36 protein-coding genes and 1 pseudogene are annotated in these 52,629 nt (G+C 73.6%); 24 read left to right on the forward strand and 13 right to left on the reverse strand.

All coding sequences use genetic code 11. From position 1 onward, the window contains the following. Both IH45_RS0127445 and IH45_RS0127450 read left to right on the forward strand, forming a co-directional pair. A partial coding sequence (locus IH45_RS0127445) for an amino acid adenylation domain-containing protein (protein WP_158813277.1) occupies window positions 1-10,902 on the forward strand: 10,902 nt, incomplete at its 5' end. Next, window positions 10,899-11,114, forward strand: coding sequence for an MbtH family protein (locus IH45_RS0127450; protein WP_030673985.1), 216 nt, complete (start codon window positions 10,899-10,901; stop codon window positions 11,112-11,114). The genes IH45_RS0127445 and IH45_RS0127450, both read left to right, overlap by 4 nt. Window positions 11,115-11,263: 149 nt before the next feature. Here the strand turns inward: IH45_RS0127450 and IH45_RS0127455 are convergent, their stop codons facing one another. Then, window positions 11,264-11,455, reverse strand: coding sequence for a hypothetical protein (locus IH45_RS0127455; protein ID WP_158813279.1), 192 nt, complete (start codon window positions 11,453-11,455; stop codon window positions 11,264-11,266). Window positions 11,456-11,659: 204 nt separating this feature from the next. On the opposite strand from IH45_RS0127455, the gene IH45_RS0127460 reads away from it, so the two are divergent. Further along, window positions 11,660-11,983, forward strand: a complete 324-nt coding sequence (locus IH45_RS0127460) for a hypothetical protein (RefSeq protein WP_030673989.1) — start codon at window positions 11,660-11,662, stop codon at window positions 11,981-11,983. Window positions 11,984-12,012: 29 nt separating this feature from the next. Here the strand turns inward: IH45_RS0127460 and IH45_RS0127465 are convergent, their stop codons facing one another. Next, window positions 12,013-12,213 (reverse strand): hypothetical protein, encoded by a 201-nt coding sequence (locus IH45_RS0127465; protein WP_030673991.1) that lies wholly within the window; start codon window positions 12,211-12,213, stop codon window positions 12,013-12,015. A 206-nt stretch (window positions 12,214-12,419) separates the two neighbouring features. Here IH45_RS0127465 and IH45_RS0127470 point away from each other — a divergent pair, with 206 nt between their 5' ends. From IH45_RS0127470 to IH45_RS0127480, 3 genes are all read left to right on the forward strand, one after another. Beyond that, window positions 12,420-13,643: a serine hydrolase domain-containing protein gene (locus tag IH45_RS0127470; RefSeq protein WP_030673994.1), complete on the forward strand. Its 1,224-nt coding sequence runs from the start codon at window positions 12,420-12,422 to the stop codon at window positions 13,641-13,643. Window positions 13,644-13,772: 129 nt separating this feature from the next. After that, a complete protein-coding gene (locus tag IH45_RS0127475) occupies window positions 13,773-14,753 on the forward strand; it encodes a hypothetical protein (protein ID WP_030673997.1) in 981 nt (326 codons plus the stop codon). Window positions 14,754-14,817: 64 nt separating this feature from the next. Continuing rightward, entirely contained in the window at window positions 14,818-15,231 is a 414-nt protein-coding gene (locus IH45_RS0127480) for a YchJ family protein (protein WP_030674001.1), read from the forward strand. 96 nt (window positions 15,232-15,327) lie between these two features. Here IH45_RS0127480 and IH45_RS0127485 read toward each other — a convergent pair whose 3' ends face one another. Then, on the reverse strand, window positions 15,328-15,702 hold the full coding sequence (locus tag IH45_RS0127485; protein WP_030674005.1) for an RNA-binding S4 domain-containing protein: 375 nt from the start codon (window positions 15,700-15,702) through the stop codon (window positions 15,328-15,330). A 54-nt stretch (window positions 15,703-15,756) separates the two neighbouring features. Then, complete coding sequence (gene ku, locus IH45_RS0127490) at window positions 15,757-16,845, reverse strand: non-homologous end joining protein Ku (RefSeq protein WP_030674007.1); 1,089 nt, start codon at window positions 16,843-16,845, stop codon at window positions 15,757-15,759. A 63-nt stretch (window positions 16,846-16,908) separates the two neighbouring features. Here ku and ligD point away from each other — a divergent pair, with 63 nt between their 5' ends. The 5 genes from ligD to IH45_RS0127515 all read left to right on the forward strand — a co-directional run bounded on the left by ligD (window position 16,909) and on the right by IH45_RS0127515 (window position 22,505). Then, window positions 16,909-17,796, forward strand: coding sequence for a non-homologous end-joining DNA ligase (ligD, locus tag IH45_RS0127495; RefSeq protein ID WP_030674009.1), 888 nt, complete (start codon window positions 16,909-16,911; stop codon window positions 17,794-17,796). 315 nt (window positions 17,797-18,111) lie between these two features. Then, window positions 18,112-18,777, forward strand: a complete 666-nt coding sequence (gene snpA / locus IH45_RS0127500; protein ID WP_030674012.1) for a snapalysin — start codon at window positions 18,112-18,114, stop codon at window positions 18,775-18,777. Between the two features lie 150 nt (window positions 18,778-18,927). Next, a complete protein-coding gene (locus IH45_RS1000000145470; RefSeq protein WP_050515221.1) occupies window positions 18,928-19,272 on the forward strand; it encodes a DUF2992 family protein in 345 nt (114 codons plus the stop codon). A 374-nt stretch (window positions 19,273-19,646) separates the two neighbouring features. After that, complete coding sequence (locus IH45_RS0127510; protein WP_030674018.1) at window positions 19,647-20,849, forward strand: lycopene cyclase family protein; 1,203 nt, start codon at window positions 19,647-19,649, stop codon at window positions 20,847-20,849. 54 nt (window positions 20,850-20,903) lie between these two features. After that, on the forward strand, window positions 20,904-22,505 hold the full coding sequence (locus tag IH45_RS0127515; protein WP_050515222.1) for an FAD-dependent oxidoreductase: 1,602 nt from the start codon (window positions 20,904-20,906) through the stop codon (window positions 22,503-22,505). Window positions 22,506-22,571: 66 nt separating this feature from the next. On the opposite strand, the gene IH45_RS1000000148115 is transcribed toward IH45_RS0127515, so the two are convergent. From IH45_RS1000000148115 to IH45_RS0127540, 6 genes and pseudogenes are all read right to left on the reverse strand, one after another. Beyond that, entirely contained in the window at window positions 22,572-22,715 is a 144-nt protein-coding gene (locus tag IH45_RS1000000148115) for a lasso RiPP family leader peptide-containing protein (protein WP_107058732.1), read from the reverse strand. 241 nt (window positions 22,716-22,956) lie between these two features. Beyond that, on the reverse strand, window positions 22,957-23,961 hold the full coding sequence (locus IH45_RS0127525) for a DUF5914 domain-containing protein (protein WP_030674024.1): 1,005 nt from the start codon (window positions 23,959-23,961) through the stop codon (window positions 22,957-22,959). Continuing rightward, window positions 23,941-24,939 (reverse strand): annotated as a pseudogene (locus IH45_RS1000000146970) (phytoene/squalene synthase family protein); the annotation flags it as partial. The gene IH45_RS0127525 and the pseudogene IH45_RS1000000146970, both read right to left, overlap by 21 nt. Next, window positions 24,936-26,486: a phytoene desaturase family protein gene (gene crtI, locus IH45_RS0127530; RefSeq protein ID WP_030674026.1), complete on the reverse strand. Its 1,551-nt coding sequence runs from the start codon at window positions 26,484-26,486 to the stop codon at window positions 24,936-24,938. The gene crtI and the pseudogene IH45_RS1000000146970, both read right to left, overlap by 4 nt. Beyond that, a complete protein-coding gene (locus tag IH45_RS0127535; protein WP_030674030.1) occupies window positions 26,483-27,658 on the reverse strand; it encodes a polyprenyl synthetase family protein in 1,176 nt (391 codons plus the stop codon). The genes crtI and IH45_RS0127535 overlap by 4 nt, the downstream gene beginning before the upstream one ends. A gap of 438 nt (window positions 27,659-28,096) precedes the next feature. Continuing rightward, on the reverse strand, window positions 28,097-28,318 hold the full coding sequence (locus tag IH45_RS0127540; RefSeq protein WP_030674034.1) for a helix-turn-helix domain-containing protein: 222 nt from the start codon (window positions 28,316-28,318) through the stop codon (window positions 28,097-28,099). Window positions 28,319-28,772: 454 nt separating this feature from the next. Here IH45_RS0127540 and IH45_RS0127545 point away from each other — a divergent pair, with 454 nt between their 5' ends. From IH45_RS0127545 to IH45_RS0127560, 4 genes are all read left to right on the forward strand, one after another. Further along, window positions 28,773-30,056, forward strand: coding sequence for an MFS transporter (locus IH45_RS0127545; protein ID WP_032918538.1), 1,284 nt, complete (start codon window positions 28,773-28,775; stop codon window positions 30,054-30,056). Beyond that, window positions 30,053-33,412 carry a type I polyketide synthase gene (locus tag IH45_RS0127550; RefSeq protein ID WP_030674038.1) on the forward strand — a complete coding sequence of 1,120 codons (3,360 nt, stop codon included), beginning with the start codon at window positions 30,053-30,055 and terminating at the stop codon, window positions 33,410-33,412. Before IH45_RS0127545 ends, IH45_RS0127550 begins: the two co-directional genes overlap by 4 nt. Further along, window positions 33,409-41,205 carry a non-ribosomal peptide synthetase gene (locus IH45_RS0127555; protein WP_030674040.1) on the forward strand — a complete coding sequence of 2,599 codons (7,797 nt, stop codon included), beginning with the start codon at window positions 33,409-33,411 and terminating at the stop codon, window positions 41,203-41,205. The genes IH45_RS0127550 and IH45_RS0127555 overlap by 4 nt, the downstream gene beginning before the upstream one ends. 305 nt (window positions 41,206-41,510) lie before the next feature. Then, window positions 41,511-41,936, forward strand: coding sequence for a cold-shock protein (locus IH45_RS0127560; RefSeq protein ID WP_030674042.1), 426 nt, complete (start codon window positions 41,511-41,513; stop codon window positions 41,934-41,936). Window positions 41,937-42,155: 219 nt separating this feature from the next. Here the strand turns inward: IH45_RS0127560 and IH45_RS0127565 are convergent, their stop codons facing one another. After that, the gene (locus IH45_RS0127565) at window positions 42,156-43,127 is read right to left on the reverse strand and encodes an NADP-dependent oxidoreductase (protein WP_030674044.1); all 972 of its coding nucleotides are present in this window, start codon (window positions 43,125-43,127) and stop codon (window positions 42,156-42,158) included. A 416-nt stretch (window positions 43,128-43,543) separates the two neighbouring features. Here IH45_RS0127565 and yczR point away from each other — a divergent pair, with 416 nt between their 5' ends. The 5 genes from yczR (at window position 43,544) to IH45_RS0127590 (ending at window position 47,940) form a co-directional block, all read left to right on the forward strand. Beyond that, window positions 43,544-45,031: a MocR-like transcription factor YczR gene (yczR, locus tag IH45_RS0127570; protein WP_030674046.1), complete on the forward strand. Its 1,488-nt coding sequence runs from the start codon at window positions 43,544-43,546 to the stop codon at window positions 45,029-45,031. Window positions 45,032-45,255: 224 nt separating this feature from the next. After that, entirely contained in the window at window positions 45,256-45,744 is a 489-nt protein-coding gene (locus tag IH45_RS0127575) for a hypothetical protein (RefSeq protein ID WP_032918552.1), read from the forward strand. Further along, on the forward strand, window positions 45,741-46,169 hold the full coding sequence (locus IH45_RS01000000144165; protein ID WP_032918540.1) for a transcriptional regulator: 429 nt from the start codon (window positions 45,741-45,743) through the stop codon (window positions 46,167-46,169). The genes IH45_RS0127575 and IH45_RS01000000144165 overlap by 4 nt, the downstream gene beginning before the upstream one ends. A gap of 38 nt (window positions 46,170-46,207) precedes the next feature. After that, window positions 46,208-47,071 carry an ABC transporter ATP-binding protein gene (locus IH45_RS0127585; RefSeq protein ID WP_050515227.1) on the forward strand — a complete coding sequence of 288 codons (864 nt, stop codon included), beginning with the start codon at window positions 46,208-46,210 and terminating at the stop codon, window positions 47,069-47,071. Then, window positions 47,068-47,940 (forward strand): ABC transporter permease, encoded by an 873-nt coding sequence (locus tag IH45_RS0127590; protein WP_030674057.1) that lies wholly within the window; start codon window positions 47,068-47,070, stop codon window positions 47,938-47,940. Before IH45_RS0127585 ends, IH45_RS0127590 begins: the two co-directional genes overlap by 4 nt. A gap of 17 nt (window positions 47,941-47,957) precedes the next feature. Here IH45_RS0127590 and IH45_RS0127595 read toward each other — a convergent pair whose 3' ends face one another. Beyond that, window positions 47,958-48,308: a hypothetical protein gene (locus tag IH45_RS0127595; RefSeq protein ID WP_030674059.1), complete on the reverse strand. Its 351-nt coding sequence runs from the start codon at window positions 48,306-48,308 to the stop codon at window positions 47,958-47,960. Window positions 48,309-48,527: 219 nt separating this feature from the next. Here IH45_RS0127595 and IH45_RS0127600 point away from each other — a divergent pair, with 219 nt between their 5' ends. After that, window positions 48,528-48,977: a nitroreductase family deazaflavin-dependent oxidoreductase gene (locus IH45_RS0127600; RefSeq protein WP_030674062.1), complete on the forward strand. Its 450-nt coding sequence runs from the start codon at window positions 48,528-48,530 to the stop codon at window positions 48,975-48,977. 388 nt (window positions 48,978-49,365) lie between these two features. Here IH45_RS0127600 and IH45_RS0127605 read toward each other — a convergent pair whose 3' ends face one another. Continuing rightward, on the reverse strand, window positions 49,366-49,635 hold the full coding sequence (locus IH45_RS0127605; protein WP_050515224.1) for a hypothetical protein: 270 nt from the start codon (window positions 49,633-49,635) through the stop codon (window positions 49,366-49,368). A 334-nt stretch (window positions 49,636-49,969) separates the two neighbouring features. Here IH45_RS0127605 and hemC point away from each other — a divergent pair, with 334 nt between their 5' ends. The 3 genes from hemC to IH45_RS0127620 all read left to right on the forward strand — a co-directional run bounded on the left by hemC (window position 49,970) and on the right by IH45_RS0127620 (window position 52,556). Further along, window positions 49,970-50,905: a hydroxymethylbilane synthase gene (gene hemC, locus IH45_RS0127610; RefSeq protein ID WP_030674066.1), complete on the forward strand. Its 936-nt coding sequence runs from the start codon at window positions 49,970-49,972 to the stop codon at window positions 50,903-50,905. Window positions 50,906-51,035: 130 nt separating this feature from the next. Then, on the forward strand, window positions 51,036-51,623 hold the full coding sequence (locus IH45_RS0127615; RefSeq protein WP_050515225.1) for a hypothetical protein: 588 nt from the start codon (window positions 51,036-51,038) through the stop codon (window positions 51,621-51,623). 249 nt (window positions 51,624-51,872) lie between these two features. Continuing rightward, window positions 51,873-52,556 (forward strand): hypothetical protein, encoded by a 684-nt coding sequence (locus IH45_RS0127620; RefSeq protein ID WP_158813281.1) that lies wholly within the window; start codon window positions 51,873-51,875, stop codon window positions 52,554-52,556. Window positions 52,557-52,629: the final 73 nt, after the last annotated feature.

The following is a 52,629-nucleotide window of genomic DNA, read 5'->3' on the forward strand; positions in this document are numbered from 1 at the left end:
GGTGGTGGTGTCCCGCCGATCGGTACGCCGGTTGCGGGTATGCGGGTGTATGTGCTGGATGTGGGGTTGCGGCCGGTGCCGCCGGGTGTGGTGGGGGAGCTGTATCTGGCGGGTGGCGGGCTGGCCCGGGGCTACGTGGGCCGTCCGGGGCTGACGGCGGAGCGGTTCGTGGCGTGTCCGTACGGGCCGCCGGGGGAGCGGATGTACCGCACCGGTGATGTGGTGCGGTGGCGGGACGATGGCCAGCTGGAGTTCGTGGGGCGGGCCGACGATCAGGTGAAGCTGCGGGGCTTCCGGATCGAGCCGGGGGAGGTGCGGGCCGCGCTGGCCGCGCATCCGGAGGTCGGCGCGGCGGCGGTCGTCGTACGCGAGGACCGGCCGGGGGACCGGCGGCTGGTGGCGTACGTAGTGCCCAACGGCGCAGTCGCCCCTCACCCCGGGGAGCTGCGGCGCTACTTGAGCGAGCGGCTGCCCGTGCACCTGCTGCCCTCCGCGATCGTCGTGCTGGACGCCCTGCCCCTCACCCCCAACGGCAAGCTCGACGCGCGAGCGCTGCCGGAACCCGGGCGGACCGCCGCGGGACGAGAACCCCGCGACGCCCGCGAAGAGATCCTCTGCGGCCTGTTCGCCGACGTGCTCGGCCTGCCCGGGGCGGGCGCCGACGACGACTTCTTCGACCTGGGCGGCCACTCCCTCCTCGCCACCCGGCTCGTCGGCCTCGCCCGCGCCGCGCTGGGCCGGGAGCTGACCATCCGCGCCCTGTTCGAGGCGCGCACCCCCGCCGCGCTGGCCCGGCGCGTGGACGGCGCGGCGGCCGCCCGCCCCGCCGTCGTACGCGCCGAACGGCCCGCCCGGCTGCCCCTGTCGTACGGACAACGGCGCCTGTGGTTCCTGTACCGGCTGGCGGGCCCGGGCGCGGGCTACAACGTGCCGCTGGTGCTGCGGCTGCGCGGCGCGGTGGACACGGACGCGCTGGACGCGGCGCTGGGCGACGTGGTGGCGCGGCACGAGGCGCTGCGGACGGTGTTCGCCGAGGGTACGGACGGCGAGCCGTACCAGGTGGTCCGCGACCACGACGCGGGCCGGTCGTATCTGACGGTGACATCGAGCGGGGCTGCGTCGCCGGAGGTGGAGAGGGCCGCGCGGTATGCGTTCGACCTGGCGGCGGAGATCCCGTTCCGGGCCGAGCTGTTCGTGGGTGATGGGGACGAGTCGGTGCTGGTGGTGCTCGTGCATCACATTGCGGCGGACGGGTGGTCGCTGGGGCCGTTGTGGCGGGATGTGGTGGCGGCGTATGAAGCGCGGAGGGGTGGCGACGCGCCTGCATGGGACGCGTTGCCGGTGCAGTACGTGGATTTCGCGCTGTGGCAGCGGGAGTCGCTGGAGGACACGAGGAGCCAGGTGGAGTTCTGGCGCGCTGAACTGGCAGATGCCCCGCGGGAGTTGACGCTGCCGTATGACCGTCCGCGTTCCGCCGCTCTCAATCATCGGGGTGCGACGGTGCCGTTCCGTTGGGATGCGGAGTTGCACGGTCAGGTGGTGGGGCTGGCCCGGGAGTGCGGGGTGAGCGTGTTCATGGTGGTGCAGGCCGCCGTGGCGGCGCTGCTGACCCGGCTGGGGGCGGGCACGGACATTCCGCTGGGCTCGGCGGTGGCGGGCCGTACCGACGCCGCGCTGGACGATGTCGTGGGCTTCTTCGTCAATACGCTGGTACTGCGTACCGATACCTCGGGCGACCCGTCGTTCCGTGAGCTGCTGCGTCGGGTCCGGGAGAAGGACCTTCGGGCGTACGCGCACCAGGACCTGCCCTTCGAGCAGCTGGTCGAGGCCCTGAACCCGGACCGCTCCGCCGACCGCAACCCGCTCTTCCACGTGGCCCTCACGATGAGCAACACGTCCGGGACCGGATACGGACTACCCGGTGCCGAAGCCGAGGAGATCCACGTTTCCACCGGCATCGCCAAGGTGGACCTCACCTTCGCCGTACGTGAGCGCCGGGGCGCCGGGCGGGTGCCGGACGGGCTCGAAGGGGAGGCGGAGTTCCGTACGGACCTGTTCGACGCGTCCACCGTCGAAAGCCTGCTCGCGCGCCTGCGCAGGCTGCTCGAAGCGGCCGTCGCGGCCCCGGAACGGACCATCGGCAGCCTGGAGATCCTCACCGCCGCTGAGCGGCACGCGCTGCTGGAGACCGTCAACGCCACCGCCCGCGCGCTGCCCGCCGCGACGCTGTCCAGCCTGTTCGAGGCGCAGGTGGCCCGTACGCCCGACGCGGTGGCACTCGAATCGCCGGACACCCGGCTCACCTACGCCGAGCTCGACGCCCGCGCCAACCGCCTGGCCCGGCTGCTGGCCGGCCGGGGTGCCGGCCCGGAAGGCGTGGTGGCGCTGGCGCTGCCGCGCTCCGCCGAACTGATCACGGCCGTGCTCGCCATCCAGAAGACCGGCGCCGCCCACCTCCCCGTCGACCCCGGTCACCCGGCCGCACGCATCGTCCACCTGCTTCGCGACGCGTCCCCTGCGCTCCTGGTCACCGACCACGCGACCGGCGGCGCGCTGCCGGACACCGCCGTGCCCCGCCTCCTCCTGGACGCGAGCGACACGGAACGCGCCCTCGCCGCCCTGCCGGACACCGGCCTCACCGACGCCGACCGCCGGACTCCCGCACGTGCCGACAACCCCGCGTACGTGATGTACACCTCGGGATCCTCCGGCACGCCGAAAGGCGTGGTGGTCTCCCACCGTGGCATCGCCTCCCTCGCCGCGACCATGGACGACAGCTGCAATGCCGGAGTGGACAGCCGGGTGCTGTACTTCGCCTCGCCCAGCTTCGACGCGTCGTTCTGGAACCTGTGCATGGCCCTGCTGACGGGCGCCCGCCTCGTCGTCGTGCCCGCGGACCGCCTGCTGCCGGGCGCACCCCTCGCCGAGACCGTGACCGCGTACGGCGTGACGCACCTGACCCTGCCGCCCTCGTCCCTGGCGGCGCTCGCCCCCGGCAGCCTGCCCGAAGGCATCACGATCACGGTGGCGGGCGAGGCGTGCTCCGCTGAAGTGGTGGCGGGGTGGGCGTCGGGCCGTTCGGTGGTCAACGCGTATGGGCCGACCGAGGCGACGGTGTGCGCGACGGTGTCCGGGCGGCTGGAGGGTGGTGGTGTCCCGCCGATCGGTACGCCGGTTGCGGGTATGCGGGTGTATGTGCTGGATGTGGGGTTGCGGCCGGTGCCGCCGGGTGACCGGCCGGGGGACCGGCGGCTGGTGGCATACACGGTGCCCACCGGGACCGCCCACCAGCCGGACGGCAGCGCCCCCGATCCCGCGGACGTACGGGAATTCCTCCGCGCCCGGCTGCCCGACCACCTGATCCCGGCCTCGATCGTGTTCCTGGACGCCCTGCCGGTGACGGCCAACGGCAAACTGGACCGCCCCGCGCTGCCCGCGCCGGACACCGGCGCGCGGCCCGCCGGCCGCGCGCCCCGCACGCCCGCGGAAGAGGTCCTGTGCGGCCTGTTCGCCGAGGTGCTGGGAGTGGCCGCGGCCGGTCCCGAGGACGGTTTCTTCGCGCTCGGCGGCCACTCGCTGCTGGTCACCCGGCTGGTCAACCGGATCCGCGCCGTGCTGGGCGCGGAACTCGAACTCCGCGCCGTCTTCGAGACGCCCACCCCCGCCGCCCTGGCCGCCCGCCTCGGCGGCACCACGGCCCGGCCCCGCCCCGCGCTCCGCCCGCGGCCCAAGCCCGACCGGGTGCCCCTGTCGTCCGGGCAGCGGCGCCTCTGGACGCTGCACCGCATGACCGGCCCGAGCGCGGCGTACAACGTGCCGCTGGTACTGCGGCTGCGCGGAACCGTGGACGCCGACGCGCTGGACGCGGCGCTGGGCGACGTGGTGGCGCGGCACGAGGTGCTGCGGACGGTGTACGCCGAAGGCCCGGACGGCGGTGAGCCGTACCAGGTGGTGCGCCCGGCGGACGGCCCCTTCCTCGTACGGACACCGGCGGCGGACCGGACCGCCGACGCGATGACGGCCGCGGTGCGGCGCGCGACACGGTATGCGTTCGACCTGTCGGCGGAAGTCCCGTTCCGGGCCGAGCTGTTCGTGGGTGGTGGGGATGAGTCGGTGTTGGTGGTGCTTGTGCATCACATTGCGGCGGACGGTTGGTCGCTGGGGCCGTTGTGGCGGGATGTGGTGGCGGCGTATGAAGCGCGGAGGGGTGGCGACGCGCCTGCATGGGACGCGTTGCCGGTGCAGTACGCGGATTTCGCGCTGTGGCAGCGGGAGTCGCTGGAAGGCAATGAGGGCGAGGTGGAGTTCTGGCGTGCCGAACTGGCCGATTTGCCAGCCGAGTTGGCGCTACCGTACGACCGCCCCCGCCTCGCCGCTCCCGATCACCGCGGCGCGATCGTGCCGTTCCGTTGGGATGCGGTGTTGCACGGCCGGGTGGTGGGGCTGGCCCGGGAGTGCGGCGCGAGTGTGTTCATGGTGGTGCAGGCCGCCGTGGCGGCGCTGCTGACCCGGCTGGGAGCGGGCACGGACATTCCTCTCGGAACGCCCGTGGCAGGCCGCTCGGACGCGGCACTGGACGATGTGGTGGGCTTCTTCGTCAATACGCTGGTGCTGCGTACCGATACTTCGGGCGATCCGTCGTTCCGTGAGCTGCTGCGTCGGGTCCGGGAGGCGGACCTGCGGGCGTACGCGCATCAGGACCTGCCCTTCGAGCAGCTGGTCGAGGCCCTGAACCCGGACCGCTCCGCCGGCCGCAACCCGCTCTTCCAGATCGCCCTGGCCGTGGACACGCCCTCCGGAGGCGCCCTGTCCCTGCCCGGCGTCACGGTCGAGCAGGAGGAGGCGCACACCGGCACCGCCAAGTTCGACCTGTCTTTCCGGCTCACCGAGCGCCGGACGCCGGACGGGACGCCCGCCGGGGTGGACGGGTCGGTCGAGTTCGCCACCGCGCTGTTCGACCGCGACACCGCCGAGAGCCTGGCCGTACGGCTGCGGCGGCTCCTGGAAGCGGCCGTCGCGCGGCCCGGGCAGCCCGTCGGGCAGGCGGACATCCTCTCGCCGGGGGAGCGCCGTCTGCTGCTGCACCGGTGGAGCGGTCCAGTGCGCGGACTGCCGACGGGCCTGCTTCCCGCGCTGTTCGAGCAGTGGGCCGCCCGGCTGCCCGACGCGCCCGCCCTGGTGGAGGGAACGCGGTCGGCGACGTACGCGGAGACGAACGCCGACGCCAACCGCCTCGCCCACCTGCTGATCGGCCGCGGCGCGGGGCCCGAGCGCATCGTCGCCCTCTGCCTGCCCCGGTCCGCCGCGGCCGTCCGGGCCGCCCTCGCCGTGGCCAAGACCGGCGCGGCCCACCTCCCCGTCGATCCCGCACTGCCGCGGCAGCGGATCGACTGCCTGCTGCGAGACGCCGCGCCCGCCCTCGTCGTGACAACCGCCGACGCCGTCCGCGGACTGCCGCCGGACGGGCCGCCGTACATGGTGCTGGACGCCGGGGACACGGCTGGCCTGCTCACCGGGCAGCCGGACCACGACCCCACCGACGCCGACCGGCTCGCGCCTCTCCGGCCGTCGCACCCGGCGTACGTCATCCACACCTCCGGCTCCACCGGCGCGCCCAAGGGCGTCGCGGTGCCCCACACGGGCCTGCACGCCCTCGCCGCCGCCCAGGTGGCCCGCTTCGGGCTGCGCCCGGGCAGCCGGGTGCTGCAGTTCGCCTCGCCCGGCTTCGACGCCTCCGTGATGGAGACGCTGATGGCCTTCGCCTCCGGCGCCACGCTGGTCGTGCCGCCGGACGGGCCGCCGACGGGGCAAGTGCTCGCGGAGTTCCTGGCGCGCGAGCGGATCAGCCACTGCCTGATCCCGCCGACGGTGCTGGCCGGCGTTCCGCAGGCCGCGCTGCCGGACCTGGAGACGCTGGTCATCGGCGGTGAGGCGGGCACCGCCGCGCTGGTGGCCCGCTGGTCGCCGGGGCGCCGCATGATCAACGCGTACGGGCCGACCGAGGCGACCATCTGCGCCACGCTCAGCGAGCCCCTGCACGGCACCGGCACCCCGCCGATCGGCGCGCCCGTCACCCACAGCCGGGCCTACGTGCTGGACGCGGGCCTGCGGCCGGTGCCGCCGGGCGTGACGGGGGAGTTGTACCTGGCAGGCGCCGGACTGGCGCGGGGATATGTGGGGCGCCCTGGGCTGACGGCGGAGCGGTTCGTGGCCTGCCCGTACGGGCCGCCGGGGGAGCGCATGTACCGCACCGGTGACCTGGCGCGGTGGCGGGCCGACGGTCAGCTGGAGTTCGCGGGGCGGGCCGATGACCAGGTGAAGGTGCGGGGCTTCCGTATCGAGCCGGGGGAGATCGAGGCCGCCCTGCTCGCCCACCCCGCCGTCGCCCGCGCCGCGGCGGCCGTCCGTACGGACGCGTCGGGCACCGCGCGCCTCGTCGGCTATGTGGTCGCCGCACCGGAAGGCACAGCCCCCGAACCGGGCGCCGTACGGGAGTTCCTGCGCACCCGCCTGCCGGAGCACATGGTCCCGGCCGCCGTCGTCCCCCTCGACACCCTGCCCACCACGGTCGGCGGCAAGCTCGACCGGCGTGCCCTGCCCGACCCCGGCTTCGCCGCATCGGCGGACGGGCGCGCGCCCCGCACAACCGAGGAAGAGGTGCTGTGCGGCCTGTTCGCCGAGGTGCTGCGGCTGCCCACGGTCGGGGTGGACGACAGCTTCTTCGACCTCGGCGGCGACTCCCTGCTGGCCACCAGGCTGGCCGCACGCATCCGTACCGTCCTGGGCACCGAACTCGACCTGCGGGCCCTCTTCGCCGCACCGACCGTCGCCGGTACGGCCGGACGGCTGCGCACCGCCCGGCGGCCCCGGCCAGCGCTCCGCCCCGCCGCCCGGCCGGACCCGGTGCCGCTGTCCCACGCCCAGCGCAGCCTGTGGTTCCTGCACCGCCTCGAAGGACCGAGCGCCACCTACAACGTCCCCCTGGCCCTGCAGCTGACCGGTGACCTGGACGCCCCTGCGCTGTGTGCCGCGCTGGTGGACGTCATGGACCGGCACGAGGTGCTGCGCACGGTCCTGCCCGAGACCGACGGCGTACCCCGGCAGACCGTGCTCGGCCGGGACGCCGCGCACGCCGCCGTCACCCGCACGGACCTGACCGGCGCCGCTCCGGACGAGGTGACCGCACGCATCCGCGCCGCCGCCCGCCGGGCCGTCGACCTGACCCGTGAACTCCCGCTCCGCGCCGAACTGCTCGCCCTCGGCCCCGGGGAACACCTCCTGCTCTTCGTCGTGCACCACATCGCCGCCGACGGCTGGTCCTTCGTCCGCCTGTGGCGCGACCTGGCCCACGCCTACACCGAACGCCGCGCCGGCCGCACCCCCGACCTGCCGCCGCCGCCCGTCCAGTACGCCGACTACGCCCTCTGGCAGCACGAACTCCTCGGCGACCCGGACGACCCGGACAGCCTCCTCGCCGAACAGCTCCGATACTGGACCGCGCACCTGCGCGACCTGCCCGACCAGCTGACACTGCCCACCGACCGGCCGCGCCCCGCGCAACCCGGAGGCCGCGGCGCCCACCTGGCCTTCTCCTGGGACGCGGCCGAGCACCAGCGGCTCGCCGCGCTGGCCCGGGACTGCGGGGCGAGCGTGTTCATGGTCGTACAGGCCGCGCTCGCGGCCCTGTTCACCCGGCTGGGCGCCGGTACGGACATCCCCATCGGCACCCCCGCCGCCGGACGGACCGACGAAGCACTGGACGATGTGGTCGGCTTCTTCGTCAACACCCTCGTCCTGCGCACCGACACCTCCGGCGACCCCACCTTCCGCGCACTCATCGAGCGCGTACGGGACGTCGACCTCGCCGCCTGCGCCCACCAGGACGTCCCCTTCGAACGCCTCGTGGAAGCCCTCAACCCGCCCCGCACGGCCGCCCGCCACCCGCTCGTCCAGACGCTGCTCACCTGGCAGTCCGCCGCCGGCCGCGAACTGGAACTGCCCGGCCTGACCATCACCCCGCTGTCCACCGGCACCGGCACCGCCCGGCTCGACATGGAGATCAACGCCACCGAGCACCGCGCGCCCGACGGAACCCCCGCCGGGGTCGCGGCCACGGTCGAGTTCAGCAGCGACCTCTTCGACCGCCCCACCGTCGAGGCGTTCATGGCGCGGCTGCGACGCATCACCGACGCCGCGACGGCCGACCCCGATCAGCGGATCAGCCGGCCCGGCATCCTCTCCGGACCGGAACGCCGCACCTTGCGCGAACGGAACGACACCGCGCACGGCGTCCCCGACACGGTCCTCCCGCGCCTCTTCGAGGACCGCGCGGCCACCGACCCCGGCGCCCCCGCCCTCCACTACGCCGACCTCACCCTCACCTACGCCGAACTCGACGCCGCCGCGAACCGCCTCGCCCGCCTGCTCGCCGCACGCGGAGCCGGACCCGAGAGCGTCGTCGCGCTGGCCCTGCCCCGTACGCCCGCCATGGTCACCGCCGTACTCGCCGTCCTCAAGGCAGGCGCCGCCTACCTCTTCCTGGACCCCGACCACCCCGCCGAGCGCCTGGCCTTCATGCTCGGCGACACCCGGCCCGTCCTGCTGGTCACCGGCCTGGCCACCGCACCGTCCCTGCCCGCCACGGACATCCCGCGCCTCATCCTGGACGAGGACGCCACGGCCGAGGAACTGCGCACCCTGCCGGACACCGGCCTCACCGACGCCGACCGGCGCGCGCCGCTCAGGCCGCAGCACCCCGCGTACGTCATCTACACCTCAGGCTCCACCGGCACCCCCAAGGGCGTCGTCGGCGTGCACCGGGGATGCGTCAACCGGCTGCTGTGGTGCTCCCGTACCTACCCCTGGCACGCCGGACAGCCGGTACTCGCCAAGACCACCCTGAGCTTCATCGACGGCACCACCGAACTGCTGGGCGCCCTGCTGCACGGCGCGCCGGTCGTCCTCGCCGACTCCCTCACCGCCCGCAGCCCGGCGGACCTGGCCGCCCTCGTCGCCCGGCACCGCGCCACCCGCATCACCGTCGTACCCAGCCTGCTGGCCGCCCTCCTCGACGGCGACACCGGCCTGCTGGCCAGCTGCACCCTGTGGGTGACCAGCGGCGAGACCCTGCCGCCCGCCCTCTCCCAGCGGTTCGCCGACGCCCTCCCGCACGCCCGCCTGGTCAACTTCTACGGCGCCTCCGAAGCCGGTGGCGACAGTCTGCACGCCGTCGCCGACGGCCCCGACGTGGCCGCCGGAACACCCATCTGGAACACCCACGTCCACGTCCTGGACGCCGCGCTGCGCCCGGTGCCGCCCGGCGTACCCGGCGAGATCCACCTCACCGGCGCCGGCCTCGCCCGCGGCTACCTCCACCGCCCCGCCCTCACCGCAGAACGCTTCGTGGCCGACCCGTACGGCGCGCCCGGCGAGCGCATGTACCGCACCGGCGACCTGGGGCGGCAGCGGCCCGACGGCGTCGTGGAATACCTCGGCCGGGTGGACGACCAGGTCAAGATCCACGGCGTACGGATCGAGCTGGGCGAGGTGCAGGCCGCGCTGCTCGCCCACCCCGACGTGGACCGCGCCGCCGTGGCGGTCCGCGAGGACACCCCCGGCCGCAAGCAGCTCGTCGCGTACGCCGTTCCCGCCCCCGGCACCGAACCGGACCCCGCACAGCTGCGCCGGTTCCTGCGCGAGCGGCTGCCCCGGTTCATGGTCCCCGCCGCCGTGGTCCTCCTGGACGCCCTGCCCCTGACCGCCAACGGCAAGCTGGACCGGCGCGCGCTGCCCGCCCCCGACTTCACCGCCCCGGAGGGCGGCCGGGCGCCGGGCACCCCGCCCGAGGAACTGATGGGCACGCTCTTCGCCGAAATCCTCGGCCTGCCCGCGGTGGGCGCCGACGACGGATTCTTCGACCTCGGCGGCGACTCGCTGCTGGCGGCCCGCCTCATCAGCCGCGTCCATACGGTCTTCGGCGCCGACCCCGGCCTCCGCGCCCTGTTCGAGGCACAGACGCCCGCCGGGCTCGTACGGACCCTGTACGAAGCGTCCACCTCGACGGCGGACGCCCTGGACGTCCTGCTGCCGCTGCGCCCGCACGGCAGCCGCCCGCCGCTGTTCTGCGTCCACCCCGCCTCCGGCATCAGCTGGCCGTACGCCGGACTGCTGCGCCACCTCCACGACCGCCCGGTATTCGGCCTTCAGGCCCGCGGCCTGACCGAACCCGGCGCCCGCCCCGCCACCATCGAGGCCATGGCCGCCGACTACCTCGACCGCGTCCGCGCCGTCCAGCCGACCGGCCCCTACCACCTGCTCGGCTGGTCCTTCGGCGGCGCCGTCGCCCACGCGATGGCCACCCGCCTCCAGGAACAGGGCGAAAAAGTCGCGCTCCTGGCCCTCCTGGACGCCGCGCCCCTCCAGGCCGACCCCGACCGTGTCCTGCCGCACCACACCGCCCGCGACGTGGCCTTCCTGTTCGTCGACGCGGTGAGCCCCGACGCCGCCCGACGCGGCCTCGACCCCGCCCGGGCCGCGGACATCCTCCGTGGCCAGGGCAGCGCGCTGGCCGCCCTGCTGGAGGAACCCCTCGTCACGGCCGTGGCACAGACCCTGACCGACAACACCCGCCTGCGCCGGCACACCTTCCGGCCCGCCGTCCACGAGGGCGACCTCCTGCTGTTCAAGGCGGAGCCCGAGCACGGCGAAGCGCACTGGTCGGCGGAGGCGTGGCAGCCGTACGTCGCCGGCACCGTCCACACCCACGACGCCCGGTGCGAACACGGCCACATGATGCAGCCGCACGCCCTGGACCGCATCGGCCCCGTCCTCGCCGCCGCACTGGCCGGCACGACACCCCCGTACGAACCCGCCCCGCCGACACCCCCTAGGAGCCGGACGTGACCAACCCGTTCGAAGACCCGGACGCCGCCTACCTCGTCCTCGTCAACGACGAGAACCAGCACTCCCTGTGGCCCGCGGCCGCCGAACTCCCCGGCGGCTGGGCCGTCGTCCACGGCGAGGACACCCGCCAGGGCTGCCTGGACCATGTCGCGGAACGCTGGACGGACATGCGGCCGAAATCCCTGGTGGAGGCGATGGAAGGGGACACCTGACCGAAAGCCGCCGGGCCGGGGCCCCGACCGGGGCCGGGCCCGCCGCTTCCGGTGAAGACGGCGGGTCCGGCTGCTTTCGTGAAGGCGGTGAAGGCGGTGGGGCCGGCTGTTCCCGTGAGGACGGCGGGCCCGGCCGCCTTCCCGAGCGCTCAGCCACTGCGGCCGGGCGGCGTCTCCTGATCCTCCCGGGGATCGAGCCCCAGCGCATCGATCAGCATCGCCAAGTCCTCCGCGCTCTCCGCGCGCCCGGCGAGCACCAGCCGCGCCCGCCGTCGCTCCCGGTCATGCGTACGCCGTGCCGCGTCCGGCCCCGGCCCCGTGGTGGGGGTCTCCTCGCTCATGCCGGCCATGATCGGTGATCGGGGCCCCGTGGCGCGTATCGGACGGGTCACTTTGGCCAAGTCTCTTCTGCCGCCCATCTCCGTCGCTCACCTCTCCTCTCGCGGGCCCGGCCCGCGTTCCCGCCCGCATTCCCCCGGCCGCTGTGAGACACGACTCGGCGGGACGGCTGGCCCCGACCCGCCCCCGGTTGTTAGGGAGGGAGCATGAGTACGCAGCACAAGACCAGGACGGGCACCGCCACCGACACGGACCCCACCACCACCGACGTGCCGCCCACCCTCACCGTGACGGCGGTGAGCACGATCGAGCCGGCCTCCCCGGACGACCGGGGTTCCGACTCGTGGATGGTCATCGAGACCGCCGAGCGGGGCCAGTTGCTCCTGAACCTGCCGGGCCCGCTGCACCAGGCGGTCAAGCAGGCCACATACCTCCCCTCGCACCTCGCGGGTGACGGCCGGCTGCCGCTGAGCGAGGCGGACAGCGCCGCCTACCGCAAGCGCATCGCCGCCCTGGCGCACCACGACTGAACCCCTGCGGCAGCCCACGGCGATGCGGGCTACGGCAGATACCGCTCGATGGCCGCCGCCCCCTTCTCCTCGATGAGCCTGCGGGCCTCCTCGACCCGCTCCGGCGTCGGTTCCAGTCCCCTGGCCATGACCAGGTCCTCCGGGTCGAACGGGCGCTCACCGCCCGTATAGAGCTCCCGCAGCCGCGCGGCGCGGGCCTCGTCGGAGTCCGGAGTGCTGTCCTTGCCCATGGCGCCTCCCGAAAGATCGCTCGGGTCCGGAGGGACCACCGGGCCGGCAGTGCCTCCGCTGCTTCCATCATGGGGCCGGTCCCGCACCACCGCACGGCGGAAGGCCGGTACGGCCCCGGCCGCCACGTCAACCCCGGCCCGCCCTCCGGCGTCATTCATGCCACAGGGACGCGCTCGGCTCCCTCAAGACGCCGGAGGCACCGCCGATGAAGCAACGGACCTTGCGTACCGCGTTCCTCGCCCTCACCGCCGCCGCCGCACTGGCCGGCACGAGCTCGGCACCCGTGTACGCGGCGGCGCCCGCCCCACAGGCACCCGGCCACGGCCACGAAGCCACCCGCACCGCCCTCCGCCAACTGGTGGACGCGGGCCGCATCCCCGGCGTTGCCGCCGAGGTCCGCAACGGGAAGGAGAGATGGTTCGGCTCGGCGGGTGTCGCCGACGTCGATACGGGGCGCAGACGCTCGGGCGACGACCACTTCCGGGCGGCGAGCATCACCAAACCGTTCATCGCCACCGTCCTCCTGCAACTGGCGGGGGAGGGGGCGTTGAGCCTGGACGACACGGTCGACAAGTGGCTGCCCGGTCTGGTGCGCGGCAACGGCAACGACGGCCGCATGATCACCGTGCGCCAGCTGCTCAACCACACCAGCGGCCTGCCCAGCCACACCGGGGACCGGGAATTCCAGACCAACGCGTCGGGCAGCGGTTTCCCGGAGCACCGCTACGACGACCACACGCCCGAAGAGCTGGTGGCCGTAGCGCTGAAGTATCCGCCGGTGGCCGCACCGGGGGTGAAGGCCAGCTATTCGAACACCAATTACGTGCTCGCCGGCATGGTCATCCAGGCGGTGACCGGTGAGACGTACGCCGACGAGGCGACGCGCCGCATCATCGAGCCGCTGCGCCTGCGCGGAACGAAGTTCCCCGGCAGCGACGCGAGCATGTCGGCCCCGCACCCCGTCGCCTACTCCCGGCTGCACGACCCGGCCCCCGACGCACCGGTCCACGACGCCACCGAGCAGAACATGACCTGGCTGGGCGCGTCCGGCGACCTGATCTCCACCCTCGGGGACCTCAACACCTTCCAGCGTGCGCTGTTGCGCGGCGAGTTGCTGCACCGTGAACAGATGAGGGAACTGCTCGACGTGGTGCCGGCGGGCGACGGGTTCGCGTTCGGGCTCGGCGTGGAGACCACCACCCTGTCCTGCGGGGTGCCGGTGGTGGGCAAGACCGGCCGTACCAACGGGTCGATGTCCGCCACGGTCGCCACGCGGGACGGTGGCCACCGGCTCACGTTCAACATGAACGGCGACTGGCTGGCGGACGGGGCCCTCTACCTGAACGTGATCGAGGCGGAGTTCTGCGGCAGGATTCCGGCACCGGCCGACCGGTCGCACGGGGTCCGGCCGCCCGCGCTCGCCGAGTAGCGGGGCGGCCGTCCTGCGGCGGTCTTCCCACGTGGCCCCCGGTGTGCTTCCCTGGTCTGCCGGTGCCGGTGTGAAGTGCACCTGACATGAGCCGCCGGCCGTACGCGCGACGCGACCAGGGGCGGCCCGATGACCCAGCGCTGGGTGGCACCGCTGCTCGGGGTGATGGCTCTGGCCCTGGTCGGGGCCTTCGGCTGGGGCGTCGTCTTCGCCTCCGACCCCACGGACGCACCGTCCGGCCCCGAGAACGCCCGGCCTCCGGCCGCGACCGCACCGGCACCCGGCGGCGGCACCTCCGAACCGCCGCCGGACCCCGCCTCCTCCGGCCCCGGCCGCGAGCCGGACGGTCCGGCCGTCCCCGCGCTGTACCTCGGCGATTCCCTGGCCATGGAGAGCCAGGACGTCCTGGCCCAACGGCTCGCCGCGACCGGCCGCGCGAAGCTGCACGCCGCCCCGCACTCCGGTACGACGCTGTGCGACCTCCTCACGTCCTGGCGCGGGAAGTCGCTCGTCCCCGCCCGGGACAAGGCGGCCGCACTGGTACGGACGGTGCGGCCGCGCGTCGTGATCCTCCAGTTCTGGGGGAACGCCTGGGGCTACACGCCGTGCATGGCCGGCGCCACGTACGGTAGGGAGGGCTACTACGCGCGGTACGCGGCCGACGCGCGGGCGCTGACCGGGGAGATCGCCGCGGCGGCGCGGGACGCCGGTCTCGCCCGGCCGAAGATCGTCTGGGCCTCCCAGGCCCCCGACGCCTTCCACCCGGACCGCGTCCGCCGGGTCAACGCCCTGTACGCCGCCCAGGCCGCCGCGGCCGGTGACCTCTACGCGGACGCGGGCCGTACGCTCGGCCCCGCCGGCGACCGCTACCGCTGGACCCGCCAACTGCCCTGCGACACCTACGAACGCGCCCACCCCGGGTACTGCACCCACCCGGCCCCCGGCGGCGGCACCACCGATCTGCACCGCACCGATGACGCCCTGCACTTCTGCCTGGCACCGACGACCACCACGCCCCGCCCCTGCCCTGTGCGGTCGCCGGGCATCGACCGTTTCGCCCGCGCCGTGACGGCCACGGTCGACGGCTGGCTGCGCGGTGCCGCCGGCTGACCGCCGACCGCCGCTCCCGGCCCCCGCCGCCCGGCCGGGCATCCGCAGCGGTCACAATCGGGAGGTGTCCAAGAACCACGCACGCCGGCGACCGGCGATCGACCCCACCTCCGCCTGCCCCTGCGGCCTGGAAGCGTCCTACGGGGAGTGCTGTGCCCGCTTCCACCGGGGCGAGGCCGCCGCGCCGACGGCCGAGCGGCTGATGCGCTCGCGCTACAGCGCCTTCGCGGCCGGTGACGCTCCGTACCTGCTGCGCACCTGGCACCCCGCGACGCGCCCGGCGGGCGTGGAGTTCGAGCCGGGGCAGCGGTGGACGCGCCTGGAGATCGTCGGCACGACGGGCGGGAGCGCGTTCCACAGCGAGGGCACCGTGGAATTCCGCGCGCACTACACGCTGCACGGCGAGCCCGGCGTACAGGAGGAGAACAGCCGCTTCGTGCGGGACGAGGGCGCCTGGGTGTACCTGAGCGAGCTGTGAGCGGGCCGGGCGGCCGTACGCGCGAGGGCCGTACGGGCGGCGGGCGTTCCCGTACGGCCGCCGCCCCGCCCGTACGAGAACGCCCGTCCCGGACGCTCAGCGGCCCCGCAACTGCTCCATCTCGCGCCGGTCGCGCTTGGTGGGCCGGCCGGTGCCCCGGTCGCGCTGCCCGACCGCGACGATCTCCTCGCGGGGCGGCGGCGGGGGACTGTTGTCGACGAAGCACTCCGCGGCGATCGCGGCGCCGACCCGCTTGCTCACGAGACGCGAGACCACGACGACGCGCTCGCGCCCGGCGTGCCGCAGCCGCACCTCGTCGCCCGGACGCACCCCCTGGGCGGCCTTCGCCCGTTCACCATTGACCCGCACATGCCCGCCGCGACAGGCCGTCGCGGCCATCGAACGCGTCTTGGTCAGCCGGACGGACCAGATCCAGCTGTCGACGCGCACCGTTCCCTCGTCTGAAGCCATGCACCGACTCTAAGCCTGCCGGACCCCGCTCCGGGCCCGCCCGCGCCACGCCCCTCAGGCCGAAGCCCTCCGGCCGGTCTTCTTCGCGGTGCTCTTCTTGGCGCCGGACCGGGCCGCCGAGGTTTTCGCCGCGGCTTTCTTCCCGGCCGCGCCCCCGCCCGCCGCGGCCTTCTTCCCGCCGGACGCGGCTGTCCTGCCGGAGGCGGACTTCTTGGCGGCCGGCCCGGACGTCTTGCGGGCCGCCGTCTTCTTGGCCCCGCTGCCGGACGCGGTCTTCGCCGCGGCCTTCTTCGCCGTCTTGCGGCTGCCGAGCTGCGTGACCGAGGCCTCGTCCGCGTCCTCATCGGCGGCCCCGCCACCCTCCCCGCGCGACTCCCGCGCCGCCCGCACGCTGTTCTCCAGCGCGGCCATGAGGTCGATGACCTTGCCGCCGCGCGGCGCGGCCCTGGGCGCGGTCGGCTCCCCGCCCTCCAGCTTCGCGGTGACCAGCTCCTCGACGGCCTCCCGGTAGTCGTCGTGCAGCTCCGACTCGTCCAGCTCGCCGAGCGAGTCCATCAGGGTCTCGGCGAGGGTCAGCTCGTTCTCCCGGATCTCCACCTTCTCGCTCGGCGCCACGGCGTTCGCCGAGCGGATCTGGTCCGGCCACAGCAGCGTGTGCATCGCGATCGCCCCGTCGTGCGCCCGCAGCATGGCCAGCGTCTCCCGCCCGTGCATGGCCACCTTGCCGATCGCCACCTTCTCCTGGTGCTCCAGGGCGTCCCGCAGCAGCGCGTACGGCTTGGTGGCGGCGACGCCGTTGGGCCCCAGGAAGTAGGACTTGTCCAGCTGGAGCGGGTCGATCTCGTCCGCGCCGACGAAGGCAAGGATGGTCAGCGTCTTGGTCGTCGGCAGCGGCAGCTTGGCCAGGTCCTCGTCGGTGATCGGCACGATCGTGTCGTCCGCGGCCTGGTAGCCCTTGCCGACCTCCTCGGTGGGGACCTCCTCCCCGTCCAGCTCGCAGACCTTGCGGTAGTGGATCCGGCCGCCGTCCTTCGCGTGGATGCGGACGAACGAGACGGAGGCCGTGCGCTCGGTCGCGCTGTAGGTCTTCACGGGGATGCTGACCAGCCCGAAGGAGATCGACCCGTTCCACACCGATCGCATGTCTCATCCCCTCACATGGGTTTCGTATGGGTCCCCAGAGGTTCTGTATGGGATTGTCATGGTATGTCGCCAATCACCGTCGTGGAGGGGCGGCGGCTGTCGCTCACCAACCTGGACAAGGTCCTGTATCCGCGGACCGGCACCACCAAGGGCGAGCTGCTGCACTACTACGCCACCACCGCCGGTGCGCTGCTCGCCCACATCCACGACCGGCCCGCCTCCTTCCTGCGGTATCCCGACGGGCCCGACGGCGAGACGTTCTTCGCGAAGAACGTGCCGCCCGGGACGCCCGCATGGGTGAAGACCTGCGACGTACCCGGCAGCACGGCCAAGAACCGCCGGCAGGTGCTGGTGCGCGACGTACCGACCCTGATGTGGGCCGCGAACCTGGTCGTGGAGCTGCACACCCCGCAGTGGACCGCCGATGCGCCGCGCGTCGCCGACCGCCTCGTGTTCGACCTCGATCCCGGGGAGCCCGCCACGATCGTGGAGTGCTGCGGGGTGGCCCGGTGGCTGCGCGAGCGCCTGCTGGCCGACGGCCTGAACGTGTACGCCAAGACCAGCGGCTCCAAGGGCCTGCACATCCTCGTGCCGATCGAGCCGACGCCCTCGGAGGACGTCACCGCGTACGCGAAGGACATCGCCGTCGAGGCCGAGCGGACCCTGCCCGGTCATGTCGTGCACCGGATGACCAAGGCGCTGCGGCCGGGGAAGGTCTTCATCGACTTCTCGCAGAACTCGGCGTCGAAGACCACCGCCGCGCCCTACACGGTGCGCGCCCGCGCGCTGCCCACCGTCTCCGCGCCCGTGACCTGGGACGAGATCGAGGCCTGTTCGGACCCTGAACAGCTCACGTTCCTGTTCGACGAGGTCGCCGCGCGCCGCGAGCGCGACGGCGACCTGCTCGCGCCGCTGCTCAACCTCAACCGCGCCCGGCCGCTGCCCCGCTGAGGCCCGCCCGCCACCGCGCCGCCCGCCGCCTGCTCTCCGCGTCGGCACTCACACCTGCGTTGGTCGTAGGCCGTCTACGTCATCTGACGAAGGCGGTGATGACGCGGGCAGGTGCCACGTTCCCATGCCGCGAGTGTGAACGGCACCTTCCGCACCCGTAACACCCGGCCGCAACGCGGTCGTTGCAACCTGCCGAACGGTCGGCCGGTCAGGGCGATAACACGGCACTATCGCCAATAGCTGTCATCCGCTGGGACCTTGATTCCTCCACAATCCCGGTACCAAATCCCTCCCACGGATGAAGAGGTTTCCCCCATGAGACCCATGCGTACGGTTCTCACCACCGTGCTCGGCCTCGGTCTGGCCGCCTCCCTCGGTACCGTCCCCGCCACCGCCGCCTCCGCTCCCGCCGCCCCCTCCGGCACGAGCGTCTCCACCCCGGCGTCCATAGCCAAGTACGCCGGCTCGGCCGGCGAAGCCGCGGCCAACAAGGCGTTCTTCCAGGCGGTCATGAAGTCGGCCGCCGCCAAGCGCGCCGCCAACCCCGGCGTCCTGGCGGTCACCGTCACGTACAACGCCTCCAGCGCGCCCACGTTCCGCAGCCAGATAGCGCGCAGCACGCAGATCTGGAACAGCTCCGTGCGCAACGTGAAGCTCCAGGAAGGCTCCAGGGCCGACTTCACGTACCGCGAAGGCAACGACTCCCGCGGCTCCTACGCGAGCACCGACGGCCACGGGCGGGGCTACATCTTCCTCGACTACCGGCAGAACCAGCAGTACAACTCCACGCGCGTGGTGGCCCACGAGACCGGCCACGTGCTCGGCCTGCCCGACCACTACTCGGGCCCCTGCAGCGAGCTGATGTCGGGTGGCGGCCCCGGCCCCTCCTGCCAGAACACCAACCCGAACGCGCAGGAGCGCGCCCGGGTGGACGCCCTGTGGCGCAACGGCATCGCGGCCCGTCCGGTCCCGGCCTCCTGAACGCCGGTCCCCTGACCGCCTGACCCCCTGACGGCCGCCGCGCGGCGAGCAGCACCCTCCGCGCGGCGGCCATACGGTTGTGGCCGGCCGCGCGGCGACTCCCCCCGCGGCCGTCCCACGGGCCCGGCGGTACGGAAGAGCCGTTGCCCGGTGGCGCGGACTCCCGCATCATCACGGGTCGGATCGGAAGATCAGCTGGCCTTCGCGCTCCGCGAGGCGGACGCCCTGATCGCGCGGGCGCTCGCCGCGCCCGCCGTGGAGGCGGTGTCCGCCGCGCGCCCGTACCGGGCGAACCCGAAGCGGCTGGCCCGCGCCGCCGCCCGGGAGCAGGCGGCGCGGCCGGTGAGCACCGCCGCGCAAGAGGCCCTCGCCCGGAGTTTCGCGCAGGCGAAGGCGGAGCACCGGGTCGCGGCCGAGCGGCGGCGGGCGGCGGTGGCCGAGGAGCGCAGGGCGCGGGCGCGCACGAAGGCGAAGGCCCGGCACCGGGGCCGCTGACGCGCGCGGATCAGGGCCGGTCGGCACTTGCGCGATATGCGTCACATCGATCCGGTTTGGCGGAATGGTGCCCTGTGGTTTATCGTTCAATTGATCACGGGTTACGTGGACCCTACACCGACAGGTGACCGGCGTCCCGCCCGTGCCCCGACTGCCCCGGCCAGCTCCCCCCGTCTGGCCGGGGCTTTCTCCGTTCCGCGGCCTCCGACGGCGCCGCGCGCGTGGCGGACTCCCGATCGGGCGGCTTCGCCCGGCGACCGGCGTGGTGGTGGCCGCGGTGGCGATTCCCCCGGTAGAAACCGTGCGGACGGGCACCCGAAGACCTGGTGGCGTGCCGGTCGGCGCGGTGCCCGGCGGGACGGGAGGGAGTCGGCGTGTACGAGACGGAGGTGGCCGTCGTGGGCGGCGGCGCCGCGGGCCTGTCCCTCGCCCACCGGCTCTGCGCCCCGCCGCCCGGGGCCCGCCACCCCCGGGTGACCGTCGTGGACGCGCCGCCCGGCCCCCTGCGTCCCCCCGAGCGCACCTGGTGCTACTGGGAAGCGCCCGGCGGCGAGTACGACGGCGTCCTGGCGGCCTCCTGGGACCGGCTGCGCGTGTACGGCGCCGACGGCGCCCCGGTGACCGGGCGCCCGGGGCCGCTCCGGTACAAGATGATGCGCTCCGGCGCGTTCGAAGAGCTGGTGGGCGCACGGCTCGCCGCGGCACCGGCCGCGCACCGGCTGACGGCCGTGGTCGAGGACGTACGCGCGCTGCCGGACGGCGCCGAGGTCCGGGGTGTGACACCCGAGGGCGACCCGCTGCGGCTGCGTGCCCGCTGGGTCTTCGACTCCCGGCCGCTCCCCGCCCTGCCGCCCGCCCGCACCACCCTCCTCCAGCACTTCCACGGCTGGTTCATCCGCACCGAACGGCCCGAGTTCGACCCCACGACCGCCGATCTGATGGACTTCCGCACCCCGCAGCCGGACCACGGCCTGTCGTTCGGCTACGTCCTCCCGCTCAGCCCGTACGAAGCGCTGGCCGAATACACCGAGTTCTCCGCCGCCCCGCTCGACGAGGCCGCCTACCACCGCGCGCTGCGCCACTACCTGGCGGAGGTCCGCGCGCTGGGCCCCTACCGCGTCACCGCCTCCGAGCAGGGTGTCATCCCGATGACCGACGCGCGCTTCCCGCGCGCTGCCGGGCCCGGCGTCTTCCGCATCGGCGCCGCCGGCGGCGCCACCCGGCCGTCCACCGGCTACACCTTCGCCGCGGTCCAGCGCCAGACCCGGGCCATCGCCACCGCCTTCCACCAAGGCCGCACCCCGGCCCCGCCGCCCCCGCACTCCGCCCGGTCGCGGCTGATGGACGCCGTCCTGCTGCGCGCCCTGGACAGCGGGCGCATCGACGGCGCCGGCTTCTTCACCGGGCTGTTCCGCGGCGTACCGATGGAACGGCTGCTGCGTTTCCTGGACGGAGGCACCCGCCTGCGCGAGGACCTGTCCATCGGCCTGCATACTCCCGTACTGCCCATGCTGCGCACCGTGGCGGAACTGCCCGGCCTGCGCCGCCGCCCGCCCGTACGCCCGGCCCGTACGTAAGACACCCGCAGTCCCGCGCACAACGCCCCGCCCGCAACAGGAAGAGACCGCCCGATGACGACCCCGCCGCCTGACGCCGCACCGACCGCCGCCGGGCGCTCCCGCCGCTCCACCCGCCCCGCCGCGCCGCGCCGGGGCCGGGACCGGCGGGCCCGCGTCGTCCCGCCACCCCGGGGCCGGGCCAGGATCAGCGGCGAGGCGCCGCACACGGCGGTGATCGGCGGCGGCATCGCCGGGCTCGCCGCGGCCACCGCACTGGCCGAGCGAGGCGTACGGGTCACGCTGTACGAGAAGGAGGCGGGCCTCGGCGGGCGGCTGTCCGGGCGTCAGGTCCAGCTCGCCGACGGCTTCCGGGCCACCATGACGCGCGGTTTCCACGCCTTCTTCCGCCAGTACTACAACCTGCGGGGTCTGCTGCGCCGGGCCGACCCGGCGCTGGGCATGCTCACCGGACTGCCCGACTACCCGCTGCGCCACAGCAGCGGCCTGCGCGACAGCTTCGCGCACGTCCCGCGCACCCCGCCGTGGAGCGCGCTCGGCTTCGCCCTGCTCAGCCCGACCTTCACCCTGCGCGAGATGGCCCGGATGAACCCGCGCGCCGCGCTGCCGCTGCTCGACATCCGCACACCCGGCGTCTACGAGCGCCTGGACGGCGTCAGCGCACGCGACTTCCTGGACCGCATCCGCTTCCCCGAAGCGGCCCACCACCTGGCGTTCGAGGTGTTCTCCCGCAGCTTTTTCGCCGATCCCGGGGAACTGTCCGCCGCCGAAATGGCGTTGATGTTCCACATCTACTTCCTCGGCTCCAGCGAGGGGCTGCTGTTCGACGTGCCCGACGAACCGTTCCCGCAGGCGCTGTGGGAGCCACTGGGCCGCTACCTGAGCGGGCACGGCGTCGCGGTCCACACCGGCTGCGCGGTGGAGACCGTCGAGCCCCGCCCGGACGGCGGCGTGACCGTACTGGGCTCGCACGGCGCGGCGCGCCACGACGCGGTGGTGCTCGCCCTCGACACCGCCGGACTGCGCGGCCTGGCCGCCGCCTCACCCCAGCTGGGCGACCGGGACTGGCGCGAGCGGCTGCGGCGGCTGCGGACCGCGCCGCCGTTCCTCGTCTCCCGGCTCTGGCTCGACCGGCCGGTGGCCCCGGACCGGCCGGGCTTCCTCGGCACCAGCGGCTTCGGCACGCTCGACAACGTCAGCGTGCTGGAGCGCTGGGAGGGCGAGGCGGCCCGGTGGGCGTCCCGCACCGGCGGCTCGGTGGTCGAACTGCACGCGTACGCGCTGCGTACGGACACCGACCGGCGGGCCCAGCAGGACCGGCTGCTGGACCAGCTGTCCCGCGTCTACCCCGAGACGCGCGAGGCGAAGGTGGTCGACGCACAGCACGAATGGCGCGCCGACTGCCCCCTGTTCCCGGTGGGCGGCTACCAAAACCGCCCCACCGTCCGCACGCCCGACCCGGCGGTGATGGTGGCCGGAGACCTCGTACGCACGGAACTCCCGGTGGCCCTCATGGAACGCGCGGCCACCACGGGCTTCCTCGCCGCGAACGCGCTGCTGGCGCGTTGGGGCGTACGCGGCCAGACGCTGTGGACGGTGCCGGACCGCGGGCGGTCGGCGGTGCTGCGGGGGCTGGCGCGGATGGCAGGGGGCTGACAGCGGGACGACGGCCGGTGGCAGGGGACGGCCCCGCCGCATTGCGGCGGGGCCTCGGCCGGTCGGTCACCACCACCCGTGGCCGCGCCCGCCGAAGGCGTCCCAGTGGTGCCCGTGGAACCCGAGCGTCAGCTCGGTGAAGTCCCCGGCCTCGACCAGCTCCGGCGCCTCGTATCCGACCGTCTCGTACTGCTCCTGGGTTTCCGGCATGGGATGTGTCTCCTTCCCGAGGTGCCGCGCAGCCACCGAACACAAGCCGTGGTCAGAGGCCACACGACGTGTCCGGAAACGATGCTGCCAGGTCAACACCTGCCTGCCGTTACCTCTAATGAGTGATGGAGGGGGCGCGTGGGGCACACGGGCGTGATCTCCGGCAGGGGGCGGTCACCGGCGCATTCGCCTCGCGCCAGGCGCTTCAAGGCGTGGCACGGGCGACGTTTCGCCGGGGCCCTCACCCCGGAAACCTCCCCGCCCGCCGCAGCTCCCACCGCCGCTCCGCATACGCCATGTCGTCCCGCCACAGCCGCCCCGCCGTGGCCCGCATCAGCGGGCGCAGCAGCGGGGCCGCAGCGCGGGCCACCGCGAAGCCCGGGCGGTCGCTGGCGGCGACGACCGCTTCGACCACGGCGGTGCGCGGCCGGCCGGACGCGTCGGTGCCGAGCGGGGTGGCGTGGGTCTCCACCACACTGCCCGCGCCCTCGCCCTCGGTGATGCGCATGACCACCGTGCGCGGCCCCGGGGCGGTGAACTCCGCTCGTACGGGCACGACCAGGCGCCCGGCGACCTTGAAGGACACGTCCACGGTGAACGCGTCCGACGGGCCCGCCGGGCCGTCCGTCACGGTCAGGTCGACGAAGGAGTACGGGTGGAACCAGGCGCCGTGCCACGGGTCGAGCCGGTTGGCGACCACGTCGTCCGGCTCGCAGCGCCCGGTCCCCGTGTGGACGGCCGCGACGGCGGCGGCCGCGTGCGGGCGCTCCGGGACGCGGGGCCGGTCCAGCGGTTCCTCGCCGCCCGCGCGGTCCAGGCGCACCCAGACCAGCACCCCGTCGTCGTACACCGGATACGGCTCCCACCCGGCGAACGGGCCGCCGTCCAGGGCGAGTCCGTGCCAGTGGCAGACGAGTGTGCCGCACCGCACCGGGCTGTCCTTCAGCGGTGCTCCCAGGTGCGGGCAGGCCCCCGGGCCGCCGCGCAGCCGCCCGTCGGCCGCGCGCCACAGCACCACCTCCGTCCCGGCGATGGTCCGGCCGAGGGGGCGGTCCCGGCCGACCTCGCGGGAGGCGCCCACGGCGTACCAGTTGCCGGACGGCCGGGCCTTGGCGCGTTCGAGCGCACCCGCGATCACGCCGGGCGCGGCGTCCCGCCAGGTGGGCCGCTGACGCTCCCACGCCACGGGCCGCCGCCGCAGGCTGAGCGGATACCGGCCGCGTCCGGTGGGGCGGGGCGGGGCCATGGTGCTTCCTCCTGAGGGTCCGTTCCCGGTTTCCGGCGGTCCGCTCCTGGTACGCGTACGGGCCGCCGTCACCCGTACCAGCCCGTCGAGGGCCACGGTCGCGCGCACCGGACGGGACACGACGGCGCGGCGGTGCAGCACCGAATAGCCGTCGGCCTCCACGGCGTCCAGGATGCCGCGGTAGAGGATGAACGCGGTGCGGATGCACGGCCGGGACGCAGGGTCGAGCATGGCGACGCCGGGAGCCGCCCGGCGGTAGACGCCACGGGTGAGGTCGGCGGCGGCCCGCAGCGCGGCGGTGATCCGCGCGTCCCCGGTGCCGGTCAGGCGGCTCCACTGGAGCAGCTCGCGGTCCACGCCGTGCGCGGCCAGCAGGTCGCCGGGCAGATAGATCCGGCCCCGGTCCAGGTCCTCGCCCACGTCCCGCAGGAAGTTGGTGAGCTGGAAGGCCGCACCGAGCGCGGCGGCGTGCGGCGCGGCCTCCTCGCGCGGTGTCACCGTGCCGAGCACCGGCAGCATCTGGAGGCCGATCACCTCGGCCGAGCCGTACATATAGGCGCGCAGGTCCGCGTAGGTCGGGTAGTCGGTCACCACCAGGTCGGCGCGCATGGAGGCCATGAAGGCGGTGAAGTACGCCGGGTCGATGCCGTAGGCGGCGCTGGTGTGCGCCAGCGCCCGTACCACCGGTTCGTCGCCGCCTCCTTGGGCGAGACCGGCGTGCAGCTGTGCCTCCAACGCGTGCAGGGCCGTCGCGCGCTCCTTGGGGGTGGCGTCGTCGTCCAGGCTGTCGACGATGTCGTCGGCCCAGCGGGCGAAGCCGTACAGCGCGTGCACGGCGGGCCGCCGGGCGACCGGCAGCAGCCGGGTGGCCAGGAAGTACGTCTTGCCGTGCCGGGCGTTGAGCCGGCGGCAGCGGGCATAGGCGGCGCGCAGCGCGGGTTCGGTGATGCCCGCGGCGTCCAGTTCCCGGGCGGTCACGGCCCCGCCTCCGGGGCAGGGGCGGGGCGGCGCGAGCCGAGGTCGGTCACCCGGGCGCGCCGCGCGAAGGCGCCGCCGGTCACCCGGGCGGCGGCCAGCTTCCCCGAGACCAGCACGGTGGGCACCCCGACACCCGGGGTGGTGCCGCACCCGGCCAGCACGGCGTTCTCGGTGCCCCGTACGAGGTTGCGGGGGCGGAAGGGACCGGTCTGCGCGAAGGTGTGGGCGGCGGAGAACGGGGTGCCGGCCCCGTGCCCCTGGCGGCTCCAGTCCGCCGGGGTGACCAGGCACTCCTCCTCGGCCGCCGCGTCCAGCCCGGTGAAGCCGCGCCGTTCGAGTTCGGCGAGCAGCGCGGTGCGGTAGCGGGGGCCGAGGTCGCGCCAGGCGTGCGCGCCGGGCCCGACGTCGGTGTTGGGGCAGGGCGCCAGGACGTAGTGCAGATGGCGGCCCGGCGGGGCCAGCGACGGGTCGGTGGCGGTCGGCCGGGTCAGCAGCAGCGAGGGGTCGCTCATCAGGGCCCCGGTCCGGGTGAGTTCGTGGAACGTACGGTGCCAGGCGGCGCCGAACGAGATGGTGTGGTGGCCCGGCTCCGGCCACGTCGCGGGCGTGCCCGCGTGCAGGACGACGGCCGAGGGGGAGCGGCGCAGCGGCAGCGGGCGGCGCGGCCGGCGGCCGAGCAGACGGTACGCCTCGGGCAGGTCGGCGGTGAGCACCACCGCGTCGCACGGCAGGCGCCCGGCGTCGGTGACAACGGCGGTGACCCGGCCGGCGGAACGTTCCAGCGCGCGTACCGGATGTCCGTACCGGAACTCCGCGCCCGCCCCGGCCGCCGCGTCGGCCATGGCCCGGGGCAGCGCGTGCATCCCGCCGCGCGGGAAGTACACCCCGGCCACCGTGTCCATGTACGCGATGACGGCGTACGCGGCGAGGGCCCGGGCCGGTGGCACGCCCGCGTACAGCGACTGGAACGAGAAGACGCGGCGCACCCGCTCGTCCGTCAGGAACCGGCCGATCCGGGCGTCGAGACGGCCGAAGCCGCCGAGCGCCGCGAGGCGGGCGAGGTCGGGGTGGAGCAGTTGCAGCGGCGAGTCGAAGTTGGCGTCGATGAAGCGCCGCATCTGGACCGCGTACAGGCGGCTCAGCCAGGCGCGCAGCCGCCGGTAGCCCGCGGCCTCCCGGGCCCCGGCGAACCGTTCGATCTCGGCCTCCATGGCCGCCGCGTCGGTGTGCACGTCGAGCGCGCTGCCGTCGGCGAACCGGGCGCGGTAGGCGGGGTGCAGGGGGACGAGGTCCAGCCGTTCCGCCATCGACGCGCCGACCGCCGCGAACGCCTCCTCGGCCAGATCCGGCATGGTCAGCACGGTCGGGCCGGTGTCGATCAGATAGCCGTTGCGTTCCAGGAGGCCGCACCGGCCGCCGGGCCGCGGTTCGCGCTCCACCACGGTCACCCGCCGCCCGGCGCCGAGCAGGTGCAGCGCGGCGGACAGCCCGGAGAGGCCGGCGCCGATGACGACGACGTGGTCGGTGGGCCCGGGTACGGTCTTCACCGCTCACCTCCCCGGGCCGCCGCCACCGGTACCGGCGTGCGGGCGCCCGCCGTGGCGCGCAGCAGGCTGTGCAGCGAGCGGAGGGCGGACGGATCGGCGGCCCGCACATCCGCCAGGTGCCCCGTGCTCCGGTCGGCGAGAAGCGCGACCTTCTCCTCCAGCGCGGCCCGGGCCCCGGTCGAGACCAGCACCTCCCGTACGCGGTCCACGTCGGCGGCCGTGAGGTCCGGGGCGCCCAGCGCCGCGTCGAGGACGCCGAGCGCCGCGTGGTCACCGGCGGCTTCGGCACGGGCGCGGGCGACGGCGGTGAGGTAGGTCAGCTTGCCCTCCCGGATGTCGTCCCCCGACGGCTTGCCGGTCTCCGCCGGATCGCCGAACACCCCCAGCAGGTCGTCGTGCAGCTGGAAGGCGAGGCCCGCGCAGCGGCCCGCCGCACGCAGGGCGCCGGTGGTCCGGTCGTCCGCGCCGGCCAGGACGGCGCCCAGCAGCAGCGGCCGTTCGACCGAATAGCGGGCGCTCTTGAGACGGGCGGTGTGCAGCGCCCGGGCGGGGGAGTGGGACGCGGTGACCTGGGCGTGCAGGTCCAGGTACTGGCCGGCCACCATCTCGGTCCGCATGGTGCGCCACAGCGCGTGGACCGCGGACCGGGCATGCCCGGGGACGCGGGTGTCCAGGACGGTGTCGTCGGCCCAGGCCAGCGCGAGATCGCCGGCCAGGATCGCCGTGGACCGGCCGAACGCCGCGGCGGACCGGCCGCCGTCACCGGTCCCGGCGCGCCGCCCGTACTGCGTCCGTACCTCGGCGTGCAGGGCCGGGCCGCCCCGGCGCAGTTCGGCATCGTCCATCACGTCGTCGTGCACCAGCGCGCAGGTCTGGAGGAGTTCGAGCGCGGCGGCCAGCCGCAGCGCCGCCTCGGCCGCTTCGCCACCGCCCCCGCAGACCCGCAGCCCCCACCACACGAACCGCCCGCGCAGCCGCTTGCCGCCGCCCAGCGTGAAGCGGGCGACGCGTTCGGCGACATCGCGCGCGAACAGGGCGTCGGCCGCCGCGGCGTCCGCGAGCCGCTCACCGAGCACGTCGTCGAGCGCCTGCCCGACGGCGCCCGCGACATCGGCGTCCACGGCGTGGGCCCCGGCCACACCCTGAGGATTGCGCGCCTGGATACGGCGCATCACACGTCCTTCCGTCGAACCGGCCGGTGGGCGCTGATGCGGCCGGACCACCATCACCTCACGGTCGCGCCGCCGGGCGGGCCGGGCGCGCGTTCCGCGCCGCCGGCGCCCGTTTCCGCAGTTCACCACGGGACCCGCACGCCGCGGGGGCGCCACGTCCGGGCCTGGTCCCTTCGGGGGACGAAGGTACGGGCGAGCCGGGCCTTCGGCACCGGCGCTGCGCAACACGTGGCCAACAGGCGCCCCTTCGGTCGGGTTCAGCGTCCGGCAGCGGGTACCCACCGCCGCCGGGGAAAACCCGGTGCCACCCGCGGTTCGCGCCCAGGGCGCGGTGGAAGGCGGTGATCCGGCACGTCTGAGGTTGTCCGGATACCGGCCATTGAGGGGGCGAGATTCAGCCAACAACGCGTGTCGGGATGCCCGCCCGGCCGCCGGCGCTCAGCCGCGGTGCTGCGCCAGGCCCAGCCGTACGAGATGGGCGAGCGTCGGTGCCGGGTGCTTGGCCCGTATCCGGCGCAGATACGTACTGACCGTGTGGACGCTGATGCCCAGCCGCCTGGCCGTCTGGTCGTACGTCAGACCGTCGGCGATGTACGACAGCACCTCCCGCTCCCGCGGGGACAGCGTCGGTGACATGGTGTGCGCACTGTGATCCGACATCTCTTCTCCAAGGGGGTGACGGAGGAGCAGGGAGGGTCCGGCGGCCCGCGGATTTCAGGACGGTCGGTCCGGCGGCGCGGGCGGGGCGGGGCGGGGCCGTGGTACGGCCGCCGCCGCCCGGTGCGGCCCATACGGGCGCATCGGCTCGTCGCCAGGCAGAACGGCCCGTGCGGGACCGGCCATGGTGCGCCCTCCCGCGTGCGGAGCGGAACTGCCGACGGTGTCGCGCGGGGGCGGCTCACCCCCCGTGACATGCGAATTGATCTAACCACGGACGCGGCAAAACGCAAGGAGTCCGCCGGCTCGGACGCCCGGCCCCTACACGCCGGGTAAAGCACGGGTCAAGTCACCGGATGATGCGTCTCCAGGCGCCCCGCGAACCGGACGACGGTAAGGACGCCGCCCCCGGAGCGGGGGCCGCGGACCGGCACGGGCGCTGAGGAGGACATCCAGAGTGGGGCACTTCCGGCTGCTCGTCGTCGGCAACGCCATTTCCGCGTACGGCAGTTACCTGAACATGGTGGCGCTGAACGTCTTCATCTACCAGGTGACGGGCAGCGCGCTGACCGCCGGCCTGTTCATGGCCGTACGCCTGATCACCAGCGTCCTGTCCGGGTTCGTCAGCGGCCGCCTGGTGTCGCGGTACGACCGCAAACGGCTGATGGTGTGCGCGGACCTCACCCAGGCCACCGCCCTGGTGGTGCTGTTGCTCGCGCCGGACGGCGCACGCGTCGCACTGCTCTTCGCGCTGGCCGTGGGCACCGGGGCCTGCTCGACGCTCTCCCAGGTGGCACTGCGCAGCAGCGTCCCCGAGATCGTCGGCGCCGGCCTGCGGACCCGGGCCAACGGCCTGCTGGTGACCGGCCGTTCGCTGGCCATGATCGCCGGCTTCGCGTCGGCGGGCGTGGTCATCGCGCAGTTCGGCTACACCACCGCCTTCGCGCTGGACGCCGGCACCTTCGCGGCCTCCGCCACGATCCTGTTCCTGCTGCCCATCCGCACCCGGGCCGCCGCCGGGGACGGCGCCTCCGACGGGCCGGCGGCCGACGCCGCGGACACCGGCCGCTGGGCCTCCCTCGCGCTGCTGAAGGCGGCGCCCCTGCTGGCCGTGATGGTCGCGGTCCGGGCCGCCGACGGCCTCGGCTCCTCGTCGCACAACGTGGCGCTGCCCATCTACTCCAGTGCTCTGGACCCGTCGCACCCGGCCACCTTCGTCAGCCAGTTCTGGGCGACCTGGGCGATCGGCAACATCGTCGCGCAGCAGATCTGCTCCCGCCGCACCCGCAAGACCGGGTGGTCACCGGGGGAGCGCGCCTTCGCCATCGGCTCCTGCGTGATGTCGGCGGCGTTCATCGTGGTCTTCAGCGGCCTGCCGGCCGTGCCCGCTGCCGTCGCCGCGCTCGTCGCGGGCATGGCCGACGGGTTCACGGAGATCGCGTACGTCTCCCGGCTCCAGGCCGCCCCCGACGAGCAGCGCGGCCGCCTCTTCGGCCTCTCCGCCTCGGCCGAGAACAGCGGCTTCGGCCTGGGCATGATCGTCAGCGCGGCCCTGCTGGAACGCTACTCGCCGCTCCAGGTGGTCGGCGCGTTCCAGGGCCTGGCCATCGTCCTGTGCGTCGCCCTGCTCGTCGTGCTGTCCCGGGGGCGCGCGCTGTTCCCGAAGGAACCACCGGCCCGGGAGAGCGGCGGCCCGGCGCCCGGCCGGGAAGCGACCGCCGCGGAGGGCGGCACCTCATGAACGCACCGGCCGACTCGCGCGTCGCGGTCATCGGCATGGCCCTCCGCTTCCCGGGGGCGGACACCCCCGAGGAGTTCTGGGACGTCGTCCGCGACGGGCGGGACTGCGTACGGCGCTTCACCGACGCGGAACTGGCGGCCGCCGGCGTCCCCGCCGAGAAGTACCGGGCGGACGACTTCGTCGGCGCCAGCGGCATCCTGCACGACATCGCCGGGTTCGACGCCTCGTTCTTCGGCATGAGCGTACGGGAGGCGCAGCTCACCGACCCGCAGCACCGGATGTTCCTGGAATGCGCCTACCACGCCCTGGAGGACTCCGGATACCCGCGGGAACGCGACGGGCTGCGCACCGGTGTCTTCGCCACCACCGGATACCACCTGTACACGATGGAGAACTACCTCCTGAACAACGTCCTCAAGAGCTCCGTCGGCGACGACTGGCTCTCCAGGATGCAGGTCCTGGTCGGCAACTACACCGACTTCACCGCCACCCGCGTGTCCTTCCGCCTCGACCTCACCGGCCCCGCCGTCAGCGTCCAGACCGGCTGCTCCAGCTCGCTGGCCGCCCTCCAGCTCGCCGCGCAGTCGGTGGTCACCGGCGACAGCGACATCGCGCTGGCGGGCGCCACGGCCGTCCACGTACCGCAGGTGCTGGGCTACCAGTACGTGAAGGGCTCCATCCTCTCCAAGAGCGGCCACCTGCGCGCCTTCGACGCCGAGGCGGACGGCACGGTGGGCGGCACCGGCGTCGCCGCCGTCGTCCTCAAGCGCCTGGACCGCGCCCTCGCCGACGGCGACACGATCCACGGCGTCATCCGCGGCTGGGGCGTCACCAACGACGGCGCGTCCAAGCAGGCGTACACCGCACCGAGCGCGGCGGGCCAGCGCGCCGCCATCCGCCGCGCGCTGGAGCACGCGGGCATCGGCGCGGACACCGTCGGCTACCTGGAAACCCACGGTACGGGCACGCTCAAGGGCGACCCGATCGAATTCGACGGCGCGGTCTCCGCGTACCGGTCCGGCACCGACCGCACCGGCTACTGCGCCCTCGGCTCGGTCAAGGCCAACATCGGCCACCTCGACGTCGCCTCGGGCCTGGCGAGCTTCATCAAGACGCTGCTCGTCCTCAAGCACGGCGTCATCCCGCCGATGGCCAACTTCAGCGAGCCGAACCCCGCGCTCGACCTCGACAACAGCCCCTTCTACATCCCCGAGGCCGCCCGCCCCTGGCCGCAGGGCGACACGCCGCGCCGGGCGGGCGTCACGTCGCTGGGCGTCGGCGGCACCAACGTCCACGTCATCGTGGAACAGGCCCCCGAGCCCGCGCACCGCACCGCCACAGTGGCCCCTCCGGGCATCATCGTCCTGTCCGGCCAGTCGGAGGCCGCTCGTACGGCCAACGCGCAGGCTCTGCGCGACCACTTGAAGCGCCATCCCGACACGGACCTCGCCGACCTGGTGACCACCGCTGCGGGACGCGTCCACCACCGGCATCGCCTGGCCGTCCGCGGCACTGACCCGGCGCAGCTCACCGCGGCCCTGGACGGCTGGCTTGCAGGCACCGGCGCCCCGGCCGGGCCCGCCGCCGTGACGACCGGCGACGCCCCTCGGGAAGCGCGCGCGGGCATCGCCTTCCAATTCACCGGACAGGGCAGCCCGTACCCCGGCATGGCACTGCCGCTTTACGAGCGCTTCACCGTCGTACGCGACTTGCTCAACACCTGCGAGCGCCACTACCAGCGGCTGTACGGCGGCTCCCTGCTCGACGTACTCCTCGACCCCAACGCCGACCGCGCCACCACCGGAAACACCAGCATCGCCCAACCGGCCCTGTTCGCCATGCAGTACGCGCTCACCGGGCTCTGGCGCCACGCGGGTGTCGTGCCGGACGCCGTCGCCGGACACAGCGTCGGCGAGTACGCGGCCTTGTGCGCGGCGGGAGCGCTGTCGGCCGAGGACGGCCTGCGGCTCACCGCGGAGCGCGGCCGGCTGATGCAGGAGCACTGCGCTCCCGGAGCGATGGCCGCGGTGTCCGCGGACCGGCGGACCGCCGAGAACCTGGCCGCGGAGATCACCGGCCTCGAACTCGCCGTCGTCAACGGGGAACAGCGGCACGTGCTCGCCGGGCCCGTCCCGGCCGTGGACCGGTTGCTGACCCTCCTGGAGGAGCGCGGCATCCCCGGGCAGCGGCTTCCGGTGACGCGCGCCTTCCACACCGCGCTCATGGACCCGGTCCTGGACAAGTTCCGCGAACTGCTCGACGGCGTCACCCTCCGGCCCGTCACGACCGGCTTCATCAGCGGCCTCGACGGACGGATGCACGAGCCGGGCTGGGTACCGGACGCCGACTACTTCGTACGGCAGACACGCGAGCCGGTGCGGTACGACGCGGTGCTGCGCACGCTCCGCGGCACGGGCCCCGCGGCACTGGTCGAGATCGGCCCGCACACCACGCTCAGCGGCCTCGCCCGTACCGCCCTGCCCACCGTACGGGCGGTGCCGACGCTGCGCCGCGGCGCCGAGACCGGCCCCTTCTGGGACGCGGTGGCGCGGCTGCACTGCGCGGGTGCGGACCTGGACTGGCCGGCCCTGCTGGCCGGAACCGGTGGCCGCAGGATCACACTGCCCGGCTACCGCTTCCAGCACACCGACCACTGGACGGGGCCGGAGCTGACCGTCGTCCCGGCCGCTCAGCCCTCGCGACAGCCCTCGCGAGAGCCCTCACGGCACCCATCGAGAGAAGCATCGAGAGAAGAGGAAGACGTGGCACAGGACGAGGCAGTGTTCGAGCGGGTGCTCGCGCACGTCATCGAGTTGGTGGCCAAGCACCTCGGGCACGACGCGGCCGCGGTCACCGGAGACACCTCCTTCTTCGACCTCGGTGCGGACTCCCTCCAGATGATCAGCGTGCTGCGCGAGCTGGAGCAGGAACACCGCGTCAAGGTCGCGATGCGGGAACTGTTCGAGGAAGCGAGTACCCCGGGGCAGCTGGCGGAGCTGATCGTGGGGCGGGTGGCGGAAGGCCCGGGCGGCTCGGGTGGGACGGTCGCCGGGGAGCCCGTACGGTACGAGCCGCCGGCCACCGAGGCACCCGTACGCCACGAACCGGCCACCACCGAACCCCTGCGCACCCCCGAGCCCGTGCCCGCAGCGCCCGCGCCCGCCGAGCCGTCCGGGCCGGAGCACCCGGTCACGCGCGCGGAACTGACCGACCTTGTCCGCCAGGTACAGCAGCTCTCCCAGATCCAGCTCCAGATGATGACCCAGATCAACCAGCTCTCCCAGCTGCTGACCGCCCAGGCGACGACTGCCCTGACCGGCGGCGCGGTGGCCAACGGAAAGGCGGGCGGGCAGTGACCGCCCTGAGCGCCGCCGCGGCGGTGGACCAGGACCTGGCCGCCATGGCCGACCTCTCCCGGCAGATCGCGCAGCGGATCGAGGCGGCGGCCGGCGGCGGGAACGCCGAGCAGCCGGCCGGGCGGGAGCAACCGGCCGCCGACCGACGGCAGCGCGTGCACGGCCCCCGGGTGACCGTCTCCCGGGGCTCCGGCATGGTGGGCGGCGCCGCCTCCGGGACCCAGCAGGCGCACCTCGACGACCTGGTACGCCGCTACACGGCCAAAACCGGCACATCCAAGGAGATCGCCCAGCGCTACCGCCGCGTACTGGCCGACAGCCGCGCCGTCGTCGGCTTCCGCAGCAAGACCAAGGAGATGCTGTACCCGATCGCCGGCCGCCGGGCCCGCGGCTCCTGGCTGGAGGACGTCGACGGCAACCGCTACGTCGACATCACCATGGGCTTCGGCGTGCTCCTCTTCGGCCACGAGCCCGAGTTCGTGAGCGAGGCGGTCCGCGAGCACCTGTCCCGCGGCATCCAGCTCGGCCCGCGCAACATCGAGACCGGCGAGGCCGCCGAACTGCTGGCGGAGCTGACGGGCATGCAGCGGGTGGCGTTCGCCAACTCCGGTACGGAGGCGAACTCCGCCGCGATCCGGCTCGCCCGCGCCGCCACCGGCCGCAGCCGCGTCGTCACCTTCCACGGCGCCTACCACGGCCACGCCGACAACGTCCTGGGCCGCTCCACCGGCACCGGCGCCGACCGCACCACCGTCCCGGTCTCCACCGGCATCCCGCACAACAGCGTCGCCGATCTGCTGGTGCTCGACTACGGCAGCCCCGCGAGCCTGGAGGCCATCGCCGAGCACGCGGACGACATCGCCGCCGTCATCATCGAACCCGTACAGAGCCGCCACCCCTCGCTCCAGCCCGTCGAGTTCGTACGGCAGCTGCGCGAGCTGACCCGCCGCCACGGCATCGTGCTCATGTTCGACGAGATGCTGACGGGCTTCCGCCCGGCGCCGCGCGGCGCCCAGGAGCTGTACGGCGTCACCCCCGACCTCGCGACCTACGGCAAGCTGCTCGGCGGCGGCTTCCCGATCGGCGCCATCGCGGGCCGCGCCGACATCATGGACGGTGTGGACGGCGGCTTCTGGCGGTACGGGGACGCCAGCTACCCGCCCGCCGACACCACGTTCTTCGGCGGTACGTACATCCAGCACCCGGTGTCGATGGTCGCCGCCCGCGCCGTGCTGACCCACCTCAAGGAGCACAGCCCCCGCCTCCAGGAGCGGCTGAACGCCCGCACCGGCGAGCTGGCGGGCACCCTGAACCGCTTCCTGGAGGACGAGGAATTCCCGCTGCGGGTCAGCCACTTCGGCTCCCAGTTCCGCTTCGAGCACCGCGCGGACATGGAGCTGCTGTACCACCACCTGATGCTGCGCGGGGTGCACGTCTGGGAATGGCGCAACTTCTTCCTGTCGACCGCCCACTCCGACGGGGACATCGAATTCATCGCGGACGCGGTGCGCGGCTCGCTGCGGGAACTGCGGGGAGCGGGGTTCTTCCCCGGCGGACCGAAGCCGGTGTCCACGGTGGCTGGGGTTCCTGCGGCGAAGCCGGTGTCCACAGCGGCAGATGCCCCGGCGGCGAAGCCCCGGCCCGAGCAGCGGATGGAGGACGCGGCTCCCGGCGTGGCCTGGAACACGGCTGCCGTACGCACGGCCGCCGCACCGGCGAAGCCCCCGTCGACCGCCGTCCCCGCGAAGACCTCATCGGCCGCTCCGGCACCGGCCGACGAGCTCCGTACGGCGCCCGCCACGACCGCCGTACCCACCCGCCGCACCCCCGACTTCAGCATCTACTTCTTCGGCGACTACCCGCAGGACGATGCCGGGACGGCCACCGGCCAGGGCAAATACGACCACATCCTGGAGACCGCCCGCTTCGCCGACGAACACGGATTCCACGCGCTGTGGATGCCGGAACGGCACTTCCACTCCTTCGGCGGGCTGTTCCCCAACCCCGTCGTGCTCGTCGCCGCCCTCGCCCGCGAGACCCGCCGCATCCGCCTCAACGCGGGCTCCGTCGTGCTGCCCCTGCACGACCCGGTCCGGGTCGCGGAGGAGTGGTCGATGGCCGACAACCTCTCCGGCGGCCGCGTCGGCATCGGCTGCGCCAGTGGCTGGCACGCCAACGACTTCGTCTTCTTCCCCGAGCGCTTCGGCCGGCACAAGGAGATGATGTACGACCAGGTGGCGCAGGTCCGCAGGCTCTGGCGCGGCGAGGCCGTACGGCGCGCCGGCGGCGACGGCGAGGCCGAGGTCCGCCTGTTCCCGCGCCCCGTCCAGGACACCCCGCCCCTGTACACGGCGGTGGTCGGCAACCCCGCGTCGTACGCGGCAGCCGCCCGGCACGACGTCGGCGTGGTCACCAACCTGATGACCCAGAGCGTCGAGCAGCTCGCCGAGAACATCGCGCTCTACCGCCGCACCCGCGCCGAACACGGCCTCGACCCGGACGCCGGACGGGTGGCCGTCCTGCTGCACACCTACCTCGCCGCCGACCACCGGACCGCGCGCACCGAGGCGTACCAGCCGCTGGCGCGCTACATGCGCGCCTCGCTCTCCCTGTTCGGCAACGTCGCCAACAGCCTCGGCCACAATGTCGACCTGGCCGCGCTCACCGAGGACGACCTCGACGTCCTCTTCCACCGCGCCTACGACCGCTACTGCGACCAGCGGGCGCTGATCGGCACGGCCGACACCGTCGCCCCGGTGGTGGACGCGGTCGGCGCGGCGGGTGCCGACGAGATCGTCTCGCTGGTCGACTTCGGCGTGGCCCCCGACGCGCTGCGCACCGGCCTCGCGCACATCGACACGCTGCGCCGCCGGTACCACGAGCCGCGCGCGGATGTCCGTACGGTGCACCGGCCGTCCGTCCGCACGCCCGCGCCCCCCATCCGTGCGGCGGCCGGGAAACCGGTCGCTCCCGTCCGTACGGCGGCCGAAGAACCCGTACCCGAGAGCGCCGCCCCCCTCTCGCCCGGACAGCAGCGCATCTGGTTCCTCGAACGGATGCTGCCGGGCCGCACCGCCTACAACGAGACCAAGGCCATCCGCCTCGACGGCCCGCTCGACGTCCCCGCGCTGCGCACCGCGCTGCGCGGGCTGGTGGCGCGGCACGAGGGGCTGCGGACCGTCTTCCGCGAGATCGACGACGAGCCCTGCCAGCTCGTCCGGCCGCCGTCCGCACCCGACTTCGCGGTGCTCGACCGTACGAACGCGGGCGCGGCCGGTGAGGACGCCGCGGTCCGCGCCGTCCTGGAGGAGGAGAGCGCCCGGCGCTTCGACCTCGTCGACGGGCCGCTGTTCGTCACCCGGCTGATCAAGCTGGGGGAGGAGCGGCACGTCCTGGTCTTCTCCCTGCACCACATCGTCGTGGACGCGGCCTCCGCCGGTGTCCTGGCCCGCGACCTGTCCGCCCTCTACCGGGCCGCGCACGACGGCTCCGACCCGGGCCTCCCCGCGCTCACCCGTACGCACGCGGATCACGCCCGCGCCCAACTGCGCACGCGGGACGACTCCCGCGGCGCCGCCGGCCTGGCGTACTGGCTCGGCACGCTCGGCGGCGAACTCCCGGTCCTGGAGCTGCCCTGCGACCGCCCGCGCCCCGCGGCCATGACGTCCAACGGGCGGGCCGTCTTCCACCGGCTGGACCCCGAGCTGTCCACCCGGCTGCGGGACCTGAGCAGGCAGCGGCGGAGCACCCTCTTCATGACGCTGCTCGCCGGCTTCACCGCAATGCTCCACCGGGTCACCGGGCAGCGGGACATCGTCGTCGGCACCCCGATCTCGGACCGCCCGCAGGGCACCGAGGACCTGCTCGGATTCTTCGTCAACACCCTCGCGCTCCGCTTCGACCTGTCCGGCGACCCGGACTTCGGCGCGTTCCTCGACCGGGTGCGGGGCATCGCCCTGGACGCGTACGACCACGCGGACGTGCCCTTCGAAACGGTGGTGCGGGAGCTGGCCCCGGCGCGTACCACCGATCGCACGCCGGTCTTCCAGGTGCTCGCCGAGTTCGAGAGCGGCGACCCGTTCCGCTTCGACCTGCCCGGCGTCCGCGCCACCGTGCTCGACGCGGGTCCGGACAAGGCCCTCACGGACCTCGCCGTGTACTTCACCGACCAGCCCGAGGGCATCCGCTGCCACCTGGAGTACAACACCGACCTGTTCGACGCGGACACCGTGGACGGGTTCTTCCGCACCTTCCGCGACCTGCTCGAAGCCGCCGTACGGGACCCCAGGACGCCGCTGTCCCGCCTCGGCGCCACGGAGACGCGGCGGAGCGCGGGCCCTGCCGCGGGCCCTGCCGCGACGACCGCGCCCGCCACCGGGCCGGTGCCCGACGAGTGGCAGCACGGCCCGGTCCGTCCGGTGGCCCGGGCCGCCGTCCACGAACTCGTCGCCCGGCGCGCGGCGGACGCCCCGTACCGCACCGCCGTCCGCTGCGGTGACGACCTGCTCAGCTACCGCGACCTGGACACCCGGGCCGAACGGCTGGCCGCGGCCGTCCAGGAACGCGGCGTCGCGGCCCCGGCGGACAGTGGTACGGACGAGGTCGTGGCCCTGTGGCTGCCCCGCTCCGCCGATCTTGTCGTGGCCATGCTCGCGGTGCTGAAGTCCGGCCGGGCGTACGTGCCGCTGGACCCGTCACTGGGCCGGGCCCGCGCCGCCACGGTGATCGCGGAAAGCGGAGCGCGCATCCTGCTGAGCACCGGAACCGAGGCCGACGCGCTCGACCTGCCCGCCGGGGTGACCGTCATCGACGTCGCCGACCGCACGGGTACCGGCCGCGGCGGCCGGACCGCCGACGGGACCACCGCGACCGGCCGCCCACCGCACGCGAAGAAGCCGCCGTCGGCCGTCACCGGTCCCGAGTCGCTGTGCTACGTCATCTACACATCCGGCAGCACGGGCACGCCCAAGGGCGTCGCGGTACCGCACCGCAGCGTCGTCGACCTCTGCCAGTGGCACCACAAGCGCTTCGCCTTCACCTCGGCCGACCGCAGCGCGCTGGTGTGCAGCCAGAGCTTCGACGCGTCGGTCCTGGAGATCTGGCCCGCGCTGACCGCGGGGGCCTCCGTCGTCATCGCCGACGACACCGTCCGCACCGACCCGCTCACACTGGCCCGCTGGTACGCGCGGGAACGGGTGACCTTCTCGATCCTGCCCACGGCCCTGGGCGAGGCGCTGCTCGCGCTGCCGCTCGCCGAGCAGCCGCCGCTGCGCCATCTGCTGCTGGGCGGTGACGTGCTGCGCACCCGGCCGCACCCGGACGTGGCGTACGAAACCGTCAACGTCTACGGGCCGACCGAGACCACCGTGCTCTGCACCACCGAGACCGTCGGCCCACGGACGCCGGAGACCGGCACCGCCGCCATTCCGATCGGCCGCCCGGTCGACAACGTACGTCTGCGGGTCCTCGACGCTTCAGGCGAGCCGGTGCCGTCGGGCGTGGTGGGGGAGCTGTATGTCGGTGGGCCGGGTGTGGCACGCGGTTATCTGCGCGCGCCCGAGCTGACGAAGGAGCGGTTCGGTACGGACGCCGGGGTGGGCGGGAGCCGAACGGCCGACGCGGCCGGTCAGGCAGCCGGTACTGCGTACTACCGCACCGGTGACCTCGTGCGCTGGACCGCGGACGGGGCGCTGGAGTTCCGCGGGCGCCTGGACGACCAGGTGAAGATCCGCGGGTACCGGGTCGAGCCGGAGGAGGCCTCCCGCGCGCTCAACGCCCTGGACGGCGTACGCGAGGCCGCCGTTCTGGCACGCCGCACCAGTCGGGGCGAGGCGTACCTCGCGGCCTATGCCGTACCGGCGGAAGGCGACTCGGGGGGCATGGGGGGCGTGGGGGACGCCACCAATGTGGCCGGCCGCCAGGCGTACGCCGACCGGCTGGCCCGCGAACTCGCCGCCCGGCTGCCGGAATATCTCGTACCGCGGTCCTGGGCCGTCCTCACCGCGCTGCCCCTCGCGGGCAACGGGAAGCTGGACCGTGCGGCGCTGCCGGATCCTGAGATCGTCACGGCTGCACGGGCCGGTGCCGAGCCGTTCGGGGCCGAGCCGCCTGGTGCCGAGCCGTCCGGGACGGTCCGGTCCGCCACCGTGCGGGCTGGAGCCGGCCTCTGCTCCCAGCTGGAGACCCGCCTCCGGTCCCTCTGGGCCGACGAGTTCGACCTCACGGCCGACGCCATCGGCCCGGAGATGTCCTTCTTCGACCTCGGCGGCCATTCAATCGCCGCGATCAGGCTGGTCAACCGGGTACGGGAGGTGTTCGGCCAGGAGTACCCGATGGTGCGCTTCTACCAGGAACCGACCATCCGGGCCATGGCGGCACACCTGGCGGGGGAGGCCACGGGGGCCGGGGGCGCCACGGACCGCGGGGACGCCGGGGAGCCGGCAGGTGCCGCCGACGCCGACCCCGAAGTGGTCGGCCGGGCTCCTGCCACCTTCCAGCAGCGCAACTTCATCGAGCAGCACCACCGCCACGCGCTGCCGCAGGTCTTCAACGTGGCCCTGCGCATCACCCTGACCGGCGACCTGGACGTACCGGCGCTGCGGTCCGCCCTCACCCAGCTGTGCGCCCGCCACGAGTCGCTGCGCACCCGGTTCGTGAAGGACGGTGAGGAATGGTGCCAGGAGGTGCTCCGTCCGCGACCGGTCGATCTTCCGGTCGAGGATCTGACCAGCCGGGGCCGCACAGCGGCCGGGGCCTCCGGGGTGGCGGACGCCGACGACGCCGAGGTCAAGCGGATCAGCGCGGAGGTCGCCGAGACCCGGTTCGACCTCACCGAAGGCGTGGCGCCCAAGCTCCGCCTGCTGCGCACCGGCCCGTCGACCTGGGTGCTGTTCTTCCTCCTGCACCACTCCACCTGTGACGGCTGGGCCGTCAGCATCCTGCTGAGCGACTTCGCGGCCCTCTACGGAGCCGCGGTGACCGGCGAACCCCACACCCTGGCGAGTACGGTGCCGCAGCCGACCGAGTACGCGCGCTGGCAGCGGGAGACCATCGGGGACAAGGCCGATATGCGCGTCCTGAAGTACTGGGCCCGCGAACTCGAAGGGGCGTCCTTCCCGCACGGCCTGCCCCTCGACCGGCCGCGCCCGGAGACCCTGAGCGGACAGGGGCGCGTCGTCCTGTTCACGGTGGGCGCCGACGTACGCGCCGACGTGGAACGGCTGGCCAGGAAACACGGCACGACCCCGTACGCGGTCACCGCCGCGGCCCTGGGGCGGCTGGCCGGCAAGCTGTCCGGCAAGCCGGAAGCCGTCCTCTTCGTGTCCTACGCCAACCGCGAGCGCCGTGCGTTCGAGTCGCTGATGGCCTGCACGGTCGCGGGCTTCCCGCTGCGTGTACGGGCTGCCATGGAGGAGACCTTCACCGGTCTGGTCCGCCGGGTCACGCTCGCCTCCACCGAGGGCATCGACCACGTCATGCCGCTGCGGAGGCTGGCCAAGGCGCTGCGCGAGGAACTGGGGGTCGAGATACCGGACCGGGTGCCGCTGGGGTTCCAGTACCAGAACTCCCTGGAGACGGACATCGAACTGCCCGGCGTGACCGCCGCCGTCGAGGACCTGGCCGTCCCGGCGTCCCGGTCGGAGTTCAACCTCGGCCTCGTCCCGGCGGGCGACGCGCTGGCCGGATACGTCGAGTACTCGACCGACCTGTGGGACCACGCCACGATCGAGGGCTGGGCCGCCGACTACGTGACCCTGCTGACCGAGGAGGTACGGGCCGCCCTGGCCGAGTGATCCGCTCCACGTGGGGACGTCGGGACGGTACCGGTTCGACGGGGCGGTGCCGTCCCGTCGAACCGGTACCGTCCCCGCGTAGTGGTGTGTGCCGCCCCGCTTGCACCCGAGGGAGCCGTGAACGGCACCGGGCTGGACGTTCCGCCGTGGCTCGGCAATAGTATGGGCGGGACATCCACCCCCATCGTCCCCGCCCTCGGCGATTACCTCTGCCAGTGCGCCCGGCGGGAACGGCGCCGCCCGAACGGCGGCGGGGTGCATGCGAAATTGTGGGCAGTTGTGGAATTGGGGTTTGGGGCACTGTGATGGTTTCGGGCAAGGTCATTCGGTTCGACGAGGTGCGCGGCTACGGATTCGTTGTTCCCGACCACGGCGGAGAAGACGTCTTCGTGCACGTCAACGACCTCGAATTCGACAAGGGACTGATGGCTCCCGGCGTGAAGGTCGAATTCCTGGTGGACGAGGGCGACCGAGGGCCCAAGGCGTCCAACGTACGTTTCCTGGAAGGGGCCCCCGGCCGCTCCGGCGGCGCGCACCGCTCCCAGAACCCGCTCTCCGACGGGCCTTTCGAGGACGGCGTGCTCTGCGACACGCTCTCCGCGCAGGAGTTTCTCGACGAGGTGACCGAACTCCTCGTGACGGGCGTACCGAGCATGACCGGTGAGCAGATCCTCCAGGCCCGCCAGCGCCTCCTCAAGCAGGCCCAGTCGCACGAGTGGGTCGACGCGTAAAGCCGTCGCTCCCGCAGGTCCCGGCTCGCGACGCATTCGGCTCGGCCAGCCCCCGCGGCCGCGCCACTTACTGCCGTGGCCGATCATGTATTCGGCATATACGGCCCCCGTAATGATGGCCGTACGACAGCCGGGTACCCACCGTCCGGGTAAAGCGCGCGAGAATACACCGGAGCCGGATATGGGGACGATGCCCTGTCCCGCGCCCGCCGCGCGCCCTCAGGAGGCGACCCGCAGCACGAGCTTCCCCCGGGTGCGGCCCTCCTCGCCCCGCCGGTGCGCCTCACCGGCCTCGGCGAGCGGCAGTACGTCCTCGACCTCGACCGACACCGCCCCCTCCTCGATGAGGTCACCGATCCGGGCGAGCGCCGCGCCGTCCGGCTCCACCAGGAAGCCGCTCGCCCGCAGCCCCTGGGCACGGGCCTGCTCCAGGAGGCCGGGCGAGGCGCCGGAGGGGACGGCGATGAGCGTGCCGCCCCGCCGCAGCGTCCGCAGGGAGCGGGTACTGGTCTCCTCGTGCTCGTCGCCCACCAGGTCGATGACGACATCGACGTCCCGTACCGCCTCCTCGAAACGCTCCTTGGTGTAGTCGACCAGCTCGTCGGCTCCGAGCGAGCGCAGCCAGTCGTGCTTGGCCGTCCGGGCCGTACCGATGACGTGCGCGCCCAGATGCTTGGCGAACTGCACCGCGAAGTGCCCGACGCCGCCCGCCGCCGCGTGGATCAGCACCCGCTGCCCCGCCTCGGCGCGCGCCGCGTCCACCAGGGACTGCCAGGCCGTGAGCGCGGCCAGCGGCACGGCGGCAGCGTGGTCGTGGTCGAGCGTGCCGGGCTTGCGGGCGAAGTGCCGCGAGGGCGCGGTCACGTACTCGCCGTACGCGCCGGCCTGCCGCGGGAACCACGGCATCCCGTACACCTCGTCACCCACCTCGACCGTGTGCACGCCGAAGCCGACCTCCTCCACGACACCGCTGACGTCCCAGCCCACGCTGAACGGCGGAGCTCCGAGGACCTGCGCCATGCCGCCGCCCTGCCGGGTCTTCCAGTCGACCGGGTTCACCCCGGCGGAGTGCACCCGGACGAGCACCTCGGTGGGCAGCGGCGCGGGCCGGGGCGCCCGGGTGACGTACAGCACCTCGGGGCCGCCGAGGGCGTCCTGGGTGATCGTGCGCATGGTCGGTTCCTTGCTCATGCCGTGTCTCCTGAGGGGCGCCGGGCGCGGGTACGGCCCGGTTGTGATCATCCACGTACGGAACTACCGGAGTAGCCCCGAACGGGCGCCGCAACACCTCCGGGGCGGCAGGCTCCGCTGCTCGGCCGCGCTCCGACAGGCGAACCGGGGCAGGAGGAACCGGGTCACCGGGCCCACCGCGAAGGCGTACAGCACGGTTCCGGCCCCACACTCCCGCCGAGCCCTCACCCCACGGCCGGCACGGCGACCTCGATTCGTCCGTTGCCCGCCTGGGGCGCTGGTACGCCTGCAAGGCCATTGGGGTGACTCTGTACAGTGATTGGTCTGGAGAACATGGCCAATTCGCGCGAGGTGGTACGGCGCGAGCGGGCCGTGACCAGGGGGACGGTGTGGTCCGTGACAGCCGGGGGAGTGGCATGGCGCATACGAAGCGGACCCGGCCCGCGCAGCAGACCGGGCCAACCGAACGGACCCTGGGGAGCCGGCAACTGGCCGCGCTGCTGCCCGACCCGGCGGAAGCCCGGCCCGCCTACCGCCACCTGGCTCGGGCGATCAGCGCGCTGATCCTGGACGGACGCATCGCCCTGCACGTCAAGCTGCCCGCCGAACGGGAGCTGGCCACGGCCCTGAACACCAGCCGCGCCACCGTCACCGCCGTCTACGACCTGCTGCGCGAGAGCGGTTACGCGTACAGCCGCCAGGGTTCCGGCACCTGGACGGCCCTTCCCGAAGGCCGGCCGCCCCGGGGCGTCGCGCGGCTCCTCGGGCCGCACGACACCGCGATCGACCTGGCCAGGGCCGCTCCCGGCCTGCCCCGGCAGACGCTCACCGACGCCCTCGCCCGGGTCTCTCCGCAGCTGGCCGAATACGTCGACACCCCCGGCTACCACCCCTACGGCCTGCCGGAACTGCGCGCCGCCATCGCCGAACGCTTCACCCGGCGGGGACTGGCCACCGTGCCCGAACAGATCCTGGTGACCTCCGGAGCCCAGCACGCGCTCACCCTCGTCCTCGGACTGCTGGCCCGGCCCGGCGACCGGATCATGGTCGAGAACCCGTCCTACCCGAACGCCCTGGAGGCCTTCCGGCGCGCCCGGCTGCGCACGGTGCCGGTTCCCGTGACCGACACCGGCTGGGACACCGGTACCGTCGAGGCGACCCTGCGCCACTCGGCGCCCCGGCTGGCCTATCTGATCCCCGACTTCCACAACCCCACCGGCTGCCTGATGCCCGAGCGGCAGCGCGCCCGCACCCTGCGCGCCGCGCAGCGCTCCGGGACCTGGCTGGTCGTCGACGAGACCCTGGCCGAACTCGCCCTCGACGTACCCGCCCCGCCGCCCTTCGCCTGCCACGCCACGCCGGGCGGCGCCGGCCAGGTCATCACCACCGGCTCGATGAGCAAGACCCACTGGGCGGGCCTGCGCATCGGCTGGCTGCGCGCCCCGGCCCGGCTCGTCACCGAACTCGCCGGCCAGCGGGTCGCCACCGACATGGGCGGCTCGGTCCTGGACCAGCTCCTGGCCCTGGACCTGCTGGACCGCTCCGAGGAACTGCTGCCCCAGCGCCTGGAACAGTTGCGCCGTCAGCGCGCCGTCCTGGCCTCCGCATTGACCGAACACCTCCCGCAATGGGCCTGGCAGCTCCCGCCCGGCGGTCTGTCCCTCTGGGTGGACCTGGGCGAGCCTGTCGCCGCCGCGCTGGCCGAGCGGGCACTCGACTACGGGGTACGGATCGAAGGCGGCACCTACTTCGCCACCGACCCGGGCATCTTCGAACAGCGCCTCCGCATCCCTTACACCACCCCGCCGGAGACCCTCCGCGAGGCCGTACACCGCATGGCCGCCACCCTCGCCGACGGCATCACCCCGTCATCCACCGGGCGCCGCCCGCACTGGATCGCCTGAGAGCTGCGCCGGGGCGGCTCCCGCCCGCCGCCCCGCTTTCGTCCCGCGCCCGCGCTCCCGGCGCCCGCCCCGACGCCCGTTCCCGCTCTCGCTCCGCACCCCGATTTTTTTACTTGCCCGGTGGGAAAGTCTGCGCTAACTTTCCCAGTGGGAAAGTCGGCGGTGCGGGATCGGCTGCCGAGCAGCCGAATTCGGCACGTCAACGTCTTGGGGAGGCGATGGGCATGAGCGCACCGGTCGACGCCGAACGCGCTTGGGCGGATCTGCAACGGATCCGGGTCCCGCAGGAGCGGGTCTACGACGAACTGGAGCGCTGCTCCGGGAGCGGGTGGCGGTCGTACCTGCCGATCGCGGCCGCCATGTGGGTCTTCGTGGCGGTCAGCGGACTCGACCTGCCCAAGTGGGCCGTCTGGGCCGTGCTCGCGGCGTACGTGGCCGCGCTGGCCGCCATCGGGGTGCGGGCCGCCCGCAAGTCCCGCATGCGGCTGCACCGCTCGCGCTACACCTGGCGTACGACCGCCGTGTTCTTCGCGAGCGCCGTAGTGGGCGGAAGCAGCATCCTGGTCACGGGCTGGCTCGTCGAGTGGGCCGACCTGGCATACGGCAGCCTGGTACAGGCCACGGTGTGCGCGGGGCTCTTCCTGCTCGTCACGGCGCCCGCCAACCGGTGGGCCTTCGCCCCCGTGCGCAGCTACGACGGGAGCGGCCGATGAGCACCCCGGCCGGATTCGACGAACTGATCCACCCGTCCACGCGGCTCTCGGTGGTCGCCCTGCTCGCCGCCACCGAATGGGCCGACTTCCCCTTCATCCGGGACAGCCTCTCGCTCAGCGACTCGGCGCTCTCCAAGCAGCTCCACACGCTGGAGGAGGCCGAGTACCTGGAAATCCGGAAGGAGGGCGGCGGACGCAAGCGCCGTACGAAGGTCCGGCTCACCGACCGGGGGAGGACCGCGTTCGAGGGACACGTGGCGGCCCTGCGCGCGATCGTCGAAGGAGCCGCCAAGAGCCCGCCACCGGGCAGCGCATCGGCGTCCCGGTCCGAAACGGCCCCGGGTCACGCGCGATCCGGACCGGCCGGGCGTGGCGGCGCCGCGGGGACGGAATCGGCCCTCACGCGTACGGAGGCCCGCCGGTGACCGCGGCCGAACCCGTCGTACGGGTCCGCGACCTGCGGATGACCTACGGCTCCACAGACGTGCTGCAAGGCGTCGACCTGGACATCCACCGCGGTGAGATCTTCGCCCTGCTCGGTCCGAACGGCGCCGGGAAGACCACCACCGTCGAAATCCTCGAAGGCTTCCGCCGACGCTCGTCCGGCGAGGTCCGGGTACTCGGCACCGACCCGTTGCGCGGTGACGACGCGTGGCGCGGACGACTCGGCCTCGTCCTGCAGTCCTGGCGCGACCACGCCAGATGGCGGGTCGGCGAGCTCCTGGGCCACTTCGCCGAGTACTACCCCGACCCGCGCGACCCCGTCGCGCTGCTCGAACTCGTCGGCCTGACCGGCCAGGCGGACCAGCAGGTGGGCCGGCTATCCGGCGGCCAGCGGCGCCGCCTCGACGTCGCCCTCGGCATCGTCGGCCGCCCCGAACTCCTCTTCCTCGACGAGCCCACCACCGGCTTCGACCCGGAGGCGCGCCACGACTTCCACGTCCTCGTCGAGAAACTGGCCCGCGACGAAGGCGTCACGGTCCTGCTCACCACCCATGACCTGATCGAGGCCGAGCGCCTCGCCGACCGTATCGCCGTGCTGGTCAACGGCCGGATACGGGTCTGCGGCAGCCCGGCCGAACTGGCCCGCCGGGCCGCGGCGCGCGCAGAGGTGCGCTGGACGGCCGAGGACGGCACGCCGCGACGCGAACGTACCGACGACCCCTCCCGGCTGGTGTGGGAACTGCACCGCGAAGCCGGGGGACCGATAGCCGACCTGGAGGTGCGCCGCCCGACGCTGGAGGACACCTACCTGCACATGGTGAACGCCGAGAACCGACACGCACACCCGGCGAACGCCCGGAACCGAGAGGACGAGGCCGCATGAGGGGGACGGGACCGCAGCGATATCTGCGGGCGGGGGTCCGGCGCGGGGGCATCGAACTGCGCCAGCTCCTGCGCACGAAGAAAGAGCTGAGCGGTCATCTCGTCAACATCATCGTGGCGATCGTGCTCGCCGTGACGATCAGCGACTCCGTCCCCGGCACGGAGCTGCCCATGGGCCACCTGATGATGGCCGGATTCGCCGCCTACCTGCTCTTCCAGCTCGGCGTGCTGAACATTCCGCAGATGCTCGTCACCGAGCGCGAAGAGGGCGCCTTGCTGCGGCTCCGCGCCACACCGGGCGGCATACCGGCGTACCTGGTGGCGAAGGCGCTGCTGATCCTCGGCCTGGCCGTCGGCACCCTGGTGCTGCTGCTCACGGCCGGCGCGCTGCTGGCCGACGGCCCGTTGCCGGCCACCCCGGCACAGTGGCTCACCCTGATCTGGGTCACCGGCCTGGGACTGCTCGCGGTCGTACCGCTCGGCGCGGCCATAGGCGCCGTCCTGCCCAACCCCCGCGAAGCACTCGCCCTGATCATGCTGCCCGCGATGGCACTGCTCGTGACCTCCGGAACGATGTTCCCCATCACCCGCATGCCCCACGTCGTGCAGCACATAGCATCCCTGTTCCCCCTCAAGTGGATGGCACAGGGCCTGCGATCAGCACTCCTCCCCGACAGCGCACTGGCCGCGGAGCCGGCGGGTTCCTGGGAACTGCCCATGGTCGCCCTGGTACTCACCCTGTGGACCATCGTCGGCTTCCTCCTGGCCGTACCGCTCCTGCGCAGAACAACCCGCCGAGAATCCGGCTCCCGCCTGGCAGGCCGCCAACGGAAGGCAGCGATGGCAGGAGCGGGCGCGCCGGGCCGGTAGGACGGGGGTGCGGCGGCTCAGTGACATGGCGACCAGGGCAGCGCTTCCCGCCAGCCGGGCCGGTCGGCGGCCCAGGCCGTCAGTACGGACGCCACGGTCTCGTGGCCCCGGTGGGCGAACGGGCCGGGGACGTGCGCCCGGAAATGCCGGGCGGGTCCGCCGTCCCGGTACTCCACCTGACAGCTCATGTCGTCGTTCAGGTAGACCTGCATGTAGTACTGGCCCGGCCGGCTCCGGTCGAGCCGGTCCACGATCACGAACCGGTGCCGCAGGTTCATCTCGCTGAGCAGATCGAACAGCTTTTCCTCGGAGGGGTCGTCGACGGTCGTTCCGTCCCACGTCTCCGCGCGTATCACCGGCGTCACCATGCTCATGACCCTAACGGCCCCTCACCCGCCCGCCCCAGCCGCCCGGCACCGCCGTCCACCCCCGCCTCGCGTCCCTCACCAGCCACGACACCGGCCGGGATGATTGCGTACGCCCCCGATGTTGAGAAAGGGTCAGGTCGGTCGCGGACGGCCGGAGGGCCGTGACCGGGGCCGTACGACACCAAGGCACCATGCACGAACGACGATGGGACGGATGCCATGCCGCTTGAGGGCGATTACGAGCCGAGCCCGGAGAAGTGGGTACGCGACCAGGTCGAGCAGTACGAGAGCAGCGGCGGCACCAAGGGAACGACGATGCGCGGCATGCCCGTCATCGTCCTGACGACCCGGGGCGCCAAGTCGGGCAAGATCCGCAAGACACCGCTGATGCGGGTGGAACACGAGGGCACCTACGCCGTGGTCGCCTCCCTGGGCGGCGCCCCCAAACACCCCGTCTGGTACCACAACGTCGTGGCGGACCCCCGGGTGGAACTCCAGGACGGCCCGGTCCGTATGGACCTGGTGGCCCGTGAGGTGACGGGCGACGAGAAGGCCCTGTGGTGGGGGCGCGCGGTCGAGGCGTACCCGGACTACGCCGACTACCAGGAGAAGACCGACCGCGAGATCCCGGTCTTCGTCCTGGAGACTCCGGAGACGAGCCACAGCTGACGCCGCGCGTCGGCTGCCGGCACCGGATCCCGGCAGTTCACAGGACAGTCCAGCAGGGCGGTCCACCGTGAGCGGCCCTTGACGGAGTCCCCCTGAGACACCAGAACGGCCCCCTGCCCACGTGCTGCCGGGCAGGGGGCCGCGCTGTCCACGTTCCGTCATCCGCCACGGAGCGCCGGAGCCGTGGCACAGGCTTCGTGCAGGGCGGCGACCGCCGTCGGGATGCCTCGATGACGGGCATCAGCGTGCGTGCGAGAAGGGGAGGGGCGACGGCAGGCTGCTGCCATGGGGCCGTCGGCGGGTGCCCGGACGGTACGGACGCGCCCCCGCGCCGTAGCACGGACGCGGGGCGCAGCCGTCGGGCGTGCCGACGCGAGCAGGGCCGGGCTCAGTGCCAGACGGCCTTGAAGTAGCGGCCGTAGTCGAACTGGCCGCCGGACTGGCTGTGGGCGTAGGCGGCGCCGGTGGCGGTGACACCCGTGGGGCCGCCGACGTTGTAGTGGCGGTATCCGCCGAGCGTGTTCTGGGACGAGTAGGCGCCGGAGCCGTACGCGCCGCCCGCGGCAGCACCGCCGTGCGGGTCGGCGGCAGCGGGCCCGGCGGCCAGGAAACCGGCCGCCGTGACACCGGCGAGGGTGATCGCGACGTTACGAAGCATGTGACTCTCCTGAAGATGATGTAGGTGGACCTGACGAGATGACCTTGACCCAGCCCTCGCCGGTCCGCACGCCGGGATGGGCGAACGGGGTGACGCCGCCCGCTGCCGCCCGCTTCGGGACCCCGCCACCGGACATCACCGTCAGGACGAGCGCGACCGGAGCCAACGCCCTACGAAGCGCCGGCACCCTGCGACATGCTGCGTAGAACGCAGCCTCGGGCGTACGGCCGTCGCCCCCTATAAGCGGCCAAGCCGTGACCGCCCGGATCCGGCGGCCCGCCCCGCGTCCAAGTGACCGCACCCCGGCCCCACCCCAAGCCCTATGGTGTACGCCATGTCCGCCCCTGAACTGATCCGCATCGTCTCGCGCTCCTCGCCCATGGCACTCGCTCAGGTGGAGCGCGTACGGGCCGAACTGGCCGCCCGGTACCCGACGACGCGTACCGAGGTGGTGCCCGTCACCACCTCCGGTGACCGCTGGATGGGTGATCTCTCCGAGTTGGGCGGCAAAGGGGCCTTCACCAAAGAGGTGGATGCCGCGCTGCTGGCCGGGGAGGCGGACCTCGCGGTGCACTGCGTCAAGGACGTGCCGGCCGACCGGCCGCTGCCCGCCGGCACGACCTTCGCCGCGTTCCTCGAACGCGACGACATCCGTGACGCGCTCATCCACCCCGGCGGCCGCACCCTCGACCAGCTGCCCGCCGGCACCCGCATCGGCACGTCCTCCGTACGCCGGATCGCGCAGCTCGCCGCATCCCACCCGCACCTCACCTGTGTACCGATGCGCGGCAACGCCAACCGCCGCCTGGAGAAGCTGTACGCGGGAGACGCCGACGCCCTGCTGCTCGCGGTGTCCGGGCTGGAGCGCATCGGCCGGTCCGAGGTCATCACCGAGATCCTGTCGGCCGAGACGCTGTGCCCGCCCATCGGCGCCGGGATTCTGGCCCTGCAGTGCCGTGAGGACGACACCGGCACCATCGACGCGGTCAGCGCGCTCGGTGACCGGGACGCCTTCCGGGAGGCGACGGCCGAGCGGATGTTCCTCCACGTCCTCCAGGGGCACTGCAACTCGCCGATCGCCGGGTACGCGAGGACCGCGCGCAACGGGGAGCTGTCGCTGCGGGCCTGCGTCTTCACCCCGGACGGCAAGACCGTGCTCAACGCCCACGAGTGGGCCGGGCCGCTCGACCCGGCGACCCTGGGTACGTCCGTCGCGGTCGCGCTGCTGCGGCAGGGGGCGCGCGATCTGATCGACTCCATCGCGCACTGACGTAAGGATTGACGTACCGGAGGCAGCCCGGCCCGTAACTCCAATGGGTCTGCTTTTGCCGGATCGGGTCATGTATGGGACCGGCCGATCCTACGGTGCCGTTGTACGCACACGGCAGGGGAGGATCGCGATGACCCAGTCCATCGACATGGAAGAGCTGGCTTTTGTGGCGGCCGTCATGGAACGGGCGCACCGGCTGCTCGTTGCCGAGGAGAAAAAGCTGCCGCCCCGGACGGCGAACGGGGACGAGGGCCCCGGCAGCGCCAATCAGACACTTCTCGGCGCCGGGGAGCTGACGCGCGGCGCGGACGACGCGGTGCGGCGGATCGCCCTGGCGATCGGTTACGCCTGCGCCGGTCTGCACGCGCATGCACTGCGGGCGACGAAAAGCGCGCATGTCTCCCCGCGCAGTGTGCCGGGCGGCACCGACCGCATGGCCAGGCCCCTCACTTCCGGCACCATCGAGGCGCTGAAACTGGTACGCCAGGTCTCCGATTTCTTCGGCGAGGGACTGCGGGAGAACATCGACAAGGCGCTCGCGGCCCGCACGGCGACGTGGCCGCCCGTGGACTGGAAGAATTACGCCGAGGAGCGCGCGAAATCCGCCGCCACGGCAGTTTCCGGCACACATACGACTGCCACCTCTGCTGCGGCTGCCATCCCTCCCGCCGTTTCCGGCTGCCCCGCGGTGTCCGGCTCGCCCGCGACCGATCAGTGACGGTCCGCGCCGTTCCGGCGGCCCACTGCCCGCCGTGCCGCATCCGGCCGCCGCTCGGGCCCGCACCGCCCGGGCCCGGCGGCCCGGCAGGTAGGTTGGCCGTTCCGGCCTCCGCGGACTGGTCGGTCCGTGCTGCGACGCGTTGCGTCCGGCGCCCGTACGGCTTCCGTCCACGCGCCCGTACTTCCGTACCGTTTCGCGGAGACCGCCGGTCCGGTGGTGTGTCGAGCGATGAGGAGGGGCGGATACGTGGATCCGATGAGCGAGGACGGGCACCAGCTGCGTGGCCTTGTGGAGCAGGTTCTCGAACCAGGCGAAAGGGTGGTGGACATGCTGCCGGTGGAGGTCGGGGAATGCCGCCTCCACACGACACCCGCGCCGCCCAAGGAACTGGACCTTCCCATTTTCGGCGCGCCCGCGTGGCAGGGGGAATCCATACCCGTCCGCGTACTGAACGCCGTCTTCAGCCTGCTCGGTGCCGACGACCCGCCCCGCGGCCATTACGGCGATCCGCAGCGGCGCCCCAAGGCCCTGGAAAAGAAGGAACCGTTCTGGGGCTCCTGGGACAGCCTTGCCGGTGAACTGCTGCGAGGGCTGCGCCCGCTCGGTCCGGCCGCCCACAAAATCCTCCTGATGACCGACCGGCGCGCCCAGCTCGTGTACGTGGGCTCCGAACACGGCCTGGGCAAGAACACCGCCCTGCGCGCGGAAACCGGCTGGCGGTGCACGCCGCAGGAACTGGCCTGGGTCCGTGATTGCAAAGACCTCGCGAAAGGCAATTACCAGCTGGGATTCTCCGACGGCTCCTGGATGCCGGTGCTCTTCCCCCGCAAGGTCCGCGACCGCTTCGCCGCTCTTTTCCCCAACGCCCAGCACTGGAGGACACCGCTGCCGGACGTGTGGACCGACCCTCGATATCAGCGGCAGGTGTGAATCGGGGCCCGGGACGACCCATACGAGGTGCGTACCGCCGTACGGTGCTCCCGCCCCCCCCGCCCCCCCCGCC

Source organism: Streptomyces rimosus subsp. rimosus (assembly GCF_000720725.1).
Classification (GTDB): domain Bacteria; phylum Actinomycetota; class Actinomycetes; order Streptomycetales; family Streptomycetaceae; genus Streptomyces; species Streptomyces rimosus_A.

Excerpts from the sequence above, each read along its gene's own strand:
- IH45_RS0127455 (WP_158813279.1), bottom strand. The coding sequence starts at position 11,455 with ATGAGCGAGGAGACCCCCACCACGGGGCCGGGGCCGGACGCGGCACGG.
- IH45_RS0127460 (WP_030673989.1), top strand. The coding sequence starts at position 11,660 with ATGAGTACGCAGCACAAGACCAGGACGGGCACCGCCACCGACACGGAC.
- IH45_RS0127465 (WP_030673991.1), bottom strand. The coding sequence starts at position 12,213 with ATGGGCAAGGACAGCACTCCGGACTCCGACGAGGCCCGCGCCGCGCGG.
- IH45_RS0127470 (WP_030673994.1), top strand. The coding sequence starts at position 12,420 with ATGAAGCAACGGACCTTGCGTACCGCGTTCCTCGCCCTCACCGCCGCC.
- IH45_RS0127475 (WP_030673997.1), top strand. The coding sequence starts at position 13,773 with ATGACCCAGCGCTGGGTGGCACCGCTGCTCGGGGTGATGGCTCTGGCC.
- IH45_RS0127485 (WP_030674005.1), bottom strand. The coding sequence starts at position 15,702 with ATGGCTTCAGACGAGGGAACGGTGCGCGTCGACAGCTGGATCTGGTCC.
- ku (WP_030674007.1), bottom strand. The coding sequence starts at position 16,845 with ATGCGATCGGTGTGGAACGGGTCGATCTCCTTCGGGCTGGTCAGCATC.
- ligD (WP_030674009.1), top strand. The coding sequence starts at position 16,909 with ATGTCGCCAATCACCGTCGTGGAGGGGCGGCGGCTGTCGCTCACCAAC.
- snpA (WP_030674012.1), top strand. The coding sequence starts at position 18,112 with ATGAGACCCATGCGTACGGTTCTCACCACCGTGCTCGGCCTCGGTCTG.
- IH45_RS0127515 (WP_050515222.1), top strand. The coding sequence starts at position 20,904 with ATGACGACCCCGCCGCCTGACGCCGCACCGACCGCCGCCGGGCGCTCC.
- IH45_RS1000000148115 (WP_107058732.1), bottom strand. The coding sequence starts at position 22,715 with ATGCCGGAAACCCAGGAGCAGTACGAGACGGTCGGATACGAGGCGCCG.
- IH45_RS0127525 (WP_030674024.1), bottom strand. The coding sequence starts at position 23,961 with ATGGCCCCGCCCCGCCCCACCGGACGCGGCCGGTATCCGCTCAGCCTG.
- IH45_RS0127535 (WP_030674030.1), bottom strand. The coding sequence starts at position 27,658 with ATGCGCCGTATCCAGGCGCGCAATCCTCAGGGTGTGGCCGGGGCCCAC.
- IH45_RS0127540 (WP_030674034.1), bottom strand. The coding sequence starts at position 28,318 with ATGTCGGATCACAGTGCGCACACCATGTCACCGACGCTGTCCCCGCGG.
- IH45_RS0127550 (WP_030674038.1), top strand. The coding sequence starts at position 30,053 with ATGAACGCACCGGCCGACTCGCGCGTCGCGGTCATCGGCATGGCCCTC.
- IH45_RS0127560 (WP_030674042.1), top strand. The coding sequence starts at position 41,511 with ATGGTTTCGGGCAAGGTCATTCGGTTCGACGAGGTGCGCGGCTACGGA.
- IH45_RS0127565 (WP_030674044.1), bottom strand. The coding sequence starts at position 43,127 with ATGAGCAAGGAACCGACCATGCGCACGATCACCCAGGACGCCCTCGGC.
- yczR (WP_030674046.1), top strand. The coding sequence starts at position 43,544 with ATGGCGCATACGAAGCGGACCCGGCCCGCGCAGCAGACCGGGCCAACC.
- IH45_RS0127575 (WP_032918552.1), top strand. The coding sequence starts at position 45,256 with ATGAGCGCACCGGTCGACGCCGAACGCGCTTGGGCGGATCTGCAACGG.
- IH45_RS01000000144165 (WP_032918540.1), top strand. The coding sequence starts at position 45,741 with ATGAGCACCCCGGCCGGATTCGACGAACTGATCCACCCGTCCACGCGG.
- IH45_RS0127585 (WP_050515227.1), top strand. The coding sequence starts at position 46,208 with ATGACCTACGGCTCCACAGACGTGCTGCAAGGCGTCGACCTGGACATC.
- IH45_RS0127590 (WP_030674057.1), top strand. The coding sequence starts at position 47,068 with ATGAGGGGGACGGGACCGCAGCGATATCTGCGGGCGGGGGTCCGGCGC.
- IH45_RS0127595 (WP_030674059.1), bottom strand. The coding sequence starts at position 48,308 with ATGGTGACGCCGGTGATACGCGCGGAGACGTGGGACGGAACGACCGTC.
- IH45_RS0127600 (WP_030674062.1), top strand. The coding sequence starts at position 48,528 with ATGCCGCTTGAGGGCGATTACGAGCCGAGCCCGGAGAAGTGGGTACGC.
- IH45_RS0127605 (WP_050515224.1), bottom strand. The coding sequence starts at position 49,635 with ATGCTTCGTAACGTCGCGATCACCCTCGCCGGTGTCACGGCGGCCGGT.
- hemC (WP_030674066.1), top strand. The coding sequence starts at position 49,970 with ATGTCCGCCCCTGAACTGATCCGCATCGTCTCGCGCTCCTCGCCCATG.
- IH45_RS0127615 (WP_050515225.1), top strand. The coding sequence starts at position 51,036 with ATGACCCAGTCCATCGACATGGAAGAGCTGGCTTTTGTGGCGGCCGTC.